We start from the raw sequence: 56,774 nt of genomic DNA on the forward strand, positions 1-56,774 counted from the left end.
TCCTTGGCACAGCCGTTCAAGTCCGGGCGCCGTGGGCTGTTGCTCAACCCGGGAGACGTGGAGGGCGACAGCCTCCTCAACACCTCCTTGGGCAGGATCAGCACCGACTTCATTCCCGGCCGTGGATACATTGTTGGACGTGGCAAGGTACGCAAACTGCAGATCGCCATGCCACCAGAGAACCGAACGTAGGATTTGCCGCAGCGCGGGGGATGTAGGAGGATTTCACAAAACACCCGAACTTCTTGAAAACTGGCGGCGCCCCAACGCCCCAGCTGAGGTTACTTTTATGCGACACTCCGTTGTCCCTGCCGTTCTTCTTACCGCTGGTCTGCTGTTGGCGCCTGCTGCTGCCGTCCACGCTGCTCCGTGCGACGGGAAGCTCTCCTGTGCCCCCACCGAGGGAGCTGACGACCCGTCGCCGACCCAGCCTGCGCTGGCTCCTGAAGCGGACAAGAAACCCACGTCCAAGCCCGAACCGACCCGTGTCCGCGAAACGCAGAAAGCTCCGGCACCTGCCCCGGCCGCTCCCGAACCGCCTGTCCAGGCACCCCAGCCTGCCGTCACCCAGTTCGTCACCGTGGCACCCCGGGTGACCGGTCCGGCGTCGGGCCCGTCCGAACCCACGCCCACCCCCGAGGCGACCGTGGCCTCAGCAACGTCGTCGGCCTCTCCTTCTGCGACTCCCAGCTCAGCCAGCCCCAGTCCTTCCATGTCGTCGAACTGGAACACTCCGGTGGACAAGGGCAAGGAGACGCAGGCCGCCGCCATGGCCAGCACGTCCATCTCCGGCCCCAACATGCTGGGCCTTTTCGGCATCCTGGGCGGCGTTCTCCTGGTGGGCCTGGGCGGCCTGGCGTTTGCGCTGTGGAGCAAGAACCGGCTCTCGTCGCATTAGCTCCGCCGCAAAAATGTCGTTGGCTTGCGGCAAGATAGACGTGTGAGCACACCAGAAACTGCGAATCCGGTAGAAACCACAGGCGAACAGGCGGCTGCAGCCGTCGTGGAAGCGGAGGGGACCCCACCTTCGGAGTCTTTGCGCGATGAGTACGAGCAACTGGCCGACCTCGTCCGCAAGTACCGGTATGCCTATTACCAGGAAGACTCACCCACGGTATCCGACGCCGAGTTTGACGAACTGTACCGTCGCCTGGAGGAGATGGAAGCACTCCACCCGGAGCTTGTCTCGAATGACTCTCCCACGCAGGAAGTAGGCGGCGAGGTCTCCTCGGCGTTCGCTGCCGTGGAGCACCTGCAACGGATGTACAGCCTGGATGACGTCTTCTCCTTGGACGAGCTTGAGGCCTGGGTGCGGAAGGCAGAATCCTCCGTGGCCAAGCTCGGAGACTCCGTTCCGCCCATCGCCTGGCTGACCGAGTTGAAGATCGACGGCCTCGCCGTGAACCTCCTCTACCGCGAAGGCAAGCTCGTCCGTGCGGCCACGCGCGGCGATGGCACAACTGGTGAGGACATCACCCACAACGTCCTGACCATCAAGGAAATCCCACGCGAACTCAACGGATCCGGGTATCCCTCTGAAGTCGAAATCCGGGGTGAGGTATTTATCCCCTCCAAGGCCTTCGTCGAGTTCAACGAGACCCTCGTGGCCGCCGGCAAAGCCCCGCTAGCCAACCCCCGGAACGCCGCCGCTGGCTCGCTGCGCCAAAAGGATCCTGCAGAAACCGCCAAACGGCCCCTCAGCATGTACGTCCACGGCATCGGCGCCCGCGAAGGCTTGGAAGCCAAGAGCCAGTCCGAAACCTACAAACTCCTTGAGGCATGGGGGCTTCCCACCAGCCCATACCTCAAGGTCCTGGACACCTTTGACGAGGTCCTTGAGTTCATCGGGCACTACGGCGAGCACCGGCACGACCTCGCACATGAGATCGACGGCATTGTGGTCAAGATCGACGACTTCGCCACCCAACGGGCCCTCGGCTACACCTCCCGCGTTCCAAGGTGGGCTGCTGCGTACAAATACCCGCCGGAAGAAGTCCACACCAAGCTCCTGGACATTGCCGTCAACGTAGGCCGTACCGGCCGGGTGACTCCCTTCGGTTTGATGGAACCCGTCAAGGTGGCCGGCTCCACGGTGGGCATGGCGACGCTGCACAACCAGGACGTGGTCAAGGCCAAGGGCGTCATGATCGGCGACATCGTGATCCTTCGAAAAGCCGGCGATGTCATCCCCGAAATTGTGGGCCCCGTGCTGGCCCTGCGTGACAAACAGGATCCACCTGTCCGTGAATTCGTGATGCCCACCGAATGCCCTTCGTGTGGCACGCCGCTGGCGCCGTCGAAGGAAGGCGATGTGGACATTCGCTGCCCCAATGCGAAGTCGTGCCCGTCGCAGCTGCGTGAGCGCGTGTTCCACCTCGCGGGCCGTGGCGCGTTCGATATTGAAGCTCTGGGGTGGGAAGCTGCCATCGCCCTCACGCAGCCGGCGGAACCCGAGACGCCACCCCTGACCAGCGAAGCGGGACTGTTCAGCCTCACTCGCGAGGACCTGGCCGACGTCCTGATCCGCAGGGAGAAGCGCTCCAAGGGCGTGGGCACGGGCGAGCACGAGCTGGTTCCGTACTTCTTCACCAAGGGCACAGCCAAGTCCCCGTCCAAGCCAACGGCCACCACCGAGAAACTGTTTGTGGAGTTGGAGAAAGCCAAGAAGCAGCCGCTCTGGCGTGTTTTGGTAGCCCTCTCCATCAGGCACGTTGGTCCCACAGCTTCGCGGGCCCTGGCTACCGCCTTCGGCAGCATGGACGCCATCAGGAATGCCACGGAAGAGCAGATGGCCCACGTGGACGGTGTGGGTCCCACCATTGCGGTGGCACTCCAGGAATGGTTCGCCGTGGACTGGCACAACGAGATCGTGGACAAGTGGGCAGCTGCCGGCGTGCGGATGGAAGACGAGCGGGACACGTCCGTGCCACGCACCCTTGAAGGCCTCACCATTGTTGTTACCGGTACTTTGCCCAACTTCAGCCGGGACGAAGCCAAGGAAGCCATCATTATCCGAGGCGGGAAGGCCTCTGGCTCCGTATCCAAAAAGACCAGCTACCTGGTGGCCGGCGAAAGCGCCGGCACCAAGCTGGACAAGGCGGAGCAGCTGGGAGTTCCCGTGCTGGACGAGGACGGGTTCCGGGAACTGCTCGCCAATGGTCCCGCGACCACCGGAGTGGACACCGAAGCCGCACCTGACGGTGACGCAGCATCTGACGCCGACGCGGCGGAAGCGGTCTCCGAATGACGGATGCGAACGGGCTCCTGGCAGTAGCCAAACGTGCCGCTGCGGCGGGTGCTGCTGTGCTCGCGCAGCGTTCCGTCAGCGGCACGGGCGGCGATGGGCTCGAAACCACCAACAAGGGCGAGGCCGGGGACTGGGTCACAGCCTTTGACGTCGCTGCCGAGAACGCTGTCCGCGAAGCCATCCTTGCAGAGCGGCCCCACGACACCATCACTGGCGAGGAGCACGGCACCACCAGGCCGGACACGCCTTCCGGGTACCGCTGGTCCATTGACCCCCTGGACGGGACCACCAACTTCATCCGGAACATCGCCTACTACGCCACCTCTGTGGCCGTAGCCGATTCCGACGGCGTTTGGCTGGCCGGGGTGGTCCACGCGCCTGCCCTGGGTCGCGTCTACTCGGCTGCCCGGGGACAAGGAGCCTGGCTGGAGGTCGGTGGAGAGACCACACGCTTGGCAGGTCCTGTCCAGGGGCGAATGGGGCTCATCCTGGCTACGGGATTCAGCTACGATCCCGCTACCCGCGCAGACCAGTCGGCCGGGCTCGCTGAGCTCATGGACGGGTTTGCTGACGTCCGGCGTCTCGGTTCCGCTGCGCTGGACCTCTGCCTGGTGGCCGACGGAACGTTTGACGCCTACGGGGAGCGTGGCCTGAACGAGCACGATTTCTCCGCCGGTGCATTGATCGCCGAAGAGGCAGGTTGCTGGGTGCGCAGACCACGGTTGGAGAGCCCGTTGAACGGTGGGCCCAGCACCGAAGACCGCTTGGCGGCCTGGATGTGCGCCGGTGCTTTGGAACTGTCCGGCAAATTCCCGTTGTAGTCATCAACCCGTGATCAAAACCCTCGCCATCGCCAACTACCGGTCCATCCGGGACCTCGCCATGGAGTTGCATGGCCTGGACATCGTGACCGGGGCCAACGGCAGTGGGAAGTCCTCGCTGTACCGCGCGTTGCGGCTGTTGGCCGAGTGTGCCGGGGGCGACTCCGGCCACGTGGTGGGTTCACTTGCCCGCGACGGCGGTTTGGCGTCCACGCTGTGGGCCGGCCCGGAGTCCATCAGCAAGGCCATGCGCAGTGGTGACGTGCCTGTGCAGGGAACGGTCCGCCGTGAGTCGGTAAGCCTGAAGTTGGGTTACTCCGGTGACGACTTTGGATACCTGGTGGACCTGGGGATGCCAACGCCTGGCGGTGCTGGATTCGACCAGGAAACCGGCAGGCCCCGGCCCTCCGCCTTCAGTTTGGACCCCGAAATAAAACGGGAGCAGATCTTCTCCGGCCCCGTGGCGCGGCCAGGCTCACTGTTGGTGGACCGGAAGGGAAGCCTGGCAAAACTGCGCGGACCGGGCAGCGAGTGGACAGAGTTATCCAGGAGGTTGGACACCTTCCAGAGCATGCTGACAGAGGTTTCGGACCAGGACAGGGCGCCGGAAGTTCTGCGGGTTCGTGACTCGGTCCGTTCATGGCGGTTCTACGATCACTTCCGCACGGATGCCGACGCTCCCGCTCGTCAGGCGCAGCTCGGAACCCGCACACCTGTGCTTCATCACAGCGGCAAGGATCTCGCTGCTGCTCTGCAAACATTGCGCGAGGTGGGCTTCGAGCGGCAGTTGGATGCCGCCGTCGGCCATGCCTTTCCGGGAAGCCGCCTGGAGATTGCCGTCAACGACGGCCGGTTCAGCGTGGAGCTGAGTCAGCCGGGCATGCTGCGTCCCATGAAGGCTGCCGAGCTTTCGGACGGAACCCTACGGTTCCTTCTGCTGAGCGCTGCCTTGCTGACACCGCGTCCACCGGAGCTCATGGTCCTCAACGAACCCGAGACCAGCCTCCATGTTGACCTGATGCCGGCACTGGCCGGACTGATTGTCCAGGCCAGTGCCAACAGCCAGATGATCGTGGTGACACATTCCAAGGCCTTGCTCAGTTCCCTCCGCGAGAGCGGTGCCGCCCATGAACATGAGCTCTACAAGGACCTTGGCGAGACCAGGATCAAGGGCCTGGGCTCGCTGGAAGGTCCATTGTGGAGCTGGCCCAAGCGCTGAAAGGGGCCAGCGCAGGACGTCATGCGATGGATCAGGCTCAGAAAGCCGATCCGATGGACGTGAGCTGCTGCGCGGAGGCGCCCGCGTAGCGGTTCTCAGGCCGGGCCAGTCCGTAGTGTCCACGCAAGGTGGAGGCCGTGTACTCCGTACGGAACAGTCCTCGTTGCTGCAGGATCGGCACCACCTGGTCCACGAAAATCTCCAAACCTGAGGGGAGGACCGGCGGCATGATGTTGAAGCCATCCGCGGCGCCGGCAAAGAACCAGTCCTGGATGGCGTCGGCAACCTGTTCAGGTGTTCCGGAGAAGGTGCGGTGCCCGCGTCCTCCACCCAGCCGTCCGATCAGCTGGCGAACGGTGAGCTGCTCCCTGCGGGCCAGTTCCACGATCAGCGTGTAGCGGCTCTTGGCACCCTCAATGTCGTCCTCGGAGGGCAGATCAGCAGGAAGTTGACGGTCCAAGGGGAGGTCCTCAGGCTTCAGGCGCAACGTCTTGGCCAGCTGCTCCCGGGCGTATTCGGGCTTGATGAGCTCGTCCAGTTCACGCTCAAGCTTCAGGGCTTCGGCTTCCGTGGATCCGATGACCGGGACGATCCCCGGCAGGATCTTGATGCCTTCCGGGTCGCGGCCCACAGCTGCGGTACGTGACTTCAGGTCCGCGTAGAAGGCTTGGGCGTCGGCCAGGGTCTGGTGGGCGGTGAAGACGGCTTCGGCATACTGCGCCGCCAGCTTCTTGCCGTCTTCGGAAGAGCCGGCCTGCACGATCAGCGGGTGGCCCTGTGGTGACCGGGGAACATTGAGTGGGCCACGAACGCGGAAGTGTTTGCCCTCATGGTCGATGGCCCGGATCTTGTTGTCGTCACCCCAGACGCCCTCGGCCTTGTCCGCGAGGATGGCGTCGTCTTCCCAGCTGTCCCAGAGTTTCTGCGCCACCTCTATGAACTCGGCGGCCCGCTCGTACCGGACGGCATGGGCCGGCTGGTCATCCACGCCGAAGTTGCGCGCAGCGTCCGGTCCCGCCGTCGTCACGACGTTCCAGCCTGCACGTCCACCACTGACCCAGTCCACCGACGCGAAACGGCGCGCCAGGTTGAAGGGATCGTTGTAGGTGGTGGAAGCGGTCGCGATCAGGCCGATCCTTTGCGTTGCCGCAGCGATGGCCGTGAGCAGCACGGTTGGTTCCAGCTTGCCGGCAGGACGGCGCCCAACCTCGCCAAAGAGCACAGGGGAGTCAGCGAAGAAGATGGAATCGAGCTTTCCGCGTTCGGCCGTGCGGGCCAGATGCTGGTAGTGCTCCACTTTGGTGGAGGACAAGGGATCGCTTTCGGGCAGGCGCCACGACGCTTCGTGGTGGCCTGTGCTCATAAGGAAGGCATTCAGGTGGAGGTGGCGCTGGGTTTCAGACATGGGGTTCTCCTTGGTTCGAAATACGTGGGGTCAGGCAGCAGCGTGGACGCCGAGGGCTTCGAGCAGTTCGCCCCTCAGCGTGGAATGGTCGACGTCGGTCCCGGCCTTGCGTTCCAGGGCAACGCGACCGCCTTGGAGGACAATGACGCGGTCGGCCAGGGTGATGGCTTCGTCGACGTCGTGGGTGACGAGCAGGACGGCCGGGCGGTGCGCGGTCACAAGATCTTTCAGCAGGGCGTGCATTTTCAGGCGGGTTAGTGCGTCGAGTGCGCCGAAGGGCTCGTCGGCCAGGAGCAGCTTGGGCTCACGCACCAGCGACCTCGCCAGGGCGACCCGTTGCTGCTCACCGCCGGACAGCTCGTGCGGCCAGGCCTTTTCCCGGCCGGCCAGGCCCACTTCGGCCAGTGCGCGGCGGCCGCGGGCATCGGCGTCGTGATCCCTGAGGCCCAAGGTGACGTTACCCAGGACCGTGTCCCACGGCAGCAGGCGGGAATCCTGGAACACCACGGACACCTGCTCCGGGACATTCACCACACCGCTGCCGCGGACGTCACGATCCAGTCCGGCGAGGGCCCGCAGCAGGGTGCTCTTGCCGCAGCCGCTCGGGCCGAGGAGGGCGACGAACTCGCCGGGGGCGATATCGAGGTCGACCCCGTTGAGGACGCCTTTCGGTCCGAAACTGCGGATGAGGTGACGGACGGAGACCTCGTTGAAGGGATGCGCCGAAGTCAGCCCGCCAGTGTGCGTTGCCATGACAGTGCCTTTCGTTCCAGGAGCCGGACGGCTGCGTCGGACAGCAAGCCCAGGACGCCATAGACGGCCAGGCCAAGGACGATGATGTTGGTTTGGCCGTAGGTGCGGGCGAGCTCCATCATGTAGCCGATGCCGCTGGTTGAATTGATCTGCTCCACCACCACCAGCGACACCCAGGCTCCCGTGACGGCGAAGCGGAGGCCAAGAAAGAACCCCGGCAATGCTCCCGGCAGTACCACGCGGCGGATGAATCCCGCCCGGCTGAGGCCAACGGTTTGCGCCAGTTCGACGTACCGAAGGTCTATGCCGCGCAACCCGGCATGGGTCTGGAGGTAGATGGGGACAAACACGCCCAGCGTGATGGTGAGGACCTTCATGGTTTCGTCGATGCCGAACCAGAGGATCAGGAGCGGGATCAAAGCAAGGCCCGGGATGGCGCGCTTGATCTGCACCGGACCATCGATCAATGATTCGCCCACTCGGCTCAGCCCGGACAGGACCGCAAGGACAGCGCCCACCACGATGCCGAAGAACAGTCCCAAGCCTGCGCGTTGGGCGGAAATGGCGAGGTTCTCCTGCAGCCGCCCGTCTGCGATCAGTTCGCCCGCCGTGGACACCACGGTCCATGGCTCGGACAGGATACGCGGGTCCAGAACGCCTGTAGCCGAGGCGATGACCCACAACAGCACCAGTGCGGCGGGGCCCACCAAACCGGCAAAGCGGCGGCGTGGGCCAGGGCCGAGCCGGCGGCTCGTGGGACGGACATCGGGCCTTCCCTGGAAGGCCGGGTCAAGATGGGGTTCGACGACGACACTCTGATGAGTTCCGGCGTCGACCTTCGGCGGGGGAGCAGTGGCGGTGGCCCGCCGGGCGGTAGTGGTGGTCATGGCTATGCCCCCTTCCCGGCGGCGTACGACGTCCCGGCGATGGCCTCAAAGCGAAGGTCATACAGCTTGGCAGCGTCCAGCTTCGGCTTCTTTTGCTCGCTTGAGAGGAGGTCGATGGTTTGCTGGTGTCGGGCAATCGCATCGGTCCAGGACGTCGGAAGGTCGCGCTCGCCGGCAGCATCGATCAGATACTGGCCGTCCTCGGCGGAGAGCCCTTGGTTCTTCACGTAGTAGCCCTCCAGCCATTCTTTGGGGTGGTCCTGGATCCAGCGCTGGGCTTGTCCCCAGAGATCGACGTATTCGGCAAGGGCTGCGGCCTTGGCTGGGTCATCCAGCACCGAAGCCGGTGCATAGAGGTGACCGGGGTCGTCGCGCAGGCCGTGCCGCAAGGTGGTTCCGCCGTCGCCCCCATACTTGGCGAGATAGCGCTTGATCTGGACGCCGCCCAATGGTGCCGCGTCAACCTGTTTGCTGGACAGGGCGGTGGAGTAGGTATCGCCGGTGCTGGGCAGTTCCACCAGCTTCACGTCGCCGTGTTGGAGCCCTGCCTTTTCAAGGATGCGCAGGACCAGGGCGCCTTGCGCCTGTCCCGGGCTGTACGCGATCTTCTTGCCGCGGAGACCCTGAAGGTCGGTGATGCCGGTGTCCGGGGCGATGCCCAGTTCATACAGCGGGTGGTTCACGGCATCCTGGCGGTAGACGCTGGCGATGATGCGGACGTCCAGCCCGGTCCACGTGGCGTGGATCGGAGGGATATCAGCCACGGAGCCTACGTCAAGGGCATTGGCACGGAACGCTTCAGTGGTGGCCGGACCGCCGGAAACGTTGGCAAATTTCACCGGGAAGCTGAGCTTCTTGTCCAGGCCGGAGAGCTCCAGGGCGGCCTGCACCGTGGGATCGCCGACTACCAGGGTGGTGCCGTCGGGGACAGTGGTTGCCAGCGGCGCAGTGACTTGGGCGGCCTGTGTGGCCTCGCCGCCGGCTGTTGCTGCTCCGCCGCAGGCGGTGAGCAGGCTCAGCGCTGGGATGGCGAGGAGGGCGGCGAGGACGTGGCGGCGGCCGGGTGGAGTCGTGGGGTGTTTTTGGGCGCGAAGGGGCGCGGAGGACATGTCAAGCCTTTCAGGTGCGGAAGTGTTTCGCTGGCTGCCCGGAGCCAAAGGCATCGAACGGGGGCAGCGGTGGAGATCGCTTAGTTCTGAAGGCGGGGTGGACAGCAGGAGTGAGCCTGCGTGACGCGTGTGCGGTCATCGGTGGCGGGCATCGGTTCCTCCTGTTCTGCATCCACAAAGTTTCACGGTGGTGAGGGCGTCAGTTGTTCGCCGTGGTGCAACTCAAACACGCCTGCGATACCCCGCGCCAGCGTTTCGACATGTCCCCGCAACAGCACGAAACCGGGGTTCACGGCACGCAACGCGGCTCCATCCGACGCCACGGGAGGCAACACAAACCGAGCCCGCCGGCTCCGCAGGCGAACAGCGCGAGGCAACCATCCGGCGTCGTGCGTTCCGAACGTGACTGATAGTTCGATCACGGAAAGGCCCCTTTGGCGCAGTAGGTGATGGGAACCCGACTACCATTGGTAGGTGCTTTCGCCGATTACCGTCCGTCCCGCCCTGCCCGAAGACTACGACGCCGTTGCCCGCATTACGCAGGAGTCCTACGTCACCGCGGGGTACTACGGCGACGCCGATCACCCGTACCTCCAGAAGCTCCAGGACGTGGCCGGACGCGCGGAGCACGCAGAGATCCTGGTGGCAGAACGCAACGGGGAAGTCATCGGTTCCGTGACGGCTGCTCCTGCCGGTGGCGGCTTCTCGGATATCGGCCTGGACGATGAACTGGAACTGCGGACCCTCGTGGTGGATCCGGCTGTCCAGCGCTCCGGTGCCGGCCGCGCCCTGGTGCAGGCCGTCGTCGACCAGGCCAAGGCCATGGACGGTATCAAGGCCGTTTCGCTGACTACCGGCGCGACGTGGGAAAGTGCCAACGCCCTCTACGCTCGCACCGGCTTCGACCGCGCACCGCATCGTGACTGGTTTGTCCCCGGTACCGACATAAAGTTGTTCGTTTACCGGCTGGACCTTCCGCAGTCATAAAGTTTCCTTCGTAAACGCCGGTCACCGGACCGTGCGAAAGCGACAGGAAGGCGCGGCATGCGCAAGACATTCGGCACGGGCTCGGTCTGGGAACAGACCCTTGGATACTCCCGCGCAGTCCAGGTGGACAACACCCTCTTCATTTCGGCTACGGCTGCCTCCGGGCCAGAGGGCATCGTTGGCGAAGATTTCTACTCGCAGACCAAATACATCCTCGAGAAGCTCGGTGCCGTCCTGGAAGAAGCGGGCTTCTCCTACGAGGATGTGGTTCAGTCCAAGCTGTACCTGACGGACATCAGCAAGTGGGAAGACGCCGGCCGCGCGCACGGAGAGGTGTTCGGCGAAATCCGTCCGACACTGGCCCTGGTCCACGTCCTGCCATTCCTTGACCCGGAGATGCTGGTGGAGATCGAGCTCGTGGCGCAGAAGTCCGCGTAGCGCACCCAACTAAGTAGCATTTGTGCGCGTTGTGAGCCGTCAAAACGCGCACAAATCCTACTTACTTGGGTCAGGCCGGGACGCCGTAGCGGTGTTCCGGCCGGCCCGTAGTTCCGTAGCGCAGCTGGATTTCGACGGCGCCATCGTCCGCGAGCGAGGACAGGTACCGTTGCGCTGTTGCCCGGGAAACGCCAACCCGTTCCGCCACCTCGGCAGCTGAATACTGCTCGCCGGGAAGCAAGGATTCCAGGACGGCCGCCTCGGTTGCCGAGCGGGGTTTCGCGGCCGGGGTGACGTCACCGGGGATCAGGGAGCGCTTGGCGCGTTCAATGGTGGTCTGGTCAACCGCTGTTTGCTGACTGAGGATGCGGCGATACCGTGCGTAGGACCGGAGTTGCTGGGACAGGGACTCCGCGGTGAAGGGCTTGAGCATGTACCCCAGCGCGCCACGGCGAAGGGCAACCTTGATGGATTGTGCGTCCGAGGCCGCGGTGAGCATGACGGCGTCGACGTCCAACTGGCCCAGCAGGTCCAGGCCGGAGCCATCGGGCAAATACACGTCCAGCAGCACCAGGTCCGGGCGGAGGCTATGGATCGCCTGCAGGGCTTGGGACACAGAGCCCGCCGGCGCCAAGGCCATGAACCCGGCCACGGAATCCACATAGGCGGCATGGAGCCTTGCCACGTGGAAATCGTCGTCCACGATCAATACCCTCAAATCCTCAGCCACTGCTGTCCTTCCTCAACGTCGAGTCGGCCCCCGTGCCCGCATGCTCCGCGGAATCCATGACGCCGGGGATGGTTGCCATGAACACCGCCCCCGGACCGCCGTGGCTGCCGGACTCCAAAACCCGGACGTCGCCGCCGCGCCTTCGCGCCAGCTGCCGCACCAACGCCAGCCCCAAACCTTGTCCAGCCCCCGAGCGTACCGGTTGTTCCGACGTCGTGAATCCTTCTGCGAAGACCTCCTCGGGTTCAAGGCTCCCCAAACCGTCGCCCGAGTCTCCCACCACGATGTGCAAGGTCCCGCCCGTTGTGGTGGCCTCGTCCAAAAGTTCGACCTCCACCCAGCGGTCCGCTGCGGAGCCGACGACGGCGGCGCTCACCGCGTTGTCGATCAGGTTGCCGAGCACTGTGGTCACGTCCTGGGGATCGGCCACGTGCCCACGGACCAGGGTTTCGGGGCCGACGCGCAGGGCCACACCGCGCTCCGAAGCCTCCACGCCCTTGGCGCCAACAAACGCCTGCAAGTACGCGTCCTGGAGGAGTTCAGCCTGCTCCACAGGGAACTTGAGCGGGCCCGTTGCGGAGATCCGGGCCAGGTATTCCTTGGCCGATTCGTACTGGCCGATGCTCATGAAACCGGCGATCGTGTGGAGTTGGTTGGCGAACTCGTGGCGCTGGGCGCGGAGGGCCGTGGACATGGTTCCCACGGCGTCGAGTTGGCGGGTGAGTTGCTGCAATTCCGTGCGGTCGCGGAGCATGACCACCCAGCCAAGGTCTTCCTTGCGATGCCAGGCTTTGCGCGCGCTTGCCACCAGAACTCTTCCGCCGGCGACAACTTCCACAGCCTCCGCGTCACGTGCTGCGGGCTGGGTGAGCTGCTTGAGTTGTCCGGGAACAGCGGCGGACGCCCAGTCCTGTCCTGTGGCATCGGGCACGTCCAAGAGCCTGGCGGCTGCGGCGTTGAACACAGAGATGCGCCCGTCCGCCGCGATACCGATCACGCCGTCGTCGACGCCTTGGAGTACTGCGACTTGGTCGTGGACGAGGGTGCTGATTTCCTCGGGCTCAAGGCCGAGGGTGAGCCGCTGCAGCCTGCGGCGGAGCAAGAACGAGGCCAGGACGCCGGCAAGCAAAGCTCCACCAGCGGTGAGGGCTATGGGTACGATGTCGCGGGCCAGGCTGTTGCTGAGAGACTCCACGGAATAGCCCACGCTGACTTCGCCCACGATTGCCCCGGAGGTGTCCGGGGAGTACACGGGCACCTTTGCGCCGGCCGATGGTCCCAAAGTGCCGGTGTTGCGGGTAGTGATTTCCTCACCGCCCAGTGCCACCGAAGGGTCCGTGCTGACGCGTTCACCCAGCCGCGCGGTCTCCGGGTGGGCCAGCCTGAGCCCGGTTTCGTCCGTGATGACCACGAACAAAGCGCCGGTGCGTGCCCGCACCGCCTCGGCCGCCGCTTGCAGGGGGCCGACGGCGAGGACTTCCGGGGGAGGTGTTCCCTCTTCTTTGCTGATGACTTGGACGCCGGACCTGATGCTGGGATCCGCGGCGACCGTCCTGGCAAGGGTGAGCGCCTGGTTCTCGGCTTCGGTGCCGATCCGCTCGTACACCAGCCAGGCGTGGACCGTTCCGCTGAGCAGGACCACCAGCAGGACAACCCCCAGTTGGAGGAGAAGGGTCTGGGTGGAAAACCGCATGATCCATTGAATCACTGAGCACAATGCGCAAAACGTTCGCAACGAGCAGTATTCCCAACAATTCCCGGAAACCCCTCGCCGTGACCGGCGCCACCATATCGTCTGTAGTGCGCATCACACCGACGTGGCGCCATTCACAGTAGTAAGGAGCCGGCCGTGCTGGTTTTGCTTGGATTCGCAATGATTGCGGTATTCATGGTCCTGATCATGACCAAAAAATTGACGCCGGTCCTGGCGCTGATCATCGTCCCTACCGTCTTCGGCCTTTTTGCCGGTGCGGGCCTCGGCATCGGCGACATGGTGATGGACTCGATGAAGTCCATGACTTCCACGGCCGCGCTCCTCATGTTCGCCATCATCTACTTCGGCCTGATGATCGACGTCGGACTGTTCGACCCCCTGGTGAAGTTCATCCTGCGCAAGCTGGGTAACGACCCCGCCAAGGTTGTCCTCGGCACCGCCATCCTGGCAGCGGCCGTCTCCTTGGACGGCGACGGCTCCACCACCTTCATCCTCACCACTGCAGCCATGCTCCCGGTGTACTTGCGACTCAAGATGAGCCCTGTAGTCCTCACCTGCGTCGCGGGCCTGGCCAACGGCACCATGAACATCCTCCCGTGGGGCGGGCCCACCGCCCGCGCTGCGACCGCCCTGAACCTCGATGTCAATGACGTCTTCGTCCCCATGGTCCCGTCCCTCATCGTTGGCCTCATCGTTGTCCTGGTCTTCGCCTGGCTGCTCGGTCTGCAGGAACGCAACCGCCTCCGCACCACTGCCCCCGAAATTTGGGGCGACGTCGCCGATCCTTCCGAAGCGTTCGACGGCGGCACCGGCCGCGGCGGTTCTGTCGCCGCAGGTTCCGGCCCGGGTTCAGGCTTCGGCGCCGGCCGCTTCGGCGCCGGCCGCTTCGGCTTTGGCCGCAACGGTTCAACCGCAGGCAAGCCGGGAACCGGCGGAGGTTCCGGCGTCGCGGTTCTCGAAGACCCTGCCACGCTGGTGGACGATCACGACACCGCCATGGCGGACACCGCGCTGGACCCCAACCGCTCCACCCTTCGTCCCAAGCTGTTCTGGTTCAACCTGGGCCTGACGGTCGCCGTCATGGTTGTCCTGGTCGCCAACATCGTTCCGCTGCCGTTCGTGTTCATGGTGGGCTCCGCGATCGCCCTGCTGGTCAACTTCCCCAAGGTCAAGGACCAAGGCGCCCAGCTGATCGCCCACGCACCGTCCATCGTGGCCGTCGTCAGCATGGTCATGGCCGCCGCAGTCCTCACAGGCGTCCTCAACGGCACCGGCATGGTCAAGGCGATGTCCGAGTGGCTGGTCCAGATCATCCCCGCGGACATGGGTCCGTTCATGGCGATCATCACCGGGCTGCTCAGTATCCCCATGACCTTCTTCATGAGCAACGACGCCTTCTACTTCGGTGTCCTTCCGGTCCTCTCCGAAACCGCAGCGCACTATGGCGTAGATGCAGTGGATATGGCCCGCGCCTCCATCACCGGGCAGCCGTTCCACCTGCAGAGCCCGCTGGTTCCCGCGATCCTCTTGTTGGTCTCTTTGGCCAAGGTAGACCTGGGCGACCACCACAAGAAGGTCCTCTGGCGCACGGCAGTTGTCTCGGTGGTCATGCTGGCAGTCGGAGTCCTGACCGGAGCAATCGGCATCGGCTGACCCATCCAAACCCCAACGAGACAGCTGAGCGCAAATGGTCCGCCCGGCTGTCTCGTTGGGGTTTATGCTCCGGACAGCTGCGAAGGCCGGGAGGCATCCGGAAGCGTGCGTCTAAGCGAGGAACGAGCGAGCACGCGGAGGATGGCTCGCGGGTGTAGCGTCTGACCGGCGCACCCAAGCCAAGTAGACTGGTTCGGAAAACCATTTGAACTTTGCAGGGGAGATCCATGGCTGCGATCAACCGTGACGACGTCGCGCATCTTGCGCGTCTGGCTCACATTGAAATGAGTGCCGAAGAACTGGACAGGATGGCTGTTGAGCTTGCTGTCATTGTGGATTCGGTCAAGAGCGTGAGCGAAGCTGCGGGGGATGATGTCCCGGCGACGTCGCACCCGATTCCGTTGACCAATGTGTTCCGCGAGGACGTTGTGGGCCACACGTTCACGGCTGAGCAGGCATTGTCCGGCGCTCCGGATGCTTACGAGAACCGTTTCAAGGTCCCGGCAATCCTGGATGAGGGCTAATCACATGACTGAACAGAAGAACGAACTCATCCGCCACTCTGCTGCCGATCTCGCTGCCAAGCTGGCTTCGCGCGAGGTTACCGCCGTCGAAGTGACGCAGGCGCATCTTGACCGTATTGCCGACGTCGATGGTCAGGTTAACGCCTTCCTGCACGTTAATAGCGAAGAGGCTTTGGCTGTTGCAGCCGAGGTCGACGCTGCCCGCGCGGCCGGTGGTTCCGCTGCCGAAGAACTGCACGCCCTCGCCGGTGTGCCGATCGCGGTCAAGGACCTCATCGTCACGATCGGCCAGCCGACGACGGCTGGTTCGAAGATCCTCGAGGGCTGGCACAGCCCGTACGACGCCACCGTGGTGAAGAAGCTGCGCGCGGCCAAGATGCCCATCCTGGGCAAGACCAACCTGGACGAATTCGCCATGGGTTCCTCCACGGAGCACTCGGCGTACGGCCCTACCCGCAACCCGTGGGACCTGGACCGCATTCCCGGCGGTTCGGGCGGTGGCTCCGCTGCCGCCGTCGCCGCTTTCGAAGCGCCGCTGGCGCTCGGTACCGATACCGGCGGCTCGATCCGCCAGCCGGGTGCCGTCACCGGAACTGTTGGCGTGAAGCCGACCTACGGTGCTGTTTCCCGCTACGGTGCCATTGCCATGGCGTCGTCGCTGGACCAGATCGGCCCGGTTTCCCGCACGGTCTTGGACTCGGCGCTGCTGCAGGAAGTCATCGGCGGCCACGACCCCTTCGACTCCACGTCGCTGACCGATCCGTTCAACGATCTTGTTGCTGCTGCCCGGGTTGGCAATGTTGCGGGCATGAAGATCGGCATCGTCAAGGAACTTCACGGCGAGGGCTACCAGGCCGGCGTCGAGAACCGTTTCAACGAGTCGCTTCAGCTGCTGAAGGATGCCGGCGCTGAAATCGTTGAGGTTTCCTGTCCCAACCTGAAGTACGCCCTGGGCGCCTACTACCTGATCATGCCGTCCGAGGTGTCCAGCAACCTGGCCAAGTTCGACGGCGTGCGCTTCGGCATGCGAGTCTTGCCCAAGGACGGTCCCATGACCATCGAGCGCGTTATGGGTGCTACCCGTGCCGCAGGCTTCGGCGAAGAAGTGAAGCGCCGCATCATCCTGGGCACCTACGCACTGAGCGCCGGTTACTACGACGCTTACTACGGCTCCGCCCAGAAGGTCCGCACGCTGATCCAGCGTGACTTCGACGCAGCTTTTGCGAAGGCCGATGTCCTGATCTCCCCGACGGCGCCCACCACGGCGTTCAAGCTGGGGGAGAAGCTGGACGATCCTCTGGCGATGTACCTGAACGACGTCGCCACCATCCCCGCCAACCTCGCTGGCATCCCCGGGTTGTCCCTGCCGGGCGGCCTGGCGGACGAAGACGGCCTGCCCGTTGGCATCCAGTTGCTGGCTCCTGCCCGCCAGGATGCCCGCCTGTACCGCGTTGGTGCGGTCCTCGAATCCATGCTCGAAGAGAAGTGGGGCGGTCCGATGCTTGCGCAGGCGCCTGAGCTCAGTTCAGCTTCAACCACCGCCGGAGGTTCCAACTAATGTCCGTCGACGCAACCCTGAGCTTCGAAGAGGCCATGGAGAAGTACGATCCCGTCCTGGGGTTCGAGGTCCACGTGGAACTCAACACCAAGACCAAGATGTTCTCCTCCGCACCGAACGTCTTCGGTGACGAGCCGAACACCAACGTCAACGAGGTTGATCTGGGCATGCCCGGCGTCTTGCCGGTAGTGAACAAGACGGCCGTGGAGTCCTCCATCAAGATCGGCCTTGCTTTGAACTGCAAGATCGCCGAGTCCTGCCGCTTCGCCCGGAAGAACTACTTCTACCCGGACACCCCCAAGAACTTCCAGACCTCGCAGTACGACGAGCCGATCGCCTACGACGGGTACCTCGACGTCGAGCTGGAGGACGGCACGGTCTTCCGCGTTGAGATCGAACGCGCCCACATGGAGGAAGACGCCGGCAAGCTGACCCACATGGGTGGCGCTGCGGGCCGCATCCAGGGTGCCGACTACTCGCTGGTGGATTACAACCGTTCGGGTGTACCGCTGGTGGAAATCGTCACCAAGCCTATCGAGGGTGCCGGCAGCCGTGCGCCAGAACTGGCCAAGGCGTACGTCGCAGCTGTTCGCGAGATCGTGAAGAACCTTGGTGTTTCCGATGCCAAGATGGAACGCGGCAACGTGCGTTGCGACGCCAACGTTTCCCTGCGCCCGCACGGCCGGGAACGATTTGGTATCCGTTCGGAAACCAAGAACGTGAACTCGCTGCGCGCCGTCGAACATGCCGTCCGCTACGAGATCCAGCGCCACGCTGCCGTCCTGGATTCCGGCGAGCCGGTCATCCAGGAGACGCGCCACTGGCATGAGGACACGCGTTCGACGACGTCCGGCCGGCCCAAGTCCGACGCTGACGATTACCGCTACTTCCCGGAGCCGGATTTGGTTCCCGTCGTCGCCTCCCGTGAGTGGGTGGAGGAGCTCCGCGCTACCCTTCCCGAGCCGCCGGCCGAGCGCCGGAAGCGCCTCAAGGAAGCTTGGGGCTACTCGGATCTGGAATTCCGGGATGTGGTCAACGCCGGAGTCATGCATTCCATCGAGGAGACCATTGCGGCCGGTGCTTCCGCCGATGTCGCCCGTAAGTGGTGGATGGGTGAGATCGTGGGCCGCGCCAAGGTGGCCGACGTCGATCCTTCCGAGCTCGGTGTCACGCCGCAGGTCATCGTGGAGCTGAACAAGCTCGTAGAAGACGGCAAGATCAACAACAAGATGGCCACCCAGGTCCTGGACGGCGTCCTCGCCGGCGAAGGAACCCCGGCGGAGATCGTCGAGAAGCGCGGCCTTGCGGTTGTGTCCGACGACGGCCCCCTCTTGGAAGCCATCGACGCAGCACTGGCAGCACAGCCGGATGTCGCCGAGAAGATCCGAGGCGGCAAGGTCCAGGCCATCGGCGCGATTGTTGGCGGCGTCATGAAGGCTACCCGCGGCCAGGCTGACGCTGGACGTGTCCGTGAACTCATCCTGGAGAAGCTCGGCGTCGAGGGCTAACAACCGTTCGTCCCATCAAAGTAGGCCGCAGTCTTACTGCGGCCTACTTTGCTTTTTGGGCGCACAATGGATGCATGGCCACACTCTCACCGGGCCTCCGAAAGGCCCTCCTTGCCGGCGGGATCGCCGTCGCCCTGACCGGCGGCGGGGCCGCCGCTGTATGGGCAGGCACCCAACCCAGCCCCTCGCCGTCGAGCGTTTCTCCGTCACCCGGCCCCTCTGTGTCAGCGAAAGCCAAATCCGCCGAGGGCCGAGGCCAAGCAATTCACGGCGAGCACGTGGTGAAGCAGCAGGACGGGACGTACCGCACTGTGGTCACACAGACCGGAACCCTTGAATCGGTTGGCGAAAACCAGATGACCGTGAAGAGCGATGACGGTTTTACGCAACGCTATTCGATCAACGCGGATACGCGAATCACCAAGGTGCCCGCCGACCTTTCAGAGCTTCGAAACGGCAAGGGCAAGCCATCGCTGCCGTCGGCCACGGTTGCCGACCTCAAGTCCGGCGATACGCTGCGCATCAGCGGCACCCGGGAGGGCGATACAGTGATGGCTGCCAGGGTGGTGGCCGGCCAACTGCCGGCCGGCCTCAAGGGTGGTCACGGGCACAGAGGCCACGGCCCCAAATAGTTACAGGGCTACAGTTCTGAAGCCCAAGTTGCCGCTGGCTGAGTCCGGAGTGTTCGAGCTCCGGGCAGCCAGGCGATAGCGGTTGCAGTAGGAGTCGTGGCAGAGGTACGAGCCACCGCGCATCACCCGGCCCCGGCCGATAGTGGGCCCCTGCGGGTCCTCGACTGTTCCCTGCGCGAGGCAGGTCTTGTAGTACTTGGGCAGGAACCAGTCGCTGCACCATTCCCACACATTCCCGCTGGTTTGGTAGAGCCCGTAGCCGTTGGGGCTGAAGGACTTGGCGGGCGCGGTGGTGAGGTAGCCGTCGTCTTCGGTGTTGCAGGACGGGAAATCGCCTTGCCAGATATTGCAGTTGTGCGCGGCGGTGCCTGATGTGTTGTTGTGGAGCTCGTTGCCCCACGGGTAGCGCCGTCCTGGTACCCCGCCGCGGGCCGCGTATTCCCACTCGGCTTCCGTCGGTAGGCGTCGGCCGGCCCATTCGCAATACGCGAGGGCATCGTTGTGCGACACGTGGGTCACCGGGTGGTCCGGGGTGTTTTCCCAGTTCGAGAGGGGCCCGGCCGGGTGCGCCCAGTCGGCGCCACGGACATTAAGCCACCACGGGACGTTGTTGACCCGGTTGAGAATCCCATGTGGCTCGGCTTTCACGGCGAGGTGGAACACGGCTGATGTTCCAAAGATTTCCGATTCGGTGCGGTGGCCGGTGGCGTTGACGAACTCCGCGAATTCCTGGTTGGTCACTGTTGTGGCGCTGATCCGGAAGGGGGACACCGCGACCTCGTGCAGCGGTGATTCGCCATCGCCTTCATAGCCCTCGTTGAAGGGATCGCCCATGGTGAACGTCCCGCCGGGGATTTGGACGTCGCTGGCCTGGTTGTTCTGGTTGTTCTGGGTGGTCGGGGTGGTCGGGGTGGTCCCGGCTGGGCCGCTGGTCGGGTGTCCCCCCACCGCGCGCAGGGGGAGCGTCAGCCCCGGCGTCGAATGTTCCCTGGCGCCGGCGCCCGGGCTGCAGCAATCTGCCATGTCCACCTTCTGTCTGAAAACCAACTGCTTGTACTTTAGCGGGGTCCGGTGGCCTGCCACACGCTCGTTCCTTGCACCCACCTCAACCACGCACCACCTTCCGCCCCGCGCACCACTTCTTAGCCGGTGGCGCACCACTTTCCGCCAAATGCACCAGTCCGTAGTGGTGCGGATGGCGTGAACGGGTGCGGGGCCACAGTGACGAACCCGTGGCGCACTCTGCACCAGAAGCCAGCCCACCCCCGCCACACACCTCGCACCACTTCCCACCCCGCGCACCACTTCTTCGCCGGTGGCGCACCACTTCCCACCCCGCGCACCACTTCTTCGCCGGTGGCGCACCACTTTCCGCCAGATGCACCAGTCCGTAGTGGTGCGGATGGCGGGAACGGGTGCGGGGCCACATTGACGAACCCGTGGCCCACCCCCTCGCCCCAGAAGCCAACCCCCACCCCAACCCGAAGTGACGAAAAGTGATTTCTGCACTCAGTTTCGATCATGATCTTGCAAAAAGAGATGCGGGTCACTTATGGTTTGTTAAACGGTTAACGAGCGTGGCTTGGATCACATTGATGGTTCCGGCTCGGCACTTGAGGAGACAGCATGAACTCGACGACGGAACAGGCTCCGGCACAGCCCGAAGCCCGCCGGGTCGCGGCGCCGGCACGGGGGAGCGCCCCTGGGGCCGGCTCAAAGAATCGGAAACGGAGCAAGCCCCCGCAGCAGAGTTTCCGGTCCCGCCTGCGACGCGACAAGCAGATGCTGCTCATGATGGTCCCGGGTGTGGCCTTCCTGCTGCTCTTCTTCTACATCCCCATCCTGGGCAACGTCATCGCGTTCCAGGACTACCAGCCGTACTTGGGCATCGGAGACAGCTTGTGGGTCGGCTGGCAGAACTTCGTGGATCTGTTCGGGAATCCGGACTTCATCCACGCGTTCTGGAACACCCTGTACCTGGCCGCGTGGCAGTTGGTCTTCCTGTTCCCGGTGCCGCTGGTCCTGGCGCTGATCGTGGATTCCCTCATCAGTACGCGGGTTCGCCGCATTTTCCAGAGCATCGCCTACCTGCCCCACTTCCTTTCCTGGGTGCTTGTCATCGCGTTCTTCCAGCAGATGTTGGGCGGCGCTGGTTTCGTCAACAACCTGCTGAGGGACTGGGGCATGGATCCCATTCCCTTCATGACCAACCCGGAAACCTTCCCCGTGATGGTGGTCGTCCAGATGATCTGGAAAGACGCCGGCTGGGCCATGATCATCTTCCTTGCAGCCCTGGCCAGCATCGACGCTTCGCTCTACGAAGCTGCGGCAGCTGATGGTGCCGGTCGCTGGCGCCGGATGTGGCACATCACCCTTCCCGGGTTGAGGCCCGTGATCGTGCTCCTGCTGATCCTGCGCATCGGCGACATCCTCTCAGTCGGCTTTGAACAGTTCATCCTCCAGCGCGACGCTGTAGGCGCCGGGGCCGCAGAAGTGCTGGACACCTTCACCTACTACACCGGCGTAGTAGGAGGTGGCTGGAGCTCGGGTGCTGCAGCCGGCCTCGCCAAGGGTGTGGTCAGCGCGCTGCTGATCTACGGCGCCAACAAACTTGCCCACCGCTTCGGCGAAGACGGAATCTTCGCAAAACAAGTGCGCTGACAACCACGCTGACCCGCGCGCCTGCCGCACAAGGAGAACCCCATGGCAACAACACTTTTTACCAGGAAATCCCGGGAGCTTACTTACAACCCCAAGCGCCCGGTGTGGAAGGAGAAGCCTTCCGCCCTCTACCAAACGATCAAAGCGATAGTACTGATCGTCTTCAGCTTGTCCATCCTCACGCCCATCCTGCTGGTGGTGTCCACGTCCCTCGCTGACACCGAACAACTGGTGAAGGCAGGCGGCTTTGTTCTCTGGCCCGAGCGTCCCACGCTGGAGGCCTACGCCACCATCTTCAAGGGCCCCATGGTGCTTCAGTCACTGGGTGTCAGCATGCTGGTCACCGCGGTCGGCACCATCCTGGCCCTGTTCGTGACCATCACCATGGCGTACGCCACCAGCCGCACGGTGCTCTTTGGCCGTCCCGTGATTCTGGCTGTCCTGTTTACGCTCCTGTTTGCGCCTGGCCTGATCCCGTCGTTCCTGATGATCCGTCAACTGGGCCTGCTCGATTCCTTGTGGTCCCTGATTCTTCCGGGCATCTTTGGAGCCTTCAACTTTGTGGTGATGCGATCGTTCTTCATGAACATCCCGGGCGAACTGATCGAAAGTGCCAGGATCGACGGCGCCAACGACTGGCAAATCCTGTGGCGCATCGTGATGCCACTGTCCAAACCCGTGATCGCCGTCGTCGGGCTGTTCTACGCCGTCGGGTTCTGGAACTCGTTCTTCAACGCCCTGCTCTATATCAACGATCACAGCAAGTGGCCCATCCAATTGCTGCTCCGCAACTTCGTGGTCCAGGGCAGTGGTGCGGCGGACCAACTGGGAATCACCACCACCCCTCCGCCGCAGTCCATCCAGATGGCCGTAGTTGTCGTGGCGTTGGTCCCGATCCTGATGGTCTACCCGTTCCTCCAAAAGCACTTTGCCAAGGGCGTCATCACCGGCGCCGTCAAGGGCTAACTCCCTCCCGAAGTCCAGAAAATACCCCAAAGCACTCAAACCTCACAGAAAAGCAAGTAACCAGAAAGGGTTATGCCATGACGAGCACTACCTCTCAGGCTGGATTCAGCCGCCGCGGTTTCCTTGGCCTCGCAGGCCTGGCCGTGACCGCTGCAGGCCTGTCCGCCTGCGGTGGTGGCGGAACCGCGAGCAACGGAGGCGCCGCTGCCTCCGCGACGGTCAAGTTGCCCACGTATAAGGAATTCACCGGCGTCACCCCGGACATCGCGGGCAACGCCAAGGGCCTCCAAGCCGGCTACTTCAAGCTGCCCACTGCTGTGCAGTCCGTGAAGACGCAGCCGCTCAAGGGCAAGGTGACCGGCCTGACCGAAACCTTCGACACCATGAGCCCGGGCTTGAAGGACAACCCCTTCTGGCAGCGGCTCAACGCCAAGCTCGGCGGGGACCTGGAGCTCCAGATCGCCGAAGACATCGGAGACGGCTACCCGGCCAAATTCGCCACCGTCCTGGCCAGCAACGATCTCCCGGACATGATGTGGGTTCCACCGAACCAGGGCATTCCCAACGTCGGCCCCATGCTGGAGGCCAAATTCCAGGACCTGACGCCGTACTTCTCCGGTGACGCCGTGCTGGAGTACCCCAACCTGGCCGCACTGAAGCCCGATTCCTGGAAGACCGCCGTCGTGAACGGCAAGATCTGGGGAGCCCCCATCCCCAGTACCCCGTTCGGCCAGGTGTACCTGGGCAACCACGACATGTGGAACAAGGTTGGTGGATTTGAAGCTTCCAGCGCCGACGAATTCCTGGAGAAGGCCAAGGAACTGACCCGTCCCGGCGACCAGCAATATGCGCTGGAGCCGGCCTACATCAACGCCCTCCACATGGTCACGGAATGGTTTGGCGCCCCCAACAGCTGGGCCGTCAACAAGGACCGCACCCTGACCCACCTGTATGAAACCGACGAATACCTGGCCGGTGTTGAGTTCACGGCCAAGATGTTCGCGGCGGGCGTGTTCTACCCGGACTCCAAGGCCACGGACATCCGCTCCCGTGTGGCGAACGGCAGTGTTGCCGCGCAGGTTGTGGTGGGCCCGCACGATATCCGCAGCTACCGTGCCCTGAACAAGACTGCCCAGTTCGATGTCCTCATTCCCTTCAGTGCCGACGGCAAGGTCAAGCCTGTGTATGACATGGGCTACGGCACGGTGGGTTTCACGCCGTTCAAGAAGGCCGAAGAGGGCAAGATCCGCGAACTGCTGGCGCTCATCAACTACCTGTCGGCGCCGTTTGGCACGGTGGAGTACATGCAGAAGAACTTTGGCGAGCTCGGCGAGGACTACACGATCGATGGCTCCGGCAACCCGGCGCGCACCGAAACAGGGACCACCAACGCACCAGGCCTCGTCTCGGCGTTGAACATCATGTCCAGCCCGGAGAACGTCATCTTCAACCCGGGATTCGACGACGACACCCGGTACGTCAGCCAGCAGGAGGAAAAGCTCCTCGAATTCGCGTGGCGCAACCCCACTAACGGTTCGTACTCGGACACCAACGCCAAGGTGGGAGCGAAGATCACCAAGCAGCTTCGCGACAAGGTGGTGGACATCATCACCGGCCGCGCCAAGATCGACGAACTCAAGGATGCCGTCAAGCGCTGGAAGAGCGAAGGCGGCGACAAGATGCGCGATGAGTACCAGGCCGCGTTGGACCCCAACGTGCCGGTGTTCAGAAGCTAGCCTCAAACCAACAACGAACCAACGCGCCACGACCAAGAAGATCAGCAGGGGGAACCATGGCAAAAGCAAGCACCACCGGAGTCCGGCCCACCATCCGCATGGTGGCCGAACTGGCAGGAGTGTCCACGGCCACGGTCTCCTACGTGCTGTCCGGTCGCCGCGGCGACGGCGGACCGGGCGTTTCGGATCCGACGGCGGAAAAGGTCAAGGCGGCTGCGGAGCGGCTGGGGTACCGTCCCAACCAGGCTGCCCGGGCCATCCGGACAGGGCGCACCAATACCGTGATCCTGTCGCTGACCATGCTGTCCGATCCTTGGTCCTTGTCCGTGATCGAGGCCGTGCAAAAGGCGGCCGGTCCTTTGGGAATCACACCGATGATCCTTGGGGACGCGGACTGGGTCAAAGTGCTCGGCACACACAACGCCGATGCCGTGTTCGTTGACGCCGTCCGTCCTGAACAGCGGGGTGCCCTGCGCAAACTGGCAGAGCATGGAACCACCCTGGTGGTTTTTGACGAAGAGGTCCCAGCGGACGGCTTCGATGTCATTCGATCCATCGCGGGGCCAGGCTGCCGCATGGCCGTGGAGCACCTGCTCCACGGCCATCGCAGGATTGCTTGCTTGACTCCTGCCACGGCGGCCGGAACCTCCGGCGGCACCCGGTACCGGGCATATGTCGAGGCACTGGAGCATGCGGGCATTCCTGAACGCGAGGACTATGTGGGATTGTTCGATGGCACAAGCGCAGGGGCATACGCTGCGGCAACCCGGGTGCTCAGCATGACGGACCGGCCAACTGCCATCTATGCCACGACGGATTTCGCCGCCGTCAGCGCCATCAACGCTGCCCAGCGTTTGGGCCTTTCCGTAGGCACCGATGTGGACATCATCGGCGTGGGCAACACTGTGGAGGGTGAACGGATGTCGCCCTCGCTCAGCACCGTAGGTCCAGTGGATTTCTTCGACAAGCTGGCCCGGCTGCTCCTGCGGCGGGCAACCGGCCCTGCTGAGACCACCGCAGCGGAGGAACCCGACGTCCTGGACTTCCCGTGGCACTTGTTCGTGCGTGAATCGGCGCCGCACCGCAGCGCCGCAATCAGACTTTACTAAGAAACAGAAGAAGGAAATTGCACACCATGGAAAAGGATTTGAAGGTTGGCATCGTAGGTTTCGGCCTGCGTTCTGGGCTGTGGAAACACGCCCACAAGCCAGGTCAGGGCTCTGAGGTCACCATTGTCTGCGACCTCAGCGAACGAGGCCGGGCAGATGCTGCAGAACGGATCCCCACGGCCCGAGTCACCGGGGATTTGGAAGAACTCCTGAGCAGTGGGATTGACGCCGTCCTGGTCCTGACCCCCGATAACCAGCACGCCGCCGTCGCGGTCCGAACGCTCAAGGCGGGCATCCCCACTTTCTGCGAGAAGCCGCTCGACATCACCATTGAGGCTGCGGACCGGATCCTGGCAACGGCCTACGAAACCGGCACGCGCTTGTACGTGGGCCACAACATGCGGCACATGCCGGTTGTAGTACAGATGCGCCAACTCATCGAGGACGGCAGGATCGGCGAGGTCAAGGCTGTTTGGTGCCGTCACTTCGTGGGTCACGGTGGTGACTATTACTTCAAGGATTGGCATGCCCAGCGCGCCAACGTCACCTCGCTTCTGCTCCAAAAAGGCGCCCACGACATCGACGTGATCCACTGGCTTGCCGGGGGCTACACCAAGCGGGTTGCCGCCGTCGGTGATCTCGCGGTCTACGGCGACGTCGCGAACCGCAGCAACAACGCCGGAAAGCGCATGGGTGACTGGTTCTCCATGGACAACTGGCCGCCCACGGAGCAGAAGGACCTGGCGGAAGTGATCGACGTCGAAGACATCTCCATGATGAACATGGTGCTGGACAACGGTGTGCTTGCCTCCTATCAGCAGTGCCACTTCACACCCGACTACTGGCGCAACTACACCGTCATCGGCACCAAGGGCCGCATCGAAAACCTCGGCGACGGACCTGGCGAGACCATCAATGTGTGGACCAGCCGGTCATCCGGCTACGCGGCACCGGACGAGGTCATTACCATCCAGGACGGCGAAGGCGGCCACGGTGGCGCGGATCCCCGCTTGATCGAGGAGTTCCTGCGCTTTGCGTCCCAAGGCGGCCAAACGCAGACGAGTCCCATTGCCGCCCGTCAGGCAGTCGTGGCCGGCATCCTTGCCGCGGAATCACTCCGCGGTGACGGCTCTGCGCTTGAGGTTCCGGAGCTCCCTGCCGAACTGGTGGAGTACTTCGACGCCGGTCAGCCCGCCCTGGTCCGCGACTGAACGCGCGCAGTCAGCGGGGGCCGGACAGGTCCACAAGCTCGGTCATGACGGTTTGAAGTGACTCGCAAACCGTCATGACCGATTTCCGTTTGAGCGTCTCCGGCCGGGCCAGGATGTCGATCTTGCGCACAGAATTCACGCCGGACAGTGGACGCAGCACCACTCCGGCATCCAACACACGTCGCGCTGTGAACCGCGGCAGCAGCCCGATCGCCCCGCCCGCGGAAACCAGCGCCGCAACGGTCGAATAGTCGTTGATCCGGTGCAGCACCTCTGCCGGTCTGCCGCTCACGGCGACGACGGCGGCCAACACGTCCGCGGGGGAGTAGCCATCGCGGCTGGTCACCCATGATTCACCCACGACGTCGGATGGCTCCAGTTCCTGCCGGCCCGCCAGGGGGTGATCCGCGGGAAGGGCGATGTCGAGGGGCTCGTCTGCGAGTGGAATTACCGCCACCTTGTCCTCCGGCCACTGCGGGCTGTTGTCCATCCGGTGTGCCAAAACGAGGTCGTACCGTGCGGCCAACCCGGGGAAATCCTCCTGGGCCACATCCTCGTCGGACAGTCGCAGGCGAGGCGACTTCCCGCCGTCGGACGCTGTTCCGGACGCCAGCAGCGCCGCCAACGGCGCGAACAGCGCCTGCCCCGCGCTGTGGAACGCGCTCACGCTTACCGGTGCGTCCGGAGCATCGTGATAGGCACCGATTGCTGCCCGCGCATCTGCCATGGCGTTCACGACGGCGGCACCCGCCTCGGCGAGGACGCGGCCGGCGTCAGTCAGCACCAAGGCCCTGCCTTCTTTGCGCGTCAACGGCACATCCACCGATTTCTGCAGCAGTGCGAGCTGCTGGGAAACAGCCGACGGAGTGACCATGAGCGTCTCGGCCACCGCTTTCACGCTGCCGAGGTCGCCAAGCTCGCGAAGCATCTGCAACTGGTGTATTTCCATTAGCAAATCCTAAATCGTTGATTGAGAAGAATCTAGTTGTGCTAAATCGTTGACGGGGCTCTAATGGACTCAGCAGCAGCGAAGCAGCCCCGGCAGTGAGGAAACCCATGAAGGCTCTCTACAAATCCGGACCCCACGCAGGGTTCGAACTCGTCGAACGTCCTGAGCCCGAAGCGGGCCCCAGCGACGTCAAGATCCGTGTGATGACCACCGGTATCTGCGGCACCGACCTGCACATCCAGAGCTGGGACGCCTGGGCCCAGAGCATCATCGAAACGCCGCTGATCGCCGGCCACGAGTTCTATGGCGAAGTAGTGGAAATTGGCGAAGACGTCCGCGACGTCAAGGTAGGGGACCGGGTCTCCGGCGAGGGCCATGTGGTCTGCGGAATCTGCCGCAACTGCCGCGCCGGACGCCGCCAGATGTGCATCCACACCGTCTCCGTCGGCGTGCAGCGCGATGGTGCTTTTGCTGAATACGTCGTCATCCCGGAAACCAACGTCTGGGTCCACCACGATGAATCCGTCACCCCGGAACTCGGTGCCATCTTCGATCCCTTCGGCAACGCCGTCCACACCGCGCTGAGCTTCCCTTTGGTCGGCGAAGACGTGCTGATCACCGGTGCCGGTCCCATCGGACTCATGGCCATCGCCGTCGCCCGCCATGCCGGCGCCCGCAAGATCGCCATCACGGACGTCTCTGCTCCGCGACTGGAACTTGCCCGCCAGATGGGCGTTGACCTGGCCGTCGACGTCTCCAAGATGCGCGTCCGCGACGCCCAGCAGGAACTGGGTATGCGCGAAGGGTTCGACATCGGCCTGGAAATGTCGGGACACCCCACCGCACTGCCTGAGATGATCGACAACATGAACCACGGCGGCCGCATCGCCATGCTCGGCCTCCCCAGCCAATCCATTGACATCGACTGGGGCAAGGTCGTCACGCACATGCTCACGCTCAAGGGCATTTACGGCCGCGAGATGTTTGAGACCTGGTACGCCATGAGCGCCATGCTGTCCTCCAACCCCGTGCTGCACCGCAACATCTCCGCGGTAGTCACCGACAAGCTCTCTGCCAAGGACTGGGAGAAGGGCTTCGAGATCGCCCGCAACGGCACCGGCGGCAAAGTGGTCCTCGACTGGACTGAACTGTAGCTGGACCTGAACTGCACCCGGCCCCCACAACTTTAGGAGCACCCCTTATGTACTCAGCCATCAAAGACCAGCTGCAAGGCGAACTGGACGAGATCCGCAGCGCCGGCCTCTTCAAGACCGAACGCCACATCGACTCGCCGCAGGCCAGCCACATCGCCGCAGGCCAGCTCGGCCAGCCCGCCAACAAAGTCCTGAACTTCTGCGCCAACAACTACCTGGGCCTGGCTGACCACCCGGACATCATTGCCGCCGCGAAGTACGCCATGGACGAGCGCGGGTTCGGTATGGCGTCCGTGCGCTTCATCTGCGGAACCCAGGACCTGCACCTGGAACTCGAGGCACGCGTTTCCAAGTTCCTCGGTACCGAGGACACCATTCTGTTCTCCAGCTGCTTCGACGCCAACGGCGGCGTGTTCGAATCACTCTTTGGCCCCGAAGACGCCATCATCTCGGACTCCCTGAACCACGCGTCCATCATTGACGGCATCCGCCTGAGCAAAGCCAAGCGCTTCCGCTACGCCAACCAGGACATGGCGGACCTCGAAGCAAAGCTGGTGGAGGCCGAGGGGTCCCGCCGGAAGATCATCGTCACGGACGGCGTGTTCTCCATGGACGGGTTCCTTGCGCCGCTTGAGGCCATTTGCGACCTCGCTGAGAAGCACGACGCCCTGGTCATGGTGGACGACTCCCACGCCGTCGGCTTCATGGGACCCACCGGCGCCGGCACTCCGGAGCACGCCGGTGTCTCCGAGCGTGTGGACATCTACACCGGCACGTTCGGTAAAGCCCTCGGCGGTGCGTCGGGCGGTTACGTTTCCGGCCGCGGCGAGATTGTGGCGATGCTCCGCCAGAAGGCTCGCCCGTACCTGTTCTCCAACTCCCTCGCCCCGGCCATCGTTGCGGCCACCATCAAGGCGATCGAACTGGTCCAGGAATCCGGCGAACTCCGTACCCGACTGTTCGAGAACGCAGCACTGTTCCGCCGCCGCATGAGCGAGGAAGGCTTCGAACTCCTCGACGGCGAGCACGCCATCATCCCCGTCATGTTCGGTGATGCCGTGGTTGCGGCCAAGGTCGCCGACGAAATGCTCAACAACGGCGTTTTCGTCACGGCCTTCAGCTTCCCGGTAGTGCCGAAGGGCGTGGCCCGGATCCGCGTACAGCTCTCCGCTGCGCACAGCGCGGACGACGTCGAAGCGTGCGTTCAGGCGTTCGTCAAGAGTCGCGCCGCGGTGGCCTAAGACCAACCCTCTCTCACATCCCTCGGGTTTAAGGCCGACGGTCTCTCACGTCCCGCGGGTTTAAGGCCAATGCTCTCTCACTTTCTTCAAGAAAGTGGGAGAGCATCGGCCTACAGGTGCCGAAGGTATCGTTCCGGGGCATCCAGGAATGATCGCCAGTTGGTGGTCAGGTCCAGGTCGGCCCATTGCCTGGGGCGTAAGCCCCATTGCCCGACTTCAAGTATTTGAGCACCCGGAAGTGCGGCAAGCAGGGGCGAGTGCGTAGACATGATGACTTGGGACTTGCCTCCAACCAGCAACTCCTTGAGAACTGACAGCAGGCTGAGGCAGCCATTGAAGGACAACGCTGATTCCGGCTCATCCAATACCCATAATCCGGGCCCGCGGAACCGGTCTACAGCGAGCTCGAGGAACGATTCGCCATGGGACATCTCGTGGAAGGGCAGGTCGCCGAACGTGCTGGGGTTCTTCTCCAGATAGGTGAAAAAACCATGCATGGTCTCAGCACGGAGAAAGTATCCCCGTCTGCTGCTGCCGGCGTTGCGGACGAGTTGCAGGTGGTTGCCCAGTTCGGATTCCGTGGACCTTGTGGTGTGGCGGGCTCCCGTTGAGCCGCCCTCCGGCGACAAACCGTAGGCCAAGGCGATGGCCTCCACCACTGTTGACTTACCAGAACCGTTTTCGCCCACGAGGATGGTTGCGGGAGTCAGGTCCAGACCTTGTTCCAGAAGCTGCGTTACCGGGGGCAGGCTGGCAGGCCACTGTTGGCGGTCCAGTGCGTTGGCGGGATCTTCTGTCACCCGCCGAATGGGATGGTTGCGGTGCATGCCGTCATTGTTGCAGCCCTGGCCGACGTTGAGGCCGCCGGCACCCGGCGCGGATCACGAACGCGGGATGTGAGAGATGGTTTCGTTGGAGGGCGCGGGATGTGAGAGATGGTTTCGTTGGAGGGCGCGGGATGTGAGAGAGCATCGGTTCTGTCAGGATGGAGCCATGGCTTCGAATTATGACGTGGTAATCGTAGGCGGCGGCATTGGTGGCCTGTCCTTGGCGGCGCCGCTCGCGGGCAAGTGCACTGTTGCCCTTGTTGAGGCCGAGCAGTCCCTGGCCTTCCACACGTCGTCGCGTTCCGCCCGGCAACTTATCCCCAGTTACGGTCCGGCAGTGGTGCAGGATCTGACCATTCGAACCCTGAAGATGTTGGCAGCCCGGGATTCCCAGGCGGCCGAACCCATCCTCACGCCACGCGGTTTCATGCTGGTGGGTGACGCAGAAACAGTACACGCCGAGGCCAGCGGCAACATGCACGCCATCACCCACGACGAAGCGATGCGACTTTGCCCTGTGCTCGACCCCGACTCATTCACCGCGGCAGGACTGGATAACGGCTCCTTTGGCTGCAACGCTCCGCTCCTGCTTGAGGAACACCGCCGTACAGCGGAAGCTGCGGGCGTGGACATCATCACCGGAGCCAAGGTCCACTCTGCCCAGCGATTGGGGAGCGGCTGGCAGGTGGGCGCGGGAACGGAAGGGTTCCAGTCCGGCGTCGTGGTTAACGCCGCTGGTGCTTGGGCAGATGAGCTGGCCGTCATCAGCGGGGTGGAGAAGCTGGGACTGCAGCCGTACCGTCGGACCGCTGCGATCGTGAACGTTGAGAACCCTTTGACGCCGGAAACACCCATGGTGTGCGCCGCTGACGACACATTCTATTTCCGCGCCGAGGGCAACCAGGTGCTGATTTCGCCGTCGGAATCCGTGCCGAGCGGAGCCGAGGACGCCAAGCCCTACGCAGGTGATGTGGAGGCCTTGATCAGCAAACTCAACACCGTGACGTCCTTGGGAATCCACTCAGTGGACCGGGCGTGGACCGGCCTACGGACAGAAGCTGCAGACGGGATTCCAGTGGTGGGATTCGACGCTGAAGCACCCGGCTTCTTCTGGCTCGCCGGGCAAGGTGGCTATGGCTTCCAGACATCGTCCGCCATTGCGGAGCTGGCCGCAGCACTGATCCTCGGCGACGTACAGGACGACAGTCCGGAATCCCGGACAGCGGAGCAGCTGGCGGCCGCGCGTTGGTCCATCCGGCGCTGAACAATAGGGTCATGAGCGGAATCAGGAACGGGAACAGCGTCAGCACAGTCATCACCAACATCGGCGAACTGATGACCCAGGACCTGGAGCATCGGGTGCTGAAGGATGCCGCCATCGTGATCGAAGGCGAACGGATTTCATGGATCGGCGCTGCCAAAGATGCTCCTGCTGCTGACCAAATGGTCGACGCCGAAGGCCGTGCCGTCCTGCCGGGCTGGGTGGACTCGCATTCCCATCTTGTTTTCGCCGGGGATCGCACCGCTGAGTTCGAGGCCCGCATGGCCGGTGAAAGCTACAGCGCTGGAGGTATCGCCGTCACCACCAGCGCCACCCGCAGCGTCAGCGACGACCAGCTGACCCACCTGGTCCGTGACCGCGTGGCTGAGGCAGTCTCACAGGGGACCACATACTTGGAGAGCAAGACCGGCTACGGCCTGGACGTGGAGAACGAGGCCCGCAGCGCCCGCATCGCCGCAGCGGAAGTGGACGAGGTCACCTATCTGGGCGCGCACTTGGTCCCCAGCGGCTCAGATCCGGAAGAATACACCGACCTGGTCTGCGGCCCCATGCTCGACGCCGTCCTCCCGTACGTCCGCTGGGCTGATGTCTTCTGCGAGCGGGGCGCGTTCACGGAGGACCAGTCCCGTCGGGTCCTCACCGCAGCGCGCGACGCCGGCCTGGGCCTGAGGGTCCACGGCAACCAGTTGGGCGAGGGCCCAGGTGTTGCCCTGGCCGTAGAGTTCGCCGCAGCGAGCGTCGACCACGTTAACTACTTGTCGGACCCGGACATCCGGGACCTCGCAGGAACCTGGGCCGACTGGGATCCGGCCACCGGAATGGGCACCAGAGGCACGGTGGCCACCTGCCTTCCCGCCTGCGACCTCTCCACCCGTCAACCCTTGGCACCAGGCCGTGAATTGATCGACGCCGGTGTCCAGATCGCCCTGGCCGCCAACTGCAATCCAGGGACCTCGTACACCAGCTCCATGGCCTTCTGCGTCACCACTGCTGTGCTGCAAATGCACTTGAGCGTCCACGAAGCCGTCCGGGCGGCGACGTACGGCGGCGCCTTGGCGCTGGGCCGGGAGTCAGGGAACGACGTCGACGGCGAACGGGCGGTGGGTTCGCTCGCCGTCGGACATCGGGCAGACCTGCACCTGCTCAAGGCACCGTCGGCCACACACCTGGCCTACCGACCGGGGATCCCGCTGACGCACTCGGTGTGGCGGGCCGGGGTCCGGGCTGTCTAACAAAAGCACAAAACAGGGGCGGTGTTCCGGTAGGAACACCGCCCCTGTTTTGTGGGGGATGAAGGACTACGCGCAGCTGAACTTCGCGTCGGCCCAGTCGCCCCAGTCGTCGCCGGCGTCGTCGCCGTTCTTGTCAGCGATCAGCTCGACGTTGCGGACACCGGTGATGTCCACGGTGAGGGGGAGTGCGGCGGAGTCGGCGCTCAGGACGGGGGTCCGCAGTAGTTCGCGCCCATCACCCTTGACGATGAACACCACGGAACCGTGGAGGCCCTTGGTGAGCTTGGCGTCGTCCACTCCCGCCATGGCAGTGAAAGCGTTGCACTTGGCCTCGGTGGCGATGCTGATCTTGGAGTCGGCATGGACGCCGATGCCCTTGGAGTACACGACGCCGTCCAGCCGCAGTGCGGGCCCGTCACCGGCGTTCTGCTCACCGTTGGCCCGGTCCCGTTCTGCAGGTCCCCAACCGTTGGTGCTGCCGATCCAGGGCAGGTCGGAGGCGAACACGGTGCCCGACAGGACGGGTGCCGGCGGCTCCTGCGAGGTGGTGGAACAGGTGAACTTGGCATCGGCCCAGTCCGCGTGGTCGTTGCCGTTGGAATCGCCGGCATCGTTGGCCACCAGTTCCACGTACTGGGCGCCGGTGACGTCCACCGTAAGTGGCAGGGGAGCGCTCGCAGCGCCCAGAACCGGTGTAGTCACCTTGGTGGTGCCGTCAGCCACCACGGAGAACTTCACGCTTCCCCGCGTCGGTTGGGCGTCGTCTATGCCCACGGTCGCGGTGAAGGCGGTGCAGTAGCCGCCCAGGTAGTAGCGGACGGTACCGTTGGCGTGGGCTCCCAAGCCCTTGGCGTAGACAGTTCCGTTCAGTGTGAGCGGAGTGCCGTCACCGGCCCCGGTTCCTCCATTGGACTGGTCCTTTTCCACAGGACCCCAGCCATTGGTGGCGCTGACCCACGGGTGGTCGCTGGCGAACACGGTGGACTGCGGAGGCTTGGGCAGCGTCCGGACGGCCGTGGTGGTGCTGATGGTTCGGCTGCCTGCGGGTGAAGAAGTGGTGCTGTAGGAAGCCGTCGCCGTGATGGGGTAGTCGCCGTCAGCCGAAGCCGGGGCGGTGACCTTCCAGGTGGTGGTCAAGGTGCCGCCGGCTGGCAGCGTCGAGGCCGTTGCGGGCGTGGAAGGTGTAGCCGTCCACCCCTCGGGAAGGTCAAGCGACACGGTCAGGTCATTGATGGCGGCCGGTTCGTCGGAAACAAAAGTGGTGACGAAGTCCTGGGCCTTGCCCTGCTGGACCACGTCGCCCTGGAGCGACGCCGAGAGTTGCGCGCAGGCCGGGACGGATTCGGAAGCGCCGAGATCCTCCACCAGGAAGTTGTCCAGGGTGAAGTCAGAACCATTTGCACTGCCCGTGCGCTGCAGTCCCACAAAGTAGTCTCCGCAGAAGCCGGTATCCAGGGTCTGCTCGAAGCGTGTGGTGGACGTCGCGGCATCGATCGCCTGGCTGCCTGTCACTGAGGGACCGGCCTGCGAGTCGTAGCCGGAAACCCAGGCGTATTGGCCGTCCTTGGAGTTTTGGTAGTCGAAGGAAACCTTGTATTTGTGGCCCGCCTGGAAGTGAACTGTTGCCTCCGTGGTCCGGTACACCATGCCCGGTCCGCCGTCGGGTGCGCGATTTTCATCGTGCGCGATCAGCGACCACGTTCCGTCCAGTACTTCGTCGATCACGTTGGTGTGCCAGCCCTTTTGGGTGAAGGGTTCGTTGCGTTCGGTGATGTGGGTGCGCGGGTCCGTGGAGCCGCCGGCATCACCCTTCACAAAGGGTCCCCAGCCTTGGTCCACGTTTTCGAAGTCCTCGCTGAGCACGCCGGTGGTGGCCACCCTGGCGGTTTTCACCGCCCGGAAGTCATCGAAGCGTACCGTGGCATCGCCGTCGGCCGCTGTGACGGTGACCTTGGCCTTGGTGTTCTTGTGGGGAACGTCCACCAGGACGCGGATGCGCTGGAAGGCTGTCCCGTGTTTCTCGTCCCCGGCTACGAAGTTCTCTGCGTTGGACGAATCAATGGTGACGCTTTCGCTCTTGCCGTTGATGTCCACGGACAGCGTGGTGGGTCGGGTCTTGCCGGGCTGGATTTCCACCCAGGCGCTCACGGACTGGGTTCCGGCGTCCAGCTTTACTTCCTGGCTGATCGACGACGGCGTTGCCCCCATCTCTGCGTAGCGGCGGCCCTTGTCATCGCGGACCTGGGTGACGGTGCCCGTGGGGGTCCACGGGGAGAGATCTGCACTATTGAAGCCGGGATCATTGAAGGCAGTGCCTTCGCCGAAGTCGGCCTTCTTGGGCAGCTCAGATTTGCTGTTCTTCGGAGCCAGGACGTAGGGCTGTTTGGCGTCGGCCGTGACGGTGACCTGTCCGTTGACCACGGGCACATCGGCGACCTTCACGCGTCCGTTGTCCGTCAGTTTGAAGAGTTCAAGCGAGCCGGACGTGGCGAACTCCTTGGTGAGGGTCCAGGTGCTGGCACCACCGGCAGGGTTGTAGTGGTAGAGCTTGTCTGCCGTGCCGTTTTCCTTGGAGGACCACGGGAGCAAGTAGGTTCCACCCTGCAGGACGGAGGCGCCTCCTACGGTGATGTTGCGTTCTGCTGCCGTGTTTCCGGTGACGGCCACGCCATCTGCGAGGTCGATCCGGTCAGCCGTCCACTTGGTGATCTGGTGGTGCTGCAGGAATTTGGCCGGCACGTTGGCCGTCCACACGTTCTCGCTGAACGCATTGAAGTCGTTCTGCCCGGTCCAGCCTTCGAACTCCACAATGTGGCTGACGCCAAGCTTGGGATCGGGGTTCCAGACGTCTGACTGGGTGTTGTTGATGAAGCGCAGGATCTGCGAGTTGATGCCCTTGTTGGTGGAGCCCCCGTACTTTTCATCGTTGGCCCAGTGGGACCAGGTGTTGTTCCGGGAAAGGTGGTCAGCCCATTCAGAGCCCACCCGGAAACCGTTCTTGACCAGTTCCTGCTGCAGGCGCTCGGCGAGCCAGCCGAATTCGTAGTAGACGTCCACGTACACGAAGTCCAGGTTCTTGTCCGTAGCTTCGCGTAGTTCCTTGATGCGCTGGGCGAGTTTGCCGGAATTGATGTCCTCGCGCTGGTTCATGTAGTACGACTGGTCCAGCCAGTTCCACCCCAGGCCCTTGTCCGCGCGCAACAGGTCCTCGCTGAAGGATTTGGCTTCAGGGTAGATTTCCGTGGCGTTGATGTGGACGCCGAAGCTGGCGTTCCAGTCCTTGCCCTCTTTCACCAGCTTGTTGAGGTCTTCCAGTCCGCCTGCGCGGGCGTTGAAGTTGTTGCCGTAGTCCGTGTTGGCGGAGTCGTGCCCCTCGCTGGTGTAGCCCTTGAGCATGGCCACCTGCCCCAGTCCGTCGGTGGCCAGCGCGATGCGCTTGACGTCATCCAGAGTCCTCAGGAACGGGTGGGTTGCCTGCGAAGCAAAGTTGAACGGGATGTGCGTGATCACGTTGTCCGGGGTTTGTTCAGCCTTGTTGGCGCTGACCTGGATGGACCTCATGGCGATCGCCGCGTCCTGCCAGTCCACACCGCCGTCGGCATTGGCGTCAGCGGTGATGGCCACGCGAGTCCACGGAAGTTCCTCGGTGGTTGCGGAGCCTTCTGCGCGGTACAGCCATTGGCCACTGGCGACACCCATGGAGACGCCGCCGGCTCCGTCGCTGACGGCTTGCCGCCAGAAGCGCCCGCGGTCCTTCGCGCCCGGTCCAGACGACGTGTCGTACAAGGCGTTGGATTCCACAGCGGCGCCCAAAGCGGCGGTATTTGCCAGGGCGTAGGCGGAGCTCTTGGCGGTGGCGTCCAGGGGAGTGGAAGCGGTGATGTGCGTGAACTCGTCACCGGTGACGCTCCGGTCCACGGACAGGTTCGCAGTGGAAACCTGGGCCCCGGGCTGGGTGGATCCGACCGTCACCAGGTTCAGGCGGGGGAGTTGAAGGGTTTTGACCTGATGATCAGCGGAGTCCTTGATCTCCGTGACATTGAAGGAGACCACGTTCTTCTTGACCGAGAGCCGGGCCTTAATGGTGGTGTTGCCGAATTCCGGAACGGTCAGCACATACTCCCGTGCGTCGTTTCCGGATCTTGTGGAGGAACCGGTCACCGTGTATTCCACGCCATTGAGGGTGATGGTGCTGAGCCGGGTGACGGTGCCGTCCAAGCGCGCCTTCGTGGCGGCGTCGGTGTAGCCGAGAACCTGCGGGAAGGTGGTGGAGACATCAACTGCGAGCTGGCCGGAGGTGATGGTGGCAGCCTCGGCAGCACTGACAATGTCTGCTTGCGGAGCGAAAGGTGAGGATGGGGCTGCGGTGGCAGGTTGTACTGCCAGCAGTCCGAGTGAGGATGAGGCGACGACGCAGGCCAAACTCAGCGATGCGAGGCGTCTGGGGGATGACAAGCCGGGCATTATGCTCCTTCTTGATTTTTCCGAGCGAGTAACGATCATGTTCTTGCGGACGGTCTAAGACTGCTGCAAAGGACAGAAGTTGACAAGAGTTAACAGGCAGTTAACTTAAATGCACATCTGGGCACACGCTTTCCGCGGTCCGCCGCCTATTCCGGCCATGCGCACTTAATGATCGGACTTCCCCTGCGGATGATCCTTGTGAGATCGAAAATGATCGTTTAGTGTTTCTATAGATCAGAAAACGTCATTAAGCTGAGCGGGAGCGGAACACACGATGAGCGAGAACACACTGGGCGCCTTCATGGAGGAAGAGCTGGTTTCCCAGCCCGACGTATGGCAGCGGGCTGTAGAGCAAGCTCGTGCCGAGGACTTGCTTCCGGCTGACGGAAAGCGCATCGCCGTGATCGGTTGCGGGACGTCCTGGTTCATGGCCCAGAGCTACGCTGCCGCCCGCGAATCCGCAGGGAAGGGCGTCACCGATGCCTTCGCCGCTTCCGAGGCTTTCCTCAACAGCAACAGCGCCGATCGCCAGTACGATGCCGTTGTGGCCATTACGCGGTCAGGCACCACCACTGAGGTACTTGAGATCCTGGCTGAGCTTCAGGGGATCGTCCCCACCGTGGCGATCATCGGCGACACCACATCCCCGATCATCGAACTGGCAGATGCCGTGATCGGACTGCAGTACGCCGATGAGCGTTCGGTGGTGCAGACCCGGTTTGCCACCACAGCGCTGGTTTACCTGCTGTCCAGCCTTGGCATTGACGTGCAGCAGGCTATCGATGATGCCCGCGACGCCGTGGGCGCGCCGGTCCCGCAGGAACTCCTGGACGCCGAGCAGTTCACCTTCCTCGGCACTGGATGGACGGTTGGGCTGGCCCACGAGGCAGGCCTGAAAATGCGCGAGGCTGTACAGGGCTGGACCGAGTCCTATCCCGCCATGGAATACCGGCACGGGCCCATCTCCATCGCGGCACCGGGCCGGGTCACCTGGTTGTTCGGTGCGCAGCCTGAAGGGCTGGACGCCGACATGGCCGTGACCGGCGCCCTCTACATCCACACCGACAAGCACCCGTTGGCTGAGTTGGCCAGGGTTCACAAGGTCACCCTGGAGCGTGCGCGCGTCCGTGGCCTGAATCCCGATCTGCCCCGCAACCTGACGCGCTCCGTCATTCTCGACGCCTCCGCCTAGGCACCCGTCATGGTTCTTGGAGCCGCAGAATCACCGGTCCTCTCCTTCGACGTTGGCGGGACTGACATCAAGGCCGGCTTGGTGGATGCCCGGGGGAATGTCCTGGGCATGCGCCGCGTCCCTACGCCCTTGGATCCTGCACGTCCCGGGGAAGCGATCCTGGACAGGCTGGCCGAGCTTAAAATCGAACTGTCGACCGAATTTCCGGAGGCCACCGCCAAAGCGGCCGGCATCATCGTCCCGGGCATCGTGGACTCCGTGGCCGGCATCGGTGTCTACTCGGCCAATCTCGGCTGGCGCAATTTCCCGTTCACGGCAGAAGCCGAAAAGCGGCTGGGAATCCCGGTGGCGTTTGATCACGATGTCCGGTCTGCTGCGGCCGTAGAACACACCTTTGGTGGATCCAAAGAGTTCAAGGACGTTGTAGTGATGGTGGTGGGGACCGGCATCGCCGCAGCCGTTTTCTCCGGTGGCAAGGCGGTCACAGCAGGCGGCTTCGCCGGTGAGCTTGGCCATGCCCAGGTCCCGGACCCCGACGCCGGGCCTGGCTCCACGGGCTCCATCATCCTCGAATCAGTCGGTTCGGCCGGTGCCATCGCCAAGCGCTACTACAGGGCGTCCGGAAACAGGGTGAACGGTGCCCGCGGTGTCCTGCTCAGGGCCGGAGACGGCGACGAACTGGCCGCCCGCATCTGGGCCGATGCCGTGGATGCCCTCGCCTTCACCATCTGCCAGTGCGTCAACATCATGGGAACCGAAGCGGTGGTGATCGGCGGCGGCCTGGCTGAAGCCGGTGACGAACTGTTGGAGCCCCTCCGGGCCAAGGTGGACGGGATCCTCGACTTCCAGCGACGCCCACAACTGATTCGGGCCGAACTCGGGCAAGACGCCGGCCTGCTGGGTGCGGCCTTGAACGCACGGGCACTCCTGGGAGCAGCACAATGAAGCGAGCCAACGTGAACCGCATCATCACCGTCACCGCCAATCCGGCCATCGACATGACCTATACCGTGCAAGGAATCACCGAGGGCGCCAGCCACCGTGTGCCCACGCCTTTAAGCCGGGCCGGCGGCAAGGGCATCAACGTTGCCCGTGTGACGCACCAGGTGGGCTACCCTGTCCTGGCCATCGCACCCACCGGCGGCGCTGCGGGGCAGACCCTTGCAGCTGAGCTCTGGACCAGCGGCGTTCCCCACGCCCTGGTGGGAGTCGCCGCCGAGACCCGCCGCAGCATCGCCTTGGTGGACACGGTCGCCGGCGAAACGTCCATCTTCAACGAGGAAGGCCAGGCACTCCTGCCGGACGACTGGCGCTCACTCCGGATTGCCGTGGTCGAGGCCGTCAGCGGAAACCGAAACTTGCCGGCCTCCGTCCTGGTCGGGTCGGGAAGCCTGCCACCGGGTGCTCCAGCAGATTTCTATCCGGAACTGGTGCGCCTGGCCCACGACGCCGGTATCCCGGCCATCATCGATACCTCCGGTCCCGGAATCATCGCCGCAGCCAAAGCGGGTGCCGACATCCTCAAACCGAATCATCACGAGTTGGCCGAAGCGACCGGGGAATCCAGCCTGGAAGCAGCCGCGCTTGCCCTGATCGACATGGGCGCCCGAACTGTACTGGTCAGTGCCGGTGCGGACGGCATGCTCGCCTTCGATCACGCCGCTCCCGGCGGCTACTGGAGCGCACGCCTGCCTGAGGCGCTGAGCGGAAACCCCACAGGGGCGGGCGACGCTGGTGTGGCGGCTGCCGCCGTCGCACTCGCCGAAGGCATCACGGAACCGCGCGAAATACTCCGCCGGGCCACCGCGTGGTCCGCCGCTGCCGTCCTCATGCCGGCCGCCGGCGAAATTTCGCCGCGGTACCAGGAACTTCAAGACCAACTGATCGTGACATGGAAGGAGACCCGGTGACCCTGGTCAACACGCGGGAACTCATGGACAAGGCCGCGGCCTCCGGCACAGGCCAAGGTGCGTTCAACATCATCCACATCGAAACAGCCGAGGGCCTGGTGGCCGGCGCCGAAGCAGCCGGTGTTCCGTTGATCCTGCAGATCTCCGAGAACTGCGCCAAGTACCACGGCGGGCTCGAACCGATAGCGTCAGCAGCCTTGGCGATCGCCCGCTCTGCCGCCGTCCCGGTCGCCCTCCACCTGGACCACGCGGAGTCCGAGGACCTCGCTCTGGCTGCCGTGGACCTTGGCTTCGGCTCGGTCATGTACGACGGTGCACATCTGCCGTACGAGTGGAACGTCGAAGTCACCCAACGCGTCGCCGCCTATGCCCACCATCGCGGTGTTTACGTGGAGGCCGAGCTCGGCAAAGTAGGAGGCAAGGACGGCGCCCATGCCCCGGGCGTCCGGACCGACCCTGCCGAGGCCCGGGAGTTTGTTGAAGCCACTGGCGTGGATGCGCTCGCCGTGGCCGTTGGTTCCTCCCACGCCATGACGGAACGAAGCGCTGCGTTGGACCTGCACCTGATCACCCGGCTGAAGACCGCTGTGGCAAAACCGCTGGTCCTGCACGGCTCCTCAGGCGTCACAGACGAGATGCTCGTAGCCGCTATCGGCGCGGGTATGACTAAAATCAACGTATCCACACATTTGAACGGGTTCTTTACCCGCGCCGTCCGTGAGTACCTCGATGCCAACCCTGCAGTGGTGGATTCCCGGAAGTACATCAAGGCCGGCCGGGATGCCCTTGTGCTGGAGTCCGCACGTATGCTGACGCTGTTCGCCAAAGCGAAATAGCTCCGAACCCGCGAAAGGCTCGTCATGACCCGCACCGATCGGCTGACCGCCATCCTCGATCTCCTGGCCGAGTCCGGCCATGTGGAAGTCGAGGACATCGTGACGCGTCTGGGTGTGTCACCAGCCACGGCCCGACGGGACCTGGACAGCCTCGCCAAGCAGAGATTGCTCAGCCGGACCCGGGGTGGCGCCACCACAGGATCGGTGGCCTACGACCTCCCGGGACGCTACAACCGCGACGACCACGCCCAGGCCAAGCAGGACATTGCCCAGGCTGCGTCCGCACTGATCCGACCCGGTGCTGTGATCGGCCTCAGCGGTGGCACCACCAACACCGCTCTGGCCCAGTTGCTCTCCACCCGCGAAGACCTCAACGCCCCGTCCAACAGGCCCACGCTGACGGTGGTGACCAACGCCATCAACATCGCCTCGCAACTGGCAGTACGGCCCAACATCAAGATCATGGTCACCGGTGGCATCCTGAATCCGCGCTCCTACGAGCTCGTAGGCCCTTACACGGACGTCATCATGCAGAAAGTAGCTTTGGACATTGCGTTCATCGGCGTCAATGGCGTGGACCCGGACCTCGGTCCCACCATCACCGACGAAGGCGAAGCCATGGTCAACACAGTGATGGCACGCCGCGCCACGGAGTCCTACGTGGTGGCTGACTCCTCCAAAGTGGGCCGCCGCTCCTTCGCTGCCATGGCCGGTTACGACTTCAGGCACCTGATCACCGATGCCGGGATCAGCGCCGAGGACAAGGCCGCCTTCGAAGCCAAGGGCACCGAAGTCATCGTCGCATCAGCCGGCTAGCAACCGGCAAGCTGGGAGCGCCGGCTAGAACCGCATTCTGGGTGCGTGCAGCACCGAATCGTCAACATCCCTGGGCACCCACTGGCTGAACGGTGAATCGAGGCTGTACTGGCCGTCGCCGTTCCTGATCAGTGTGCGCAACTCAGCGTTGTCCGGGTTGTTGAGGGATTCGAAGTACTCAACCGTCCAATGGAACCAGCGCATGCAGAACAGGCGCATGGTCAGTCCGTGCGTCACCAGGAGAGCGTTCGGCGCATACGTGGGCTTTTGCCAGTGGCGGTACAGCGTCTCCATGAAAGACGACACGCGGTCGTACACATCGGAACCGGATTCACCCTCGCGGAACCGGTAAAAGAAGTGGCCATAGAGGTTGCGGAGCTCCTTTTGATCCTCGATTTCCCCGGCAATCTGGAAGTTGGCCCAGTCCTGCTCACGAAGCCGGGGTTCCTCAATGACCCGTTCTATCAGCGAGCCCAGATTCAACGCCTCCAAGGTCTGGTACGCCCGCAAATACGGTGAAACGTAGACGCAGACTTGTTGCCCGTCGAGCTTGCGGCGAAGGTCTTCACCGGCAACGCGGGCTTGCTCCACACCGAGGTCCGTCAATGGGATCCGGTAGTCCGGGACACGGTTGTAGATGGACGTGTCGGCGTTCGCGGCGGACTGGCCGTGCCGGATCATGAAAATTCTCGCTGGGGCACCCATCCCACCAAGCATAGGTGCGCGGTTCCCGGCAAAGTGGCAGGAACTGCGGGCAAGATAGGTACATGTTCCTTGCTTCCCGCCGACGGCTGCGCGCCGAAGTACTTATTGTGCTGGGCCTGTCCTTGGGCCAGTCGGCCGTTTATTCCGTGGTGCAACTCCTGGACAAGATGACGCGGGCTCCCTTGGCCGACGCCACCTCCACCTTGAACCGGTCCCAAAGCACCCGCGAGTACTTTGACCTCACCTACCAACTGCTGGACATCATCTTCGCCCTGGTGCCTGTGGCTCTGGTGTTCTACTTCCTGTCCTCGCATCTCCAGGCAAACCGCGAAGGCGACAACGGCTCGGCGTTCGCCCGGCTCGGCTTCAACTTTGCCCGGCCGGGCAAGGACCTGCTCCACGGTGTGGGACTTGCCGCCCTGATCGGAATTCCCTCACTTGGACTCTATGCAGCCGGTCGGGCCCTCGGCATCACCACGGCGATTGTCCCCAGCGGCCTGGACGCCTACTGGTGGACCGTGCCGGTGCTCATCCTCTCGGCCATGCGGCACGCGATCGTGGAAGAAGTGATCGTGGTGGGGTACCTCATGGACCGTTTCGGCAAGTTCGGTTGGAGCATGCCTGTGGCCATTCTGGTCAGCGCCGTCCTGCGGGGGAGTTACCACCTGTACCAGGGCTTTGGGCCGTTCATCGGCAACGTGGTCATGGGTTTGGTGTTCGCCTGGATCTATACCAAGACCAAGCGGGTCATGCCCTTGGTGATTGCCCACGCGTTGCTGGACATCGTGGCGTTCGTCGGCTTCAGCCTGTTCGGCAAGGCGATGGGACTGGGGTAGCCGGCCGTCAACGGCAACGGGCGCTTAAAAATATCCGGCCGCCATCGGTGGGTGACGTCATTGGCACCCGCTGATGGCGGCCGAAGTTTTACCGGACAGTGGTGACCGGTGCCGGGACTTGCCCGGATGGACGGGATGGTCAGATGGTGACGGCTCCTGAGGCGGTTTCGAAAGTTACTGACATGATTCCCGGAGTGCCGTGCGGTGCCATCCACTGGACAGCGACGTCCTCAAGCGGCTTTTCCACCGGCTCTCCGAGCCATTCGGTGACACGTTCCGCCGAGCCCGCAATGGTGAGGCTGGACATCTTGACGTCGCTTTCATAGATCCTGGACGGGTGGAGTGAAGGGTCGCCCTCCCACTTGAGCAGGTACGGGACCTGCGGATCTGCGATCAAGCCCAGGATACCGATCTGCTGCCACACCAGTTCGCGGCCGTCAGGGAACTTGCGGTTGCCCGGAACAGCTGAGCGGCCAAGGCGGTCCTCGAACGGTGCCAGGTCGTCAACAGCGACGCACCAGCCCATCCAGCCACCACCGGCGGCAGAGCGGGCACGAACTGCTTGGCCAAAGGGTGCTTTGTCGGAAGCGGGGTGGTCCAGGACCTCCACCACTTCCAGGTACTTGTTATCCGCAAGGGGAATGATCATGTTCCGGGTGCCGAAGCGCGGGTGCACTCCGCCCCGGACAGCGTCCACTCCCAGTGCCGCGGAAATTCGTTCGGTAGTGGCCAAAAGGCCATCTCGTTCACAGGCGTAAGAGACGTGATCCATGCGCATGGCTTCATCTTGGCACTTTGTGATCGGGGTCTCAGCTAAGTCAAGCCTAACTAAGGTGGGATGTGTATAACCGGTGCCGTGTGGCGTCATGCAGGGACGCTGAAAGTCCGAAAGATTCCACCGGCGTCACAAAGCTGTCTAAGCCTCCGGACACTTCCTAGACTGGCCCCAGCTCACATGCAGCACGTTTCCACAGAATCCATGCGCCACGAACAGGAGAACTCCATGTCCCAAGGATGGTCTTTCGAAACCCGCCAGATCCACGCAGGTCAGGAGCCTGACTCTGCCACCGGAGCCCGGGCACTGCCGATCTACCAGACCACGTCCTTCGTGTTCCCCAGTGCCGAGAGCGCAGCCAACCGGTTCGCCCTGGCCGAGCTCGCGCCCATCTACACCCGGATCGGCAACCCGACGCAGGATGCCGTGGAGCAGCGGGTCGCGAGCCTGGAAGGCGGCTTGGGTGCCCTCCTGCTGAGCTCTGGCCAGGCCGCGGAGACCTTCGCGATCCTCAACATCGCGGAGGCCGGCGACCACATCGTGGCGAGCCCCAGCCTGTACGGCGGTACCTACAACCTGCTGGCGCACACCCTGAAGAAGTTCGGCATCTCGGTGACATTCGTGGAAGACCCGGACAATCTGGACCAGTGGCGGGACGCCGTCCAGCCGAACACCAAGCTGTTTTTCGGCGAGGTAGTTTCCAACCCGCGCCAGGACGTACTGGACATCGAGGGCGTCGCCCGCACTGCCCACGAGGCCGGTGTGCCACTTATCGTGGACAACACACTGTCCACTCCCTACCTCATCCGTCCCATCGAGTGGGGCGCCGACATCGTGGTCCACTCTGCCACCAAGTACCTTGGCGGGCATGGGTCTGCCATTGCCGGCGTGATTGTGGACTCCGGCAACTTCGACTTCGGCCAGGACCCGGAACGCTTCCCGGGTTTCAATACCCCTGACCCGAGCTACAACGGCCTGGTGTACGCCCGCGATCTTGGCAAGGACGGTGCGCTCGGCGCCAATCTTTCCTACGTCCTGAAGGCGCGGGTCCAGCTTCTTCGCGACCTCGGCTCCGCTGTGTCCCCGTTCAATGCTTTCCTGATCGCCCAGGGGCTGGAGACGTTGAGCTTGCGCGTCGAACGTCACGTAGCCAACGCCACCAAGGTGGCCGAGTGGCTGGAAGCCCACGACGACGTCGAATCGGTCGCCTATGCCGGCCTGCCGTCCAGCCCGTGGTACGACCGTGGCCGGAAGTACGGTCCACAGGGCACCGGCGCCATTGTTGCCTTCAACATCAAGGGCGGCGTTGAAGCGGGCAAGCGCTTCGTGGACGGACTGGAACTGCACTCGCATGTTGCCAACATCGGCGATGTCCGCTCGCTGGTCATCCACCCGGCGTCCACTACGCACAGCCAGCTGACGGTTGAACAGCAGTTGGTGGCCGGCGTGAACCCCGGCCTGGTGCGTTTGTCCGTGGGGATTGAGCACGTGGATGACATCATCGCCGACCTCGAAGCCGGGTTCCGGGCCGCCAAGGGAGCCTGAACCCAGCCCCGAAAGCAGCGGCCCGACCGCACCTGGCACTGTTCCTGGATGCCACCCGGACCGACGATTATTCGCCGGGTGGCATTCCGGAGTGCTGCTTCCTGAACGAAAACGCCCTAAACCGTCACACTGATGTCACATTCTTCGCCATAACCGCCCTGTATTTCCTAGACTCTTCGTATTAGGTCATGAGTGCCAGCACATAGCCCCGGCTTGCTGGCCGGCAACCCTCCTCCGCGGTGGGGTGCCCCGGGTGAAGACCTGGCCTGTTCGCACGCAAGGCGACGGGCAAGCGCGAGGTTAAGGTGTCAAAGGAATGACCATTACTGCTACAGCCCTTCCAAAATCCGGAGAAGAAGACGGCACCGTCAAGTACGCCGCCATTGGGTCGCTGGACCTTGAAGCCGGCGGATTCCTTCCCGACGTCGTCCTCGCTTATGAGACCTGGGGGCAGCTGAACGCCGATGCCTCCAATGCCGTGCTCATCCAGCATGCCCTCACAGGGAGCACGCACGTTGCCCGGGGAGCCACGGACGAAGAGGGATGGTGGGAGCAGCTGGTAGGCCCCGGTGCCACCATCGACACCAACAGGTTCTTTGTCATCTCCATCAACATCGTGGGCGGCTGCTACGGCAGCACCGGACCGTCCTCGGAGGCGCCGGATGGCCGTCCTTGGGGCTCGCGGTTCCCCTTGGTCACCCTGCGCGACAGCACCGAGGCTGAGGCGCGCCTGGCCGAAGCCCTGGGAATCGAGGCCTGGCACGCAGTGTTGGGCGGGTCGATGGGCGGCGCCCGCGCCTTGGAATGGGCAGCGACTTTCCCGGAGCGGGTGAAACGCTGCGCCGTGATATCCGTGGGTGCCTACAGCACGGCCGAGCAGATCGCCTTTGCACAGGCCCAAACCCTGGCCATTCGTCAGGACCCGAACTTCAACAACGGCGATTACTACGGTGGCACGGCCCCCGAACACGGACTCGCCCTGGCCCGGCGCATCGCCCACATCACCTACCGCTCGGCGCTGGAATTGGATTTCCGCTTTGGCCGGGAAGCCCAGCACCAGGAGACACCACTGGCCGCTGCGGTCCTGGGGGAGCGTGGCCGCTATCAGGTGGAGAGCTACCTGGACCACCAGGGAACAAAGCTCGTCCGACGATTTGATGCCAACAGCTATATCGCCATCACCGAAGCCCTGATGTCCCACGACGTCGCACGCGGCCGTGGATCGCTGGAGGCAGCATTGTCACGCGCCACTGCGGAGTTCTTCGTGGCAGCGGTGGACAGCGACCGCTTGTATTTCCCGGCCCAATCCCGGGAATTGGCGGCAGCCCTGCCAGGTGATGTCCCGGTCCACGTCATTGAGGCGCCGATCGGCCACGACGGGTTCCTGACGGAAATCGGCCAGCTCTCAGCCCAGCTCCAGGACGCGTTTTTCGCCTAAGCGCCACGTTCGTTCAACGGCGTCAGCCGTTCATGATGTCGCCGCGCTGCTTCATGTAATCCTCCATGGCGATCTCCCCGTTGCTGAACTTTGCGTCCAGTTCTGCCAGCTTGCGGGCGCGGTAGCCTTGCGGCTCAGATCCGTTGTTGGCCGGGAAAGGCGTGGGGGATGAAGAGTTCGACGGCGGCCCGGACTGCGGTTCGTCATCCACAGGGCGGATGACGGTGGGCCCGGATGGGTAGCCCGGGTAGCCCTGCGAGGGGTAGTTCTGCCCGGGGTAACCCTGACTCGGGTAACCCTGTCCAGGCTGGTCCTGTCCCCGGTAATCCTGCGCAGGGTAGTTCTGCGGCGGGTAATTCTGCGCCGGATAGCCAGGGCCGGGCAGGTTCTGCTGCGGGGGATAGCCGGGGCCGCGGAAGGTTCCGTTCTGGATCCGGCGCGCGCGGGATCGGTTGTACATGCGGATCCCGAGCGGAATCAGCCACGAGCAGACGATGATCCAGAAGATCAGATTGTTCACAGTGCAGGCCTCCTAGGTCTTATCCCAGCTTAGCCCGGTCGTGCGGCGTGAACTCCGGCGCCTGCAGTGAGCGCTTCAGAGGAGCTTGGCCTCCATGCCCAGGAACTGCCCATAGCGTTCCACTTCGACGTCCAGGGCCATCTGTTCGGGAGGGCTTGTTGGCCGGTTCGTGCGGACATCCAGTTGGCAGGCTCCACCGGAGAATCCATGGCGCCACCATCCGGCCAACCTGCCATCCAGCAGGACCACGTGCATGGGCCCGTTGTCCTCGGGGAAGTAGGGTGCAGTCCCGCCCAAGTAGTGCCGGGACTGCGAATAGCCCATAACGTATTCGTCATAGCACTGGATGAGGTCGACGCGGGGGAGCCCTGCGTCATGAAGACGCGGAGGGCCACCGGCTTTGGTGAGCTCGCCGACGTCTTCCGAAGCCAGATAAAACTCCAAGCCGTCCATGATGACCGAAGCCACAGCGCCCGGCGACAGTTCCTCAGCCACCTGGAGCCCCAGCTTTACGTCCTTCATGGTCAGTCCTGACCACACGGCGCAGTCTTTGATGGTGGCGGGTCCGCGGCTGCAGAAGTACCGGAGCGCCAACGTGCCCAGGGCCTCTTCACGGTCCGCCCCGGTCAACGGCGTACGAACGAAACCTGGCACCCGCTCCTCGAAAAGGGCGTATGTCTGCTTCAGGGCGCCACCGGCAGAGCGGATGGGGGAGCCGCTCACCAGGACGCGACTGACCTCGGCGTGCATGAGGTGGTAGATAAATCCCAGGCCTTTGCTGGGTAAGCCGGCCTGTCCCAGGACCTCAGCCAGTTCTTCGCGCGTCTTGTGGGCGCCGTCGGCTACGGCTGAAGCCAGGATCCGGCCACTGAGTGCCGATGTTTCTTCGTCCACCCCTGTTTGGCGGTACATGCCTTTGTTTCCCTGGTGCAGCCGGTCCGCGGAGAGCCCCATCAGCCAGCCGAGGTCGTCCCGGTGCACAAAATGCCACGTGGGCCGCAGGATGTGCGTCCGCAGTATGGTTCCATCGGCAACGGCCTGTTCCACCTCGGAGGAAGTGGAGGCGGATGTCCTTTGTGCAAGGGTCCATCGCGCATAGGGAAATTCCTGGGACTGGACTGCCAGCAGGTTGCGGACCACGTCTCCGGCGGTCCCGGAGGAAGGGGCCCGCAGTTGCTGCCTTCGCAGGCGCAGGCGCCGGACATTCTCCGCGAAGGGGGACGCGTTATCCGTCACGGCTGCCCCCAAGGAACCCTGCTGGCACCATCACCTGAACATCGCCCTAGCGCCGCGGAAGCAAGGTGCCGCTCGGGCCGAAGACTGGGCCCGGCGTCGGACGCTTGGGGGTGATGCCGTCACCGGATGACTGGTGCCGGAGCCGTCGGATGACCCACGGGACAAAGTATTCGCGTGCCCAGACAAGGTCCGAGGAGCGGGCCTCGCGCCACGTCCGCGGCGGCAGCGGCTTGGGCATCAAGGGTTCAAGGGTGTGCTGGATGTTCAGGGAGTCCAGGACCATCATGGCGATGGTGTGGTGTCCCAAGGGTGAGAAGTGCAGGCGGTCAACATCCCACATTTGGTGATCTGCCAGCTGCCGCAATGACCACATGTCCGCTATCACGGCGTCATGGCGGGCAGCCACAGTCCTGAGGTTCTCGTTGTAGATGGCCACTTTCCCACGGATGCGTCCCAGCACCGACGTGGCGGTGTCCGGGCCGTTGAACAGCACCACTGTGGCTCCACCCGAGCTCAGCTCTCCCACTGCGGTATCGAGTTTCTCGGCCAGCAGATCGGGGTCGCCGCCGGGCCGGATGAGGTCGTTGCCGCCGGCCGAGATGGACACGAGGTCAGGCTGCAGTTCCAAGCACTGGCCTACTTGTTCATCGATGATCTGCTGCAACAACCTGCCACGGATGGCAAGGTTGGCATAGGCAAAGTCAGACTGGCCGCGGCCCAACTCCTCGGCCACCCGATCTGCCCAACCACGGTGACCGCCGGGGTTCTGGGGCTCGGGGTCGCCGATGCCCTCAGTGAAGGAATCACCCAGTGCCACATAACGGGTCCACGGGTGTCTTTGCACAGGATCGCCGGGTTTCAACAACTGATTGTTCTCACTCACGCTCATATCCTGCCCCCTCGCGGCGAACCTACGCCACCGTAGGTTGTTACTTGTGGGTAACTGCAACAATGGAACCATGACTGAAGCCCCCGTATTCCCCGCGCCCGTTGTCCTGTGGTCCCATGACGAAGCCGAGCGTGCCGGCAAGCCGCTCCTGGTCCTGCTGCATGGGTATGGGTCCAATGAGGACGACCTCTTCAGCCTGGCCGGGTTGTTGCCTGACGGATTTGTGGTGGCGGCCCTTCGCGCGCCGATGCCCATGGGGCCCGGCTTCACATGGTTCCCGCTCACGGCATCGATCGACTACTCCTTGGACGCCGTGAAACTCGCGGCCGAGTACGCCCTTGAGTGGCTGGATACGGTCAAGGCCAACCACTCCTCGGTCACCTTGCTTGGCTTCTCCATGGGCATGGCCATGGCGACCACCATGCTCCGCTACCGTCCCGCAGACTTTGCTGCCGTCGTCGGGCTTTCAGGCTTTGTGATCGACGCCGGTGCTGACGCCGCCTTCCGGGACCACGAACTGGACGGGTCCGTGCCCCTGTTCTGGGGCCGGGACCAGCAGGATCCCGTGATCACCCAGGACAAGATCGACTACACCATGGGGTGGGTGCGCAAGCACGTTGACCTGACCAAGGTGCTTTACACAGGAATGTGGCATGGCATCAACCAGCAGGAGATCGGCCACGTGGGCGAGTTCCTGACCCACAAAGTCCTGACTGACTGACTGACTGAAAAACCCGGGGCGTCAGGCGGCGGCGATCCGGACCGTCCGGCCGTTGACCGTCACGGTGTCGCCTACATGGAGCTGGCGGCCGCGGCGGTCGTCGATCTCACCGTTGACCTTGACCAAGCCGCTTTTGATGAGCTCCGTAGCCTCCACACCGTCCTCCACGAGGTTGGCAAGCTTCAGCAGTTGGCCAAGGCGGATCATGTCGTCGCGGATGGGGATTTCTTCAATTTCCGGAGTGCTCATACAGCAATGATGCCTGAAGTAGTGTGGTGACAGTGCCGCAGCCTTCTCCCCGTCCCACCCTTCCGCTCGCCATTGGCCTCCCTATTGCCGTAGCAACAGGCTTGGTCATCCCGCTTCAAGCGAGGATCAACGGGGCCCTTGGCGCGAAATTGGACGACGGCATCGCCGCATCAGTGGTGAGCTTCACCACAGGGCTCCTGCTCATCAGTGCGATCTCCCTTGCCACGCCACGGGGAAGGGCGGGCCTGCAGCGCATCATCCCCGCTGTCCGGAACCGCAGCTTCCCCCGCTTTTACGTCATGGCCGGTGCCATCGGCGCGTTGTTCGTCTTTGCCCAGTCGTTCACGGTCGCCCTGCTGGGTGTTGCGTTGTTCACAGTCGCGGCTGTCACCGGTCAAACGCTGAGTGGGTTGCTCGTGGACCGAATGGGCATCGGCCCCGGAGGCAAGCGCGCCATCACGGGAGTGCGCGTGATCGGCAGTGTCCTGACAGTGGCTGCGGTGGCCTGGGCCGTTTCGCCGCGGTTCGGCGGGGACGCGGACATAGCCTCGCTGGTCCTTCCGGTCCTCCTGCCACTCGCGGCCGGGTTCTTCATGAGCTTCCAGCAGGCCATGAACGGAACCGCCACAGTTCATTACGGAACGCCCATTGCCGCCACCCTGGTCAATTTCATCGCCGGTTCAGCCATTCTGTGGATCGCGTGGCTCATCAAGCTTGCCGTCGCCGGACCCGGTAATCCGCTGCCTGCCGAGTGGTGGTACTACCTTGGCGGTCCCATGGGCTGCCTCTTCATCGGCCTGGCGGCCCTCCTGGTCAGGAGCCTCGGCGTGCTGATCACCGGTTTGGGCATGATCGCCGGGCAACTGGTGGGCTCGTTGGTGCTCGACGTCGTGATCCCCAGTCCCGGTGCGGTGGTCGCCTTGCCCACGGTGCTGGGTACGGTCCTGACGCTGGCCGCGATCATTGTGGCAACGCTGCCGTGGCCCAAAGGCGCCTTTGCACGGAGAGGCCCGGCCAAAGGCCGGTAGGGTAGGAGTCGCAGGACTTTCAGGTATCTTCGGGTACTTGCAGCAAACTTTCCCCCAACACCCCGCCGGACAACCTCGTCCGGAATCCGGGGCAGACCACCGCGGACCGCACCCAGCGGCCCTGTAGAACAAATGGAGTTACCCATGGCAGCAAAATCCGTCCTTGACCAGGTCATTTCCCTCTCCAAGCGGAGGGGCTTTGTCTTCCAGGCCGGTGAAATCTATGGTGGCTCCCGATCTGCGTGGGACTACGGCCCCCTTGGTGCTGAACTGAAGGAAAACATCAAGCGCCAGTGGTGGCAGAGCATGGTCCGTGGCCGTGAGGACGTTGTAGGCCTGGACTCCTCCGTGATCCTTCCCCGGCAGGTATGGGAAGCATCCGGCCACGTGGACGTTTTCTCCGACCCCCTGGTTGAGTGCCTCTCCTGCCACAAGCGCTACCGCGCCGACCACCTCGAAGAAGAGTATGAGGAAAAGAAGGGCCGCCCGGCAGAAAACGGCCTGAAGGACATCGCGTGCGCCAACTGTGGCACCCGTGGCGAGTGGACCGAGCCGCAGGAATTCTCCGGCCTCTTGAAGACCTTCCTCGGCCCGGTGGCCAGCGACGAAGGCATGCACTACCTGCGTCCGGAGACCGCCCAGGGCATCTTCGTGAACTTCAACAACGTGCTCACCACGTCCCGCAAGAAGCCGCCGTTCGGCATTGGCCAGATCGGCAAGTCCTTCCGTAACGAAATCACGCCGGGCAACTTCATTTTCCGTACCCGCGAATTCGAGCAGATGGAGATGGAATTCTTCGTCGAGCCCGGTACGGACGAAGAGTGGCACCAGTACTGGATGAAGGAACGCATGTCCTGGTACACGGACCTTGGCATCCGCGAGGACAACCTCCGCTTCTTCGAACACCCGTTGGAGAAGCTCAGCCACTACTCCAAGGGCACCACGGACATCGAGTACCGCTTCGGTTTCCAGGGCTCCGAGTGGGGCGAGCTCGAAGGCGTCGCCAACCGCACCGACTTTGACCTCTCAACGCACGCCAAGGCATCCGGCACGGACCTGAGCTACTTCAATCAAGCCACCAACGAGCGCTACACCCCGTACGTGATCGAGCCTGCCGCAGGCCTGACCCGCTCCTTCATGGCCTTCCTGATCGACGCCTACACCGAAGATGAGGCACCCAACGCCAAGGGCGGCGTCGACGTCCGTACCGTCCTGAAGTTGGATCCGCGCCTGGCCCCGGTCAAGGCTGCCGTGCTGCCGCTGAGCCGCAACGAGGACCTGTCCCCGAAGGCCAAGGCGCTGGGCGCCCAGCTGCGCAAGAACTGGAACATCGACTTCGACGACGCCGGTGCGATCGGCCGCCGCTACCGTCGCCAGGATGAAATCGGTACCCCGTTCTGCATCACCGTGGACTTCGACACCCTGGAAGACCAGGCTGTCACCATCCGTGAACGCGACACCATGAGCCAGGAACGCGTGTCCCTGGACAAGGTTGAGGGCTACCTTGCAGCACGCCTGATCGGCGCCTAGCCATGGCTTTGGAGTACCGCGAATGGAAGGAGGGCGACGACCTCGCCCTCCTGGAAATCTGGGGCGGCCCGGAGACCCTTCCCGCTGAGCAGTTCCGTGCGGCCCTGGCGCCGTCCAGCAACCAACCTTGGCGCCGCTGCATCGTGGCCGAAGATGTGGTGGACGGGGTACGGATCCCTGTAGCCGCCGGCGTGGTTCACGAGGCATCCCTGCACCCCGAACGACTCTGGACGTATATCGAGGTTGCCAGGGACCACCGCCGTGAAGGCGTAGGCGCCACCCTGCTGACCATGCTTCGGCGTGAAGCCGGGAACTCGCCGTCGGGCGTTTCCAAGCTGCGCAGCAAGGTGGAGCCGGACACCGCCGGTGCGGCCTTCGCTGCGGCGGCGGGACTCGCGCCCATCCAGCGGTCGCAACTGGTGGTGGTGGAGCCGGAACCACTGTCCTTGCCGCGGTTCGGTGACGGCTCGGAGGAAGCCGCGTCCGAGCGCGTGGAGGACTTGGCTACGGGTTCGGTTGAGTTGAGCGACGTTGTGGGCAAGTACTACTCGCACGTCCACCACTGGGACAGCCCGGGGGAGCTCAGCATCGCCACAGTACAGCGCTTGTTCCTGCATGACCTGACTGGAGCCCACGGCGCGATCGTGCTGCGTGCCCCCAAGGCCAGTGCTTTTGGCCAAGGCGTTCCAGCGACCCGCAAGGGCAAGATCCAGGCCTTCGCCATCAGCTACGCCCAGGGCAACTCCGATGAACCGTCGGATGTCTTCCTGGGGCATGACCCCCAGCTGTCTGCCGACGATGCATCGGCGGCTGTGCGTGATCTCTTGGCGCTCATCGCTTACCAGCACCCGGTATTGCTGGAAGTGGACGAATCCATGACGGCGCTCCGGACGGTCCTGGGGCCGCTGCTGGAATCGGGCAAGGCCCACGTGCGCGGCGCGGATACCTTGATCGTCAGCGACTGACCAGTATTTACACGCGGGTTCCCGTGCTGCCTGCTTCCTGCGGGCTGCACGGGATCTTTTGCTTTAAGGCCGAACTCTGCGGTGGGCCTGGTCCCGCGTAGGGTTAAGGGCATGAGGTTTTGCTGCTGATGGGCCACGGTCACTCCCACGGACATTCTGAAAGTTCCGAGCCAACGCCGCAGGCCCTTGCCTCGCGGAAAAGGGCCAACTGGATTCTGGCGGCCATACTGGTTCCGTTGGGCGTCCTGACGCTCGTGGCCATGATGGTCATGTGGCCTTCCGGAAGCCGGGAGGGAATCACGTTCTCGAGCCCGTACCAGGCTGCCCCGGGCGTTACTTTCGATACCGGGAAAATCCAGAGCGTGGTGGTGGAAAGCTGCACGCAAACCGGCCAAACGGGCACTGGGCAGCCCAACGCCGGTCAAACCGATCCCAACCAAGGTGGGCAGGCCGGCGGTTCGCAGTGCACCTTCGCATTCACCGAGCCGGACAAGGGTGGAGACGTGGTCAAGGTGGTCATCAACCCTGACGTTGCCATGTCCCATGGTGTGGACGTGGGGGATTCCATCAGGTACCTGAACCTCTCCGCAGCCCAAGGCGCCAGTGCGGGCAGCGGGGCTCCGGCCTACGTCTTCGTCGACTTCGTCCGAAGCATCCCTATCGCCATCCTGGCTGTCTTGTACGCAGCGGTGGTCATTGCTGTGGCCCGCTGGCGTGGCTTCCGGGCGTTGCTTGGCCTGGTGGGCGCCTACTTCGTCCTGGTGAGCTTCATCCTGCCGGGCTTGGTGGAGGGCAAACCACCGCTGCTGCTGGCGTTGGTGGGGTCCACGGTGATCATGATCGGGGTCCTGTACTTCGCGCACGGATTCTCGGCGCGAACATCCACGGCATTGCTGGGCACCATTTTTGGGCTCAGCATTACCGCACTTTTGGCGGCCTGGGCTACCGACGCCGCCAACCTGGCCGGCGTGGGAAACCACGATGCCTCCACGCTGGTGAACATGTCACCCCAGATCTCGATCTCCGGGATCATCCTTTGCGGCCTCATCATTTCCGGCCTTGGCGTGCTCAACGACGTCACCATCACCCAGTCATCTGCCGTGTGGGAACTGTATGAACTGGCGCCCAACACCACGGCCCGCAAGCTGTTCACCTCGGCCATGAGAATCGGTCGGGACCACATCGCCTCCACGGTGTACACCATCGCTTTTGCCTACGCCGGCGCCGCCCTGCCGATCCTCATCATCGTGATGCTGTACGACCGCCCGCTGGACGAAGCACTGACCAGCGCCGAATTGTCCGAGGAAGTCATCCGGACCCTGGTGGGATCCATCGGCCTGGTTCTGGCCATCCCCGTCACCACGCTGATTGCCGTCCTGGTGGTCAAAGCCACCGGCATGAAGCGCCTCGCCAACGCGGACGGGCCGTCAGTGACTGCCGACGAGCTGAACGATACCGGCGCGCTGGCAGCAGCCGCCGCCGTCGTGGGTTCCGCTCGCCAGGACAAGCAAAAGACGCAGGACCCTCACGACGCCGGTCCAAGCCTTGACGCTCCCGGCCAGCCTG

51 protein-coding genes and 1 riboswitch (2 of these 52 cut by a window edge) are annotated in these 56,774 nt (G+C 63.7%); of the genes, 34 read left to right on the plus strand and 17 right to left on the minus strand.

What is annotated here, in order from left to right; all coding sequences use genetic code 11:
• The 5 genes from RQH14_RS16955 to RQH14_RS16975 form a co-directional block, all read left to right on the plus strand.
• A protein-coding gene (locus tag RQH14_RS16955; RefSeq protein WP_311214321.1) for an FtsK/SpoIIIE domain-containing protein crosses the window boundary here: on the plus strand, positions 1 to 192 show its final stretch. Its footprint begins 4,263 nt before the window's first position; the window shows 192 of its 4,455 coding nt (coding positions 4,264–4,455); its start codon lies beyond the left edge, outside the window; its stop codon occupies positions 190 to 192.
• A gap of 97 nt (positions 193 to 289) precedes the next feature.
• A complete protein-coding gene (locus RQH14_RS16960) occupies positions 290 to 898 on the plus strand; it encodes a hypothetical protein (protein ID WP_311214322.1) in 609 nt (202 codons plus the stop codon).
• Between the two features lie 42 nt (positions 899 to 940).
• On the plus strand, positions 941 to 3,247 hold the full coding sequence (gene ligA, locus RQH14_RS16965; RefSeq protein WP_311214323.1) for an NAD-dependent DNA ligase LigA: 2,307 nt from the start codon (positions 941 to 943) through the stop codon (positions 3,245 to 3,247).
• Positions 3,244 to 4,068 carry an inositol monophosphatase family protein gene (locus RQH14_RS16970; protein ID WP_311214324.1) on the plus strand — a complete coding sequence of 275 codons (825 nt, stop codon included), beginning with the start codon at positions 3,244 to 3,246 and terminating at the stop codon, positions 4,066 to 4,068. Before ligA ends, RQH14_RS16970 begins: the two co-directional genes overlap by 4 nt.
• Before the next feature lie 10 nt (positions 4,069 to 4,078).
• Entirely contained in the window at positions 4,079 to 5,287 is a 1,209-nt protein-coding gene (locus RQH14_RS16975) for an AAA family ATPase (protein ID WP_311214325.1), read from the plus strand.
• A gap of 37 nt (positions 5,288 to 5,324) precedes the next feature.
• Here RQH14_RS16975 and RQH14_RS16980 read toward each other — a convergent pair whose 3' ends face one another.
• The 5 genes from RQH14_RS16980 to RQH14_RS17000 all read right to left on the minus strand — a co-directional run bounded on the left by RQH14_RS16980 (position 5,325) and on the right by RQH14_RS17000 (position 9,863).
• A complete protein-coding gene (locus RQH14_RS16980) occupies positions 5,325 to 6,692 on the minus strand; it encodes an LLM class flavin-dependent oxidoreductase (protein ID WP_311214326.1) in 1,368 nt (455 codons plus the stop codon).
• A 30-nt stretch (positions 6,693 to 6,722) separates the two neighbouring features.
• Positions 6,723 to 7,445, minus strand: a complete 723-nt coding sequence (locus RQH14_RS16985) for an ABC transporter ATP-binding protein (RefSeq protein WP_311214327.1) — start codon at positions 7,443 to 7,445, stop codon at positions 6,723 to 6,725.
• Positions 7,421 to 8,332: an ABC transporter permease gene (locus RQH14_RS16990; protein ID WP_311214328.1), complete on the minus strand. Its 912-nt coding sequence runs from the start codon at positions 8,330 to 8,332 to the stop codon at positions 7,421 to 7,423. The genes RQH14_RS16985 and RQH14_RS16990 overlap by 25 nt, the downstream gene beginning before the upstream one ends.
• Positions 8,333 to 8,334: 2 nt before the next feature.
• Entirely contained in the window at positions 8,335 to 9,441 is a 1,107-nt protein-coding gene (locus tag RQH14_RS16995) for an ABC transporter substrate-binding protein (protein WP_311214329.1), read from the minus strand.
• A gap of 182 nt (positions 9,442 to 9,623) precedes the next feature.
• Positions 9,624 to 9,863 (minus strand): hypothetical protein, encoded by a 240-nt coding sequence (locus tag RQH14_RS17000; protein ID WP_311214330.1) that lies wholly within the window; start codon positions 9,861 to 9,863, stop codon positions 9,624 to 9,626.
• 52 nt (positions 9,864 to 9,915) lie between these two features.
• Between RQH14_RS17000 and RQH14_RS17005 the strand changes: the two genes are divergently transcribed.
• A complete protein-coding gene (locus tag RQH14_RS17005; RefSeq protein WP_231339484.1) occupies positions 9,916 to 10,428 on the plus strand; it encodes a GNAT family N-acetyltransferase in 513 nt (170 codons plus the stop codon).
• Positions 10,429 to 10,485: 57 nt separating this feature from the next.
• Positions 10,486 to 10,866 carry a RidA family protein gene (locus RQH14_RS17010; protein WP_311214331.1) on the plus strand — a complete coding sequence of 127 codons (381 nt, stop codon included), beginning with the start codon at positions 10,486 to 10,488 and terminating at the stop codon, positions 10,864 to 10,866.
• 70 nt (positions 10,867 to 10,936) lie between these two features.
• Here the strand turns inward: RQH14_RS17010 and RQH14_RS17015 are convergent, their stop codons facing one another.
• Positions 10,937 to 11,596 carry a response regulator gene (locus RQH14_RS17015; RefSeq protein ID WP_311214332.1) on the minus strand — a complete coding sequence of 220 codons (660 nt, stop codon included), beginning with the start codon at positions 11,594 to 11,596 and terminating at the stop codon, positions 10,937 to 10,939.
• Positions 11,589 to 13,289, minus strand: a complete 1,701-nt coding sequence (locus RQH14_RS17020; RefSeq protein ID WP_311214333.1) for an ATP-binding protein — start codon at positions 13,287 to 13,289, stop codon at positions 11,589 to 11,591. Before RQH14_RS17020 ends, RQH14_RS17015 begins: the two co-directional genes overlap by 8 nt.
• Positions 13,290 to 13,445: 156 nt before the next feature.
• On the opposite strand from RQH14_RS17020, the gene RQH14_RS17025 reads away from it, so the two are divergent.
• The 5 genes from RQH14_RS17025 to RQH14_RS17045 all read left to right on the plus strand — a co-directional run bounded on the left by RQH14_RS17025 (position 13,446) and on the right by RQH14_RS17045 (position 19,185).
• Positions 13,446 to 14,963 carry a CitMHS family transporter gene (locus RQH14_RS17025; protein WP_311214334.1) on the plus strand — a complete coding sequence of 506 codons (1,518 nt, stop codon included), beginning with the start codon at positions 13,446 to 13,448 and terminating at the stop codon, positions 14,961 to 14,963.
• 227 nt (positions 14,964 to 15,190) lie between these two features.
• On the plus strand, positions 15,191 to 15,487 hold the full coding sequence (gene gatC, locus RQH14_RS17030) for an Asp-tRNA(Asn)/Glu-tRNA(Gln) amidotransferase subunit GatC (RefSeq protein WP_089594284.1): 297 nt from the start codon (positions 15,191 to 15,193) through the stop codon (positions 15,485 to 15,487).
• Between the two features lie 4 nt (positions 15,488 to 15,491).
• Complete coding sequence (gene gatA / locus RQH14_RS17035) at positions 15,492 to 17,045, plus strand: Asp-tRNA(Asn)/Glu-tRNA(Gln) amidotransferase subunit GatA (protein ID WP_311214335.1); 1,554 nt, start codon at positions 15,492 to 15,494, stop codon at positions 17,043 to 17,045.
• Positions 17,045 to 18,553, plus strand: coding sequence for an Asp-tRNA(Asn)/Glu-tRNA(Gln) amidotransferase subunit GatB (gene gatB, locus RQH14_RS17040; protein WP_311214336.1), 1,509 nt, complete (start codon positions 17,045 to 17,047; stop codon positions 18,551 to 18,553). Before gatA ends, gatB begins: the two co-directional genes overlap by 1 nt.
• Before the next feature lie 74 nt (positions 18,554 to 18,627).
• Positions 18,628 to 19,185 (plus strand): hypothetical protein, encoded by a 558-nt coding sequence (locus tag RQH14_RS17045; protein ID WP_311214337.1) that lies wholly within the window; start codon positions 18,628 to 18,630, stop codon positions 19,183 to 19,185.
• Here RQH14_RS17045 and RQH14_RS17050 read toward each other — a convergent pair whose 3' ends face one another.
• Positions 19,186 to 20,208 carry a formylglycine-generating enzyme family protein gene (locus tag RQH14_RS17050; RefSeq protein WP_311214338.1) on the minus strand — a complete coding sequence of 341 codons (1,023 nt, stop codon included), beginning with the start codon at positions 20,206 to 20,208 and terminating at the stop codon, positions 19,186 to 19,188.
• A gap of 603 nt (positions 20,209 to 20,811) precedes the next feature.
• On the opposite strand from RQH14_RS17050, the gene RQH14_RS17055 reads away from it, so the two are divergent.
• The 5 genes from RQH14_RS17055 (at position 20,812) to RQH14_RS17075 (ending at position 26,868) form a co-directional block, all read left to right on the plus strand.
• Positions 20,812 to 21,846, plus strand: a complete 1,035-nt coding sequence (locus RQH14_RS17055; protein ID WP_311214339.1) for an ABC transporter permease subunit — start codon at positions 20,812 to 20,814, stop codon at positions 21,844 to 21,846.
• Positions 21,847 to 21,888: 42 nt separating this feature from the next.
• A complete protein-coding gene (locus tag RQH14_RS17060; protein WP_311214340.1) occupies positions 21,889 to 22,812 on the plus strand; it encodes a carbohydrate ABC transporter permease in 924 nt (307 codons plus the stop codon).
• A 77-nt stretch (positions 22,813 to 22,889) separates the two neighbouring features.
• The gene (locus tag RQH14_RS17065; protein ID WP_311214341.1) at positions 22,890 to 24,548 is read left to right on the plus strand and encodes a sugar ABC transporter substrate-binding protein; all 1,659 of its coding nucleotides are present in this window, start codon (positions 22,890 to 22,892) and stop codon (positions 24,546 to 24,548) included.
• 56 nt (positions 24,549 to 24,604) lie between these two features.
• The gene (locus RQH14_RS17070) at positions 24,605 to 25,657 is read left to right on the plus strand and encodes a LacI family DNA-binding transcriptional regulator (RefSeq protein ID WP_311214342.1); all 1,053 of its coding nucleotides are present in this window, start codon (positions 24,605 to 24,607) and stop codon (positions 25,655 to 25,657) included.
• A 26-nt stretch (positions 25,658 to 25,683) separates the two neighbouring features.
• The gene (locus tag RQH14_RS17075; protein ID WP_396136278.1) at positions 25,684 to 26,868 is read left to right on the plus strand and encodes a Gfo/Idh/MocA family protein; all 1,185 of its coding nucleotides are present in this window, start codon (positions 25,684 to 25,686) and stop codon (positions 26,866 to 26,868) included.
• Between the two features lie 10 nt (positions 26,869 to 26,878).
• On the opposite strand, the gene RQH14_RS17080 is transcribed toward RQH14_RS17075, so the two are convergent.
• Positions 26,879 to 27,817, minus strand: coding sequence for a LysR family transcriptional regulator (locus tag RQH14_RS17080; protein ID WP_311214344.1), 939 nt, complete (start codon positions 27,815 to 27,817; stop codon positions 26,879 to 26,881).
• Between the two features lie 107 nt (positions 27,818 to 27,924).
• Between RQH14_RS17080 and tdh the strand changes: the two genes are divergently transcribed.
• Positions 27,925 to 28,971, plus strand: a complete 1,047-nt coding sequence (tdh, locus tag RQH14_RS17085) for an L-threonine 3-dehydrogenase (protein ID WP_311214345.1) — start codon at positions 27,925 to 27,927, stop codon at positions 28,969 to 28,971.
• 47 nt (positions 28,972 to 29,018) lie between these two features.
• On the plus strand, positions 29,019 to 30,212 hold the full coding sequence (locus RQH14_RS17090) for a glycine C-acetyltransferase (RefSeq protein WP_311214346.1): 1,194 nt from the start codon (positions 29,019 to 29,021) through the stop codon (positions 30,210 to 30,212).
• 110 nt (positions 30,213 to 30,322) lie between these two features.
• On the opposite strand, the gene RQH14_RS17095 is transcribed toward RQH14_RS17090, so the two are convergent.
• Positions 30,323 to 31,039 (minus strand): ATP-binding cassette domain-containing protein, encoded by a 717-nt coding sequence (locus RQH14_RS17095; RefSeq protein ID WP_311214347.1) that lies wholly within the window; start codon positions 31,037 to 31,039, stop codon positions 30,323 to 30,325.
• A 166-nt stretch (positions 31,040 to 31,205) separates the two neighbouring features.
• Here RQH14_RS17095 and RQH14_RS17100 point away from each other — a divergent pair, with 166 nt between their 5' ends.
• On the plus strand, positions 31,206 to 32,303 hold the full coding sequence (locus RQH14_RS17100; RefSeq protein WP_311214348.1) for an FAD-dependent oxidoreductase: 1,098 nt from the start codon (positions 31,206 to 31,208) through the stop codon (positions 32,301 to 32,303).
• A gap of 11 nt (positions 32,304 to 32,314) precedes the next feature.
• Entirely contained in the window at positions 32,315 to 33,553 is a 1,239-nt protein-coding gene (hutI, locus tag RQH14_RS17105; protein ID WP_396136279.1) for an imidazolonepropionase, read from the plus strand.
• A gap of 66 nt (positions 33,554 to 33,619) precedes the next feature.
• On the opposite strand, the gene RQH14_RS17110 is transcribed toward hutI, so the two are convergent.
• The gene (locus tag RQH14_RS17110) at positions 33,620 to 38,017 is read right to left on the minus strand and encodes an endo-alpha-N-acetylgalactosaminidase family protein (RefSeq protein ID WP_311214349.1); all 4,398 of its coding nucleotides are present in this window, start codon (positions 38,015 to 38,017) and stop codon (positions 33,620 to 33,622) included.
• A 274-nt stretch (positions 38,018 to 38,291) separates the two neighbouring features.
• Here RQH14_RS17110 and RQH14_RS17115 point away from each other — a divergent pair, with 274 nt between their 5' ends.
• The 5 genes from RQH14_RS17115 to RQH14_RS17135 are packed head-to-tail and all read left to right on the plus strand — an operon-like array spanning position 38,292 to position 42,771.
• A complete protein-coding gene (locus RQH14_RS17115; RefSeq protein WP_311214350.1) occupies positions 38,292 to 39,209 on the plus strand; it encodes an SIS domain-containing protein in 918 nt (305 codons plus the stop codon).
• 9 nt (positions 39,210 to 39,218) lie between these two features.
• A complete protein-coding gene (locus RQH14_RS17120) occupies positions 39,219 to 40,154 on the plus strand; it encodes an ROK family protein (RefSeq protein ID WP_311214351.1) in 936 nt (311 codons plus the stop codon).
• Complete coding sequence (locus RQH14_RS17125; RefSeq protein WP_311214352.1) at positions 40,151 to 41,119, plus strand: hexose kinase; 969 nt, start codon at positions 40,151 to 40,153, stop codon at positions 41,117 to 41,119. The genes RQH14_RS17120 and RQH14_RS17125 overlap by 4 nt, the downstream gene beginning before the upstream one ends.
• The gene (locus RQH14_RS17130; protein ID WP_311214353.1) at positions 41,101 to 41,955 is read left to right on the plus strand and encodes a class II fructose-bisphosphate aldolase; all 855 of its coding nucleotides are present in this window, start codon (positions 41,101 to 41,103) and stop codon (positions 41,953 to 41,955) included. The genes RQH14_RS17125 and RQH14_RS17130 overlap by 19 nt, the downstream gene beginning before the upstream one ends.
• Before the next feature lie 24 nt (positions 41,956 to 41,979).
• Positions 41,980 to 42,771, plus strand: a complete 792-nt coding sequence (locus tag RQH14_RS17135; protein WP_089594303.1) for a DeoR/GlpR family DNA-binding transcription regulator — start codon at positions 41,980 to 41,982, stop codon at positions 42,769 to 42,771.
• A gap of 24 nt (positions 42,772 to 42,795) precedes the next feature.
• Here RQH14_RS17135 and RQH14_RS17140 read toward each other — a convergent pair whose 3' ends face one another.
• The gene (locus RQH14_RS17140) at positions 42,796 to 43,476 is read right to left on the minus strand and encodes a histidine phosphatase family protein (protein ID WP_311214354.1); all 681 of its coding nucleotides are present in this window, start codon (positions 43,474 to 43,476) and stop codon (positions 42,796 to 42,798) included.
• Positions 43,477 to 43,538: 62 nt separating this feature from the next.
• Here RQH14_RS17140 and RQH14_RS17145 point away from each other — a divergent pair, with 62 nt between their 5' ends.
• On the plus strand, positions 43,539 to 44,312 hold the full coding sequence (locus RQH14_RS17145) for a type II CAAX endopeptidase family protein (protein WP_311214355.1): 774 nt from the start codon (positions 43,539 to 43,541) through the stop codon (positions 44,310 to 44,312).
• A 139-nt stretch (positions 44,313 to 44,451) separates the two neighbouring features.
• Here the strand turns inward: RQH14_RS17145 and RQH14_RS17150 are convergent, their stop codons facing one another.
• Positions 44,452 to 45,090, minus strand: a complete 639-nt coding sequence (locus tag RQH14_RS17150; RefSeq protein WP_089594306.1) for a VOC family protein — start codon at positions 45,088 to 45,090, stop codon at positions 44,452 to 44,454.
• A 201-nt stretch (positions 45,091 to 45,291) separates the two neighbouring features.
• Between RQH14_RS17150 and RQH14_RS17155 the strand changes: the two genes are divergently transcribed.
• On the plus strand, positions 45,292 to 46,632 hold the full coding sequence (locus RQH14_RS17155) for a bifunctional o-acetylhomoserine/o-acetylserine sulfhydrylase (RefSeq protein ID WP_311214371.1): 1,341 nt from the start codon (positions 45,292 to 45,294) through the stop codon (positions 46,630 to 46,632).
• A gap of 184 nt (positions 46,633 to 46,816) precedes the next feature.
• Positions 46,817 to 46,933, plus strand: a riboswitch (SAM riboswitch).
• A gap of 15 nt (positions 46,934 to 46,948) precedes the next feature.
• Positions 46,949 to 48,070, plus strand: a complete 1,122-nt coding sequence (locus RQH14_RS17160) for a homoserine O-acetyltransferase (RefSeq protein ID WP_311214356.1) — start codon at positions 46,949 to 46,951, stop codon at positions 48,068 to 48,070.
• Between the two features lie 22 nt (positions 48,071 to 48,092).
• Here RQH14_RS17160 and RQH14_RS17165 read toward each other — a convergent pair whose 3' ends face one another.
• The 3 genes from RQH14_RS17165 to RQH14_RS17175 form a co-directional block, all read right to left on the minus strand.
• Entirely contained in the window at positions 48,093 to 48,590 is a 498-nt protein-coding gene (locus RQH14_RS17165; RefSeq protein WP_311214357.1) for a hypothetical protein, read from the minus strand.
• 75 nt (positions 48,591 to 48,665) lie between these two features.
• Positions 48,666 to 49,826: a winged helix DNA-binding domain-containing protein gene (locus RQH14_RS17170; protein WP_311214358.1), complete on the minus strand. Its 1,161-nt coding sequence runs from the start codon at positions 49,824 to 49,826 to the stop codon at positions 48,666 to 48,668.
• Positions 49,827 to 49,872: 46 nt separating this feature from the next.
• Positions 49,873 to 50,715 (minus strand): SGNH/GDSL hydrolase family protein, encoded by an 843-nt coding sequence (locus tag RQH14_RS17175; RefSeq protein ID WP_311214359.1) that lies wholly within the window; start codon positions 50,713 to 50,715, stop codon positions 49,873 to 49,875.
• 70 nt (positions 50,716 to 50,785) lie between these two features.
• Between RQH14_RS17175 and RQH14_RS17180 the strand changes: the two genes are divergently transcribed.
• The gene (locus RQH14_RS17180) at positions 50,786 to 51,436 is read left to right on the plus strand and encodes a phospholipase (protein WP_311214360.1); all 651 of its coding nucleotides are present in this window, start codon (positions 50,786 to 50,788) and stop codon (positions 51,434 to 51,436) included.
• Positions 51,437 to 51,457: 21 nt separating this feature from the next.
• On the opposite strand, the gene RQH14_RS17185 is transcribed toward RQH14_RS17180, so the two are convergent.
• On the minus strand, positions 51,458 to 51,685 hold the full coding sequence (locus RQH14_RS17185) for an RNA-binding S4 domain-containing protein (protein WP_311214361.1): 228 nt from the start codon (positions 51,683 to 51,685) through the stop codon (positions 51,458 to 51,460).
• A gap of 23 nt (positions 51,686 to 51,708) precedes the next feature.
• On the opposite strand from RQH14_RS17185, the gene RQH14_RS17190 reads away from it, so the two are divergent.
• From RQH14_RS17190 to RQH14_RS17205, 4 genes are all read left to right on the plus strand, one after another.
• Complete coding sequence (locus tag RQH14_RS17190; protein ID WP_311214362.1) at positions 51,709 to 52,713, plus strand: DMT family transporter; 1,005 nt, start codon at positions 51,709 to 51,711, stop codon at positions 52,711 to 52,713.
• A 144-nt stretch (positions 52,714 to 52,857) separates the two neighbouring features.
• Positions 52,858 to 54,243 (plus strand): glycine--tRNA ligase, encoded by a 1,386-nt coding sequence (locus tag RQH14_RS17195; RefSeq protein ID WP_311214363.1) that lies wholly within the window; start codon positions 52,858 to 52,860, stop codon positions 54,241 to 54,243.
• A gap of 2 nt (positions 54,244 to 54,245) precedes the next feature.
• Entirely contained in the window at positions 54,246 to 55,208 is a 963-nt protein-coding gene (locus RQH14_RS17200; RefSeq protein ID WP_311214364.1) for a GNAT family N-acetyltransferase, read from the plus strand.
• Positions 55,209 to 55,336: 128 nt separating this feature from the next.
• Positions 55,337 to 56,774, plus strand: partial view of a YibE/F family protein gene (locus RQH14_RS17205; protein WP_311214365.1) — the 5' portion only. 71 nt of this gene lie beyond the right edge of the window; the window shows 1,438 of its 1,509 coding nt (coding positions 1–1,438); it begins with the start codon at positions 55,337 to 55,339; its stop codon lies beyond the right edge, outside the window.

The organism is Arthrobacter sp. WCS2018Hpa-7, from assembly GCF_031843805.1.
Taxonomy (GTDB): domain Bacteria; phylum Actinomycetota; class Actinomycetes; order Actinomycetales; family Micrococcaceae; genus Arthrobacter.

What these genes read in the sequence shown, in the direction of transcription:
- RQH14_RS16960 (WP_311214322.1), top strand. Translation starts at nt 290, where the DNA reads ATGCGACACTCCGTTGTCCCTGCCGTTCTTCTTACCGCTGGTCTGCTG.
- RQH14_RS16970 (WP_311214324.1), top strand. Translation starts at nt 3,244, where the DNA reads ATGACGGATGCGAACGGGCTCCTGGCAGTAGCCAAACGTGCCGCTGCG.
- RQH14_RS16980 (WP_311214326.1), bottom strand. Translation starts at nt 6,692, where the DNA reads ATGTCTGAAACCCAGCGCCACCTCCACCTGAATGCCTTCCTTATGAGC.
- RQH14_RS16985 (WP_311214327.1), bottom strand. Translation starts at nt 7,445, where the DNA reads ATGGCAACGCACACTGGCGGGCTGACTTCGGCGCATCCCTTCAACGAG.
- RQH14_RS16990 (WP_311214328.1), bottom strand. Translation starts at nt 8,332, where the DNA reads ATGACCACCACTACCGCCCGGCGGGCCACCGCCACTGCTCCCCCGCCG.
- RQH14_RS16995 (WP_311214329.1), bottom strand. Translation starts at nt 9,441, where the DNA reads ATGTCCTCCGCGCCCCTTCGCGCCCAAAAACACCCCACGACTCCACCC.
- RQH14_RS17010 (WP_311214331.1), top strand. Translation starts at nt 10,486, where the DNA reads ATGCGCAAGACATTCGGCACGGGCTCGGTCTGGGAACAGACCCTTGGA.
- RQH14_RS17020 (WP_311214333.1), bottom strand. Translation starts at nt 13,289, where the DNA reads ATGCGGTTTTCCACCCAGACCCTTCTCCTCCAACTGGGGGTTGTCCTG.
- gatC (WP_089594284.1), top strand. Translation starts at nt 15,191, where the DNA reads ATGGCTGCGATCAACCGTGACGACGTCGCGCATCTTGCGCGTCTGGCT.
- gatA (WP_311214335.1), top strand. Translation starts at nt 15,492, where the DNA reads ATGACTGAACAGAAGAACGAACTCATCCGCCACTCTGCTGCCGATCTC.
- gatB (WP_311214336.1), top strand. Translation starts at nt 17,045, where the DNA reads ATGTCCGTCGACGCAACCCTGAGCTTCGAAGAGGCCATGGAGAAGTAC.
- RQH14_RS17045 (WP_311214337.1), top strand. Translation starts at nt 18,628, where the DNA reads ATGGCCACACTCTCACCGGGCCTCCGAAAGGCCCTCCTTGCCGGCGGG.
- RQH14_RS17050 (WP_311214338.1), bottom strand. Translation starts at nt 20,208, where the DNA reads ATGGCAGATTGCTGCAGCCCGGGCGCCGGCGCCAGGGAACATTCGACG.
- RQH14_RS17055 (WP_311214339.1), top strand. Translation starts at nt 20,812, where the DNA reads ATGAACTCGACGACGGAACAGGCTCCGGCACAGCCCGAAGCCCGCCGG.
- RQH14_RS17060 (WP_311214340.1), top strand. Translation starts at nt 21,889, where the DNA reads ATGGCAACAACACTTTTTACCAGGAAATCCCGGGAGCTTACTTACAAC.
- RQH14_RS17065 (WP_311214341.1), top strand. Translation starts at nt 22,890, where the DNA reads ATGACGAGCACTACCTCTCAGGCTGGATTCAGCCGCCGCGGTTTCCTT.
- RQH14_RS17070 (WP_311214342.1), top strand. Translation starts at nt 24,605, where the DNA reads ATGGCAAAAGCAAGCACCACCGGAGTCCGGCCCACCATCCGCATGGTG.
- RQH14_RS17075 (WP_396136278.1), top strand. Translation starts at nt 25,684, where the DNA reads ATGGAAAAGGATTTGAAGGTTGGCATCGTAGGTTTCGGCCTGCGTTCT.
- RQH14_RS17080 (WP_311214344.1), bottom strand. Translation starts at nt 27,817, where the DNA reads ATGGAAATACACCAGTTGCAGATGCTTCGCGAGCTTGGCGACCTCGGC.
- tdh (WP_311214345.1), top strand. Translation starts at nt 27,925, where the DNA reads ATGAAGGCTCTCTACAAATCCGGACCCCACGCAGGGTTCGAACTCGTC.
- RQH14_RS17090 (WP_311214346.1), top strand. Translation starts at nt 29,019, where the DNA reads ATGTACTCAGCCATCAAAGACCAGCTGCAAGGCGAACTGGACGAGATC.
- RQH14_RS17095 (WP_311214347.1), bottom strand. Translation starts at nt 31,039, where the DNA reads ATGCACCGCAACCATCCCATTCGGCGGGTGACAGAAGATCCCGCCAAC.
- RQH14_RS17100 (WP_311214348.1), top strand. Translation starts at nt 31,206, where the DNA reads ATGGCTTCGAATTATGACGTGGTAATCGTAGGCGGCGGCATTGGTGGC.
- hutI (WP_396136279.1), top strand. Translation starts at nt 32,315, where the DNA reads ATGAGCGGAATCAGGAACGGGAACAGCGTCAGCACAGTCATCACCAAC.
- RQH14_RS17110 (WP_311214349.1), bottom strand. Translation starts at nt 38,017, where the DNA reads ATGCCCGGCTTGTCATCCCCCAGACGCCTCGCATCGCTGAGTTTGGCC.
- RQH14_RS17115 (WP_311214350.1), top strand. Translation starts at nt 38,292, where the DNA reads ATGAGCGAGAACACACTGGGCGCCTTCATGGAGGAAGAGCTGGTTTCC.
- RQH14_RS17120 (WP_311214351.1), top strand. Translation starts at nt 39,219, where the DNA reads ATGGTTCTTGGAGCCGCAGAATCACCGGTCCTCTCCTTCGACGTTGGC.
- RQH14_RS17125 (WP_311214352.1), top strand. Translation starts at nt 40,151, where the DNA reads ATGAAGCGAGCCAACGTGAACCGCATCATCACCGTCACCGCCAATCCG.
- RQH14_RS17130 (WP_311214353.1), top strand. Translation starts at nt 41,101, where the DNA reads ATGGAAGGAGACCCGGTGACCCTGGTCAACACGCGGGAACTCATGGAC.
- RQH14_RS17135 (WP_089594303.1), top strand. Translation starts at nt 41,980, where the DNA reads ATGACCCGCACCGATCGGCTGACCGCCATCCTCGATCTCCTGGCCGAG.
- RQH14_RS17140 (WP_311214354.1), bottom strand. Translation starts at nt 43,476, where the DNA reads ATGGGTGCCCCAGCGAGAATTTTCATGATCCGGCACGGCCAGTCCGCC.
- RQH14_RS17145 (WP_311214355.1), top strand. Translation starts at nt 43,539, where the DNA reads ATGTTCCTTGCTTCCCGCCGACGGCTGCGCGCCGAAGTACTTATTGTG.
- RQH14_RS17150 (WP_089594306.1), bottom strand. Translation starts at nt 45,090, where the DNA reads ATGCGCATGGATCACGTCTCTTACGCCTGTGAACGAGATGGCCTTTTG.
- RQH14_RS17155 (WP_311214371.1), top strand. Translation starts at nt 45,292, where the DNA reads ATGCGCCACGAACAGGAGAACTCCATGTCCCAAGGATGGTCTTTCGAA.
- RQH14_RS17160 (WP_311214356.1), top strand. Translation starts at nt 46,949, where the DNA reads ATGACCATTACTGCTACAGCCCTTCCAAAATCCGGAGAAGAAGACGGC.
- RQH14_RS17175 (WP_311214359.1), bottom strand. Translation starts at nt 50,715, where the DNA reads ATGAGCGTGAGTGAGAACAATCAGTTGTTGAAACCCGGCGATCCTGTG.
- RQH14_RS17180 (WP_311214360.1), top strand. Translation starts at nt 50,786, where the DNA reads ATGACTGAAGCCCCCGTATTCCCCGCGCCCGTTGTCCTGTGGTCCCAT.
- RQH14_RS17185 (WP_311214361.1), bottom strand. Translation starts at nt 51,685, where the DNA reads ATGAGCACTCCGGAAATTGAAGAAATCCCCATCCGCGACGACATGATC.
- RQH14_RS17195 (WP_311214363.1), top strand. Translation starts at nt 52,858, where the DNA reads ATGGCAGCAAAATCCGTCCTTGACCAGGTCATTTCCCTCTCCAAGCGG.
- RQH14_RS17200 (WP_311214364.1), top strand. Translation starts at nt 54,246, where the DNA reads ATGGCTTTGGAGTACCGCGAATGGAAGGAGGGCGACGACCTCGCCCTC.